This window comes from Mycobacterium sp. E796 (assembly GCF_001672815.1).
GTDB lineage: Bacteria > Actinomycetota > Actinomycetes > Mycobacteriales > Mycobacteriaceae > Mycobacterium.
In genome coordinates this window covers 1-41,643 of record NZ_LZKK01000184.1, presented here as the reverse complement: position 1 = coordinate 41,643, position 41,643 = coordinate 1, and the positions used below count along the sequence as shown (strand labels likewise).

The 41,643-nt window shown below is 69.6% G+C and carries 42 protein-coding genes; 12 read left to right on the top strand and 30 right to left on the bottom strand.

Going from position 1 to position 41,643, the window contains the following annotated elements:
* On the top strand, positions 1-672 hold a 672-nt coding region (locus A5706_RS13460), incomplete at its 5' end, for an MBL fold metallo-hydrolase (RefSeq protein ID WP_068131314.1).
* A gap of 23 nt (positions 673-695) precedes the next feature.
* The gene (locus A5706_RS13455; protein ID WP_068131311.1) at positions 696-1,937 is read left to right on the top strand and encodes an SLC13 family permease; all 1,242 of its coding nucleotides are present in this window, start codon (positions 696-698) and stop codon (positions 1,935-1,937) included.
* 10 nt (positions 1,938-1,947) lie between these two features.
* Here A5706_RS13455 and A5706_RS13450 read toward each other — a convergent pair whose 3' ends face one another.
* Together A5706_RS13450 and A5706_RS13445 are read right to left on the bottom strand one after the other, a co-directional pair.
* Complete coding sequence (locus tag A5706_RS13450; protein WP_068131308.1) at positions 1,948-2,259, bottom strand: DUF3303 domain-containing protein; 312 nt, start codon at positions 2,257-2,259, stop codon at positions 1,948-1,950.
* Between the two features lie 92 nt (positions 2,260-2,351).
* Positions 2,352-4,964: a LuxR family transcriptional regulator gene (locus tag A5706_RS13445; protein WP_068131307.1), complete on the bottom strand. Its 2,613-nt coding sequence runs from the start codon at positions 4,962-4,964 to the stop codon at positions 2,352-2,354.
* 170 nt (positions 4,965-5,134) lie between these two features.
* Here A5706_RS13445 and A5706_RS13440 point away from each other — a divergent pair, with 170 nt between their 5' ends.
* Positions 5,135-6,520, top strand: coding sequence for an NAD(P)/FAD-dependent oxidoreductase (locus A5706_RS13440; RefSeq protein ID WP_068131305.1), 1,386 nt, complete (start codon positions 5,135-5,137; stop codon positions 6,518-6,520).
* Here A5706_RS13440 and A5706_RS13435 read toward each other — a convergent pair.
* The 6 genes from A5706_RS13435 to carD form a co-directional block, all read right to left on the bottom strand.
* Entirely contained in the window at positions 6,517-7,476 is a 960-nt protein-coding gene (locus tag A5706_RS13435; RefSeq protein WP_068131296.1) for a glycerophosphodiester phosphodiesterase, read from the bottom strand. The genes A5706_RS13440 and A5706_RS13435 overlap by 4 nt on opposite strands.
* Before the next feature lie 95 nt (positions 7,477-7,571).
* A complete protein-coding gene (gene rlmB / locus A5706_RS13430) occupies positions 7,572-8,501 on the bottom strand; it encodes a 23S rRNA (guanosine(2251)-2'-O)-methyltransferase RlmB (protein WP_068131294.1) in 930 nt (309 codons plus the stop codon).
* A complete protein-coding gene (cysS, locus tag A5706_RS13425) occupies positions 8,502-9,908 on the bottom strand; it encodes a cysteine--tRNA ligase (protein ID WP_068131291.1) in 1,407 nt (468 codons plus the stop codon).
* Between the two features lie 49 nt (positions 9,909-9,957).
* Entirely contained in the window at positions 9,958-10,449 is a 492-nt protein-coding gene (gene ispF / locus A5706_RS13420; RefSeq protein ID WP_068131289.1) for a 2-C-methyl-D-erythritol 2,4-cyclodiphosphate synthase, read from the bottom strand.
* Positions 10,446-11,132, bottom strand: a complete 687-nt coding sequence (gene ispD / locus A5706_RS13415) for a 2-C-methyl-D-erythritol 4-phosphate cytidylyltransferase (protein ID WP_068131286.1) — start codon at positions 11,130-11,132, stop codon at positions 10,446-10,448. Before ispD ends, ispF begins: the two co-directional genes overlap by 4 nt.
* Positions 11,133-11,148: 16 nt before the next feature.
* The gene (gene carD / locus A5706_RS13410; RefSeq protein ID WP_003419482.1) at positions 11,149-11,637 is read right to left on the bottom strand and encodes an RNA polymerase-binding transcription factor CarD; all 489 of its coding nucleotides are present in this window, start codon (positions 11,635-11,637) and stop codon (positions 11,149-11,151) included.
* Between the two features lie 290 nt (positions 11,638-11,927).
* Here carD and A5706_RS13405 point away from each other — a divergent pair, with 290 nt between their 5' ends.
* From A5706_RS13405 to disA, 3 genes are read left to right on the top strand one after another with little or no spacing between them, the layout of a single operon-like run.
* Entirely contained in the window at positions 11,928-12,446 is a 519-nt protein-coding gene (locus A5706_RS13405) for a hypothetical protein (protein ID WP_068131285.1), read from the top strand.
* 50 nt (positions 12,447-12,496) lie between these two features.
* A complete protein-coding gene (gene radA / locus A5706_RS13400; protein WP_068131283.1) occupies positions 12,497-13,924 on the top strand; it encodes a DNA repair protein RadA in 1,428 nt (475 codons plus the stop codon).
* On the top strand, positions 13,921-14,994 hold the full coding sequence (gene disA, locus A5706_RS13395; protein ID WP_067153236.1) for a DNA integrity scanning diadenylate cyclase DisA: 1,074 nt from the start codon (positions 13,921-13,923) through the stop codon (positions 14,992-14,994). The genes radA and disA overlap by 4 nt, the downstream gene beginning before the upstream one ends.
* 6 nt (positions 14,995-15,000) lie before the next feature.
* Here the strand turns inward: disA and A5706_RS13390 are convergent, their stop codons facing one another.
* Together A5706_RS13390 and A5706_RS13385 are read right to left on the bottom strand one after the other, a co-directional pair.
* A complete protein-coding gene (locus A5706_RS13390) occupies positions 15,001-15,816 on the bottom strand; it encodes a hypothetical protein (RefSeq protein ID WP_156767101.1) in 816 nt (271 codons plus the stop codon).
* A gap of 206 nt (positions 15,817-16,022) precedes the next feature.
* Entirely contained in the window at positions 16,023-16,640 is a 618-nt protein-coding gene (locus tag A5706_RS13385) for a carbonic anhydrase (protein WP_068131278.1), read from the bottom strand.
* On the opposite strand from A5706_RS13385, the gene A5706_RS13380 reads away from it, so the two are divergent.
* A complete protein-coding gene (locus A5706_RS13380) occupies positions 16,639-17,538 on the top strand; it encodes an A/G-specific adenine glycosylase (RefSeq protein ID WP_068131276.1) in 900 nt (299 codons plus the stop codon). The genes A5706_RS13385 and A5706_RS13380 overlap by 2 nt on opposite strands.
* Here A5706_RS13380 and A5706_RS13375 read toward each other — a convergent pair.
* From A5706_RS13375 to A5706_RS13345, 7 genes are read right to left on the bottom strand one after another with little or no spacing between them, the layout of a single operon-like run.
* Positions 17,535-19,013: an NADH-quinone oxidoreductase subunit C gene (locus tag A5706_RS13375; protein WP_068131274.1), complete on the bottom strand. Its 1,479-nt coding sequence runs from the start codon at positions 19,011-19,013 to the stop codon at positions 17,535-17,537. The two genes, A5706_RS13380 and A5706_RS13375, sit on opposite strands and share 4 nt — an antisense overlap.
* Positions 19,010-20,479: a proton-conducting transporter membrane subunit gene (locus A5706_RS13370; protein WP_068131273.1), complete on the bottom strand. Its 1,470-nt coding sequence runs from the start codon at positions 20,477-20,479 to the stop codon at positions 19,010-19,012. The genes A5706_RS13375 and A5706_RS13370 overlap by 4 nt, the downstream gene beginning before the upstream one ends.
* Entirely contained in the window at positions 20,479-21,141 is a 663-nt protein-coding gene (locus A5706_RS13365; RefSeq protein WP_068131271.1) for a hypothetical protein, read from the bottom strand. Before A5706_RS13365 ends, A5706_RS13370 begins: the two co-directional genes overlap by 1 nt.
* Positions 21,138-22,097 (bottom strand): respiratory chain complex I subunit 1 family protein, encoded by a 960-nt coding sequence (locus tag A5706_RS13360; RefSeq protein WP_068131269.1) that lies wholly within the window; start codon positions 22,095-22,097, stop codon positions 21,138-21,140. Before A5706_RS13360 ends, A5706_RS13365 begins: the two co-directional genes overlap by 4 nt.
* Entirely contained in the window at positions 22,094-24,025 is a 1,932-nt protein-coding gene (locus tag A5706_RS13355; protein WP_231985273.1) for a proton-conducting transporter membrane subunit, read from the bottom strand. Before A5706_RS13355 ends, A5706_RS13360 begins: the two co-directional genes overlap by 4 nt.
* Before the next feature lie 41 nt (positions 24,026-24,066).
* Positions 24,067-24,546 (bottom strand): NADH-quinone oxidoreductase subunit B family protein, encoded by a 480-nt coding sequence (locus tag A5706_RS13350; RefSeq protein ID WP_068131267.1) that lies wholly within the window; start codon positions 24,544-24,546, stop codon positions 24,067-24,069.
* A 3-nt stretch (positions 24,547-24,549) separates the two neighbouring features.
* Positions 24,550-24,885, bottom strand: a complete 336-nt coding sequence (locus A5706_RS13345) for a lsr2/espR transcriptional regulator (protein WP_068131265.1) — start codon at positions 24,883-24,885, stop codon at positions 24,550-24,552.
* A gap of 226 nt (positions 24,886-25,111) precedes the next feature.
* Here A5706_RS13345 and A5706_RS13340 point away from each other — a divergent pair, with 226 nt between their 5' ends.
* Positions 25,112-25,900, top strand: coding sequence for a gluconate 2-dehydrogenase subunit 3 family protein (locus tag A5706_RS13340; RefSeq protein WP_068131263.1), 789 nt, complete (start codon positions 25,112-25,114; stop codon positions 25,898-25,900).
* Entirely contained in the window at positions 25,893-27,590 is a 1,698-nt protein-coding gene (locus A5706_RS13335; RefSeq protein WP_068131261.1) for a GMC oxidoreductase, read from the top strand. Before A5706_RS13340 ends, A5706_RS13335 begins: the two co-directional genes overlap by 8 nt.
* Here A5706_RS13335 and A5706_RS13330 read toward each other — a convergent pair.
* Complete coding sequence (locus A5706_RS13330; protein ID WP_068131259.1) at positions 27,574-28,341, bottom strand: alpha/beta fold hydrolase; 768 nt, start codon at positions 28,339-28,341, stop codon at positions 27,574-27,576. The two genes, A5706_RS13335 and A5706_RS13330, sit on opposite strands and share 17 nt — an antisense overlap.
* Positions 28,342-28,404: 63 nt before the next feature.
* Here A5706_RS13330 and mhuD point away from each other — a divergent pair, with 63 nt between their 5' ends.
* The 3 genes from mhuD to A5706_RS13315 are packed head-to-tail and all read left to right on the top strand — an operon-like array spanning position 28,405 to position 30,785.
* Positions 28,405-28,725 (top strand): mycobilin-forming heme oxygenase MhuD, encoded by a 321-nt coding sequence (gene mhuD, locus A5706_RS13325; protein ID WP_067153222.1) that lies wholly within the window; start codon positions 28,405-28,407, stop codon positions 28,723-28,725.
* Positions 28,700-30,064: a serine hydrolase gene (locus A5706_RS13320; protein ID WP_068131257.1), complete on the top strand. Its 1,365-nt coding sequence runs from the start codon at positions 28,700-28,702 to the stop codon at positions 30,062-30,064. The genes mhuD and A5706_RS13320 overlap by 26 nt, the downstream gene beginning before the upstream one ends.
* Before the next feature lie 4 nt (positions 30,065-30,068).
* The gene (locus A5706_RS13315; RefSeq protein WP_068131255.1) at positions 30,069-30,785 is read left to right on the top strand and encodes a hypothetical protein; all 717 of its coding nucleotides are present in this window, start codon (positions 30,069-30,071) and stop codon (positions 30,783-30,785) included.
* A gap of 86 nt (positions 30,786-30,871) precedes the next feature.
* On the opposite strand, the gene A5706_RS13310 is transcribed toward A5706_RS13315, so the two are convergent.
* The 12 genes from A5706_RS13310 to A5706_RS35240 all read right to left on the bottom strand — a co-directional run bounded on the left by A5706_RS13310 (position 30,872) and on the right by A5706_RS35240 (position 41,368).
* Positions 30,872-31,423, bottom strand: a complete 552-nt coding sequence (locus A5706_RS13310; protein ID WP_068131253.1) for a histidine phosphatase family protein — start codon at positions 31,421-31,423, stop codon at positions 30,872-30,874.
* Positions 31,420-32,211, bottom strand: coding sequence for a CbtA family protein (locus A5706_RS13305; protein ID WP_068131250.1), 792 nt, complete (start codon positions 32,209-32,211; stop codon positions 31,420-31,422). The genes A5706_RS13310 and A5706_RS13305 overlap by 4 nt, the downstream gene beginning before the upstream one ends.
* Positions 32,212-32,231: 20 nt before the next feature.
* The gene (locus tag A5706_RS13300; RefSeq protein ID WP_068131248.1) at positions 32,232-32,447 is read right to left on the bottom strand and encodes a CbtB-domain containing protein; all 216 of its coding nucleotides are present in this window, start codon (positions 32,445-32,447) and stop codon (positions 32,232-32,234) included.
* Between the two features lie 137 nt (positions 32,448-32,584).
* On the bottom strand, positions 32,585-32,965 hold the full coding sequence (locus tag A5706_RS13295; RefSeq protein WP_068131246.1) for a YbjQ family protein: 381 nt from the start codon (positions 32,963-32,965) through the stop codon (positions 32,585-32,587).
* Between the two features lie 75 nt (positions 32,966-33,040).
* The gene (gene clpC1 / locus A5706_RS13290) at positions 33,041-35,575 is read right to left on the bottom strand and encodes an ATP-dependent protease ATP-binding subunit ClpC (protein ID WP_068100041.1); all 2,535 of its coding nucleotides are present in this window, start codon (positions 35,573-35,575) and stop codon (positions 33,041-33,043) included.
* 299 nt (positions 35,576-35,874) lie between these two features.
* On the bottom strand, positions 35,875-36,213 hold the full coding sequence (lsr2, locus tag A5706_RS13285) for a histone-like nucleoid-structuring protein Lsr2 (RefSeq protein WP_036363110.1): 339 nt from the start codon (positions 36,211-36,213) through the stop codon (positions 35,875-35,877).
* 113 nt (positions 36,214-36,326) lie between these two features.
* Positions 36,327-37,823 (bottom strand): lysine--tRNA ligase, encoded by a 1,497-nt coding sequence (lysS, locus tag A5706_RS13280; protein WP_068131244.1) that lies wholly within the window; start codon positions 37,821-37,823, stop codon positions 36,327-36,329.
* A 176-nt stretch (positions 37,824-37,999) separates the two neighbouring features.
* Complete coding sequence (locus A5706_RS13275) at positions 38,000-38,815, bottom strand: type III pantothenate kinase (protein ID WP_068131242.1); 816 nt, start codon at positions 38,813-38,815, stop codon at positions 38,000-38,002.
* Positions 38,816-38,817: 2 nt separating this feature from the next.
* Positions 38,818-39,237 (bottom strand): aspartate 1-decarboxylase, encoded by a 420-nt coding sequence (gene panD, locus A5706_RS13270; protein WP_068131240.1) that lies wholly within the window; start codon positions 39,235-39,237, stop codon positions 38,818-38,820.
* Positions 39,237-40,166: a pantoate--beta-alanine ligase gene (gene panC, locus A5706_RS13265; protein ID WP_068131238.1), complete on the bottom strand. Its 930-nt coding sequence runs from the start codon at positions 40,164-40,166 to the stop codon at positions 39,237-39,239. The genes panD and panC overlap by 1 nt, the downstream gene beginning before the upstream one ends.
* On the bottom strand, positions 40,163-41,074 hold the full coding sequence (locus A5706_RS13260; protein WP_068131236.1) for a Rossmann-like and DUF2520 domain-containing protein: 912 nt from the start codon (positions 41,072-41,074) through the stop codon (positions 40,163-40,165). The genes panC and A5706_RS13260 overlap by 4 nt, the downstream gene beginning before the upstream one ends.
* A 114-nt stretch (positions 41,075-41,188) precedes the next feature.
* Positions 41,189-41,368 (bottom strand): hypothetical protein, encoded by a 180-nt coding sequence (locus A5706_RS35240; RefSeq protein ID WP_068131233.1) that lies wholly within the window; start codon positions 41,366-41,368, stop codon positions 41,189-41,191.
* Positions 41,369-41,643: the final 275 nt, after the last annotated feature.

Sequence of the window (41,643 nt, the reverse complement as noted above, 5' to 3'; positions counted from 1 at the left end):
CGGCTAGAGGCCGTGATCCCGGTGCACACCCACGTCGACCACGTGCTGGACTCCGCGCTGGTCGCCGACCGCACCGGCGCGCGGCTGGTCGGCGGCGAGTCGGCCGCCAACGTCGGCCGCGGATACGGGCTGCCCGGGGACCGCATCGTCGTCGCGACGCCGGGTGAGCCGATTCGCCTGGGCGCCTTCGACGTAACGCTGGTGCAGTCCCATCACTGCCCACCGGACCGGTTTCCCGGGACGATCGACGAGCCGCTGACCCCACCGGTGCGGGCGTCGGCCTACCGCTGCGGTGAGGCCTGGTCGACGCTGGTGCACCATCGACCGTCGGACCGGCGGCTGCTGATCCAGGGCAGCGCCGGTTTCGTCAAGGGTGCGCTGGACGGCCGGCGCGCCGAAGCCGTCTATCTGTCCGTCGGACAGCTGGGCCTGCGGCCACGGTCCTACATCCTCGACTACTGGGCCGAGACCGTGCGCGCCGTGGGGGCGCGCCGGGTGATCCTGATCCATTGGGACGACTTCTTCAGCCCGCTGTCAAAGCCGTTGCTGGCCTTGCCGTATGCGGGCGACGACCTGGACGTGTCGATCGGGGTCCTGGACGAGCTGGCGGCGAGCGACGGTGTCGCGCTGCACATGCCGACCGTGTGGCGACGCGAAAACCCCTGGGCGTGAAGCGGGTTTAGGCCGGAAACTTCATGGGACTGACCGCCGCTCTGTTGTTGCTTGCTGCCGTGCTCGTGTTCGCGGTCGTCCGCCCAAGGGGTTGGCCGGAGGCGGTGGCGGCGGTTCCGGCGGCGCTCATCGTGATCGCGGTCGGCGCGATATCGGTGCGGCAGGCAGCCCAGGAGGTGGCCGGGCTGTCCGGAGTGGTCGCTTTCCTCGGCGCTGTCCTGGTGCTGGCCAAGCTCTGCGACGACGAGGGGCTGTTCGAAGCGGCGGGCGCGGCGATCGCGCGGGGGCGCGTCTCGTCGGGGGGCCTGCTGCGACGGGTGTTCGTCGTCGCCTCCCTGATCACCGCCGTGCTGAGCCTGGACGCGGCCGTGGTGCTGCTGACCCCGGTGGTCCTGGCCGCGGTCCGCCGGCTGCGCACCCCGCCGCGGCCCTACGCCTACGCCACTGCTCACCTGGCCAACGGCGCCTCCCTGCTGCTGCCGGTGTCGAACCTGACCAACCTGCTGGCGTTCCACACCGCCAACCTCTCGTTCACCCGGTTCACCGTGCTGATGGCGTTGCCGTGGCTGGGCGCGGTGGCGGTGATCTATGCGATCTTCCGCTGGTTTTTCGCCGGCGACCTCCGCGTCCAGCCCGACGCCGAGGAAATCGGTCCGGCGCCGCGGCCGCCGGTGTTCGTGTTGGTCGTCGTGGGGCTGACCCTGGCCGGGTTCGCGGTCGGCCAGTCCGTCGGGGTCGCCCCGGCGTGGGTGGCGCTCGCGGGTGCGGCGGTGCTCGCGGTGCGCAGCCTGAGCCGCCGGCGCACCTCTGTGGCCGAGATCGCGCGCTCGGTGCACGTCTCGTTCCTGTTGTTCGTGCTGGCGCTGGGAGTCGTGGTCCGCGCGGTCATGCTCAACGGTATGGACAGGGCCATGTCCGCCGTGCTGCCGTCCGGTTCTGGACTGCCCGCGCTGCTCGGGATCGCCGCGATTGCCGCCGTGCTGGCCAACGTCGTCAACAACCTGCCCGCCACACTGGTACTGCTCCCGCTGGTCGCGCCCGGCGGTCCGGTCGCGATTCTGGCGGTGCTGGTCGGGGTGAACGTCGGCCCCAACCTGACCTATGTGGGTTCGCTGTCGAACCTGTTGTGGCGCCGCGTGCTTCGCAGGCACGACGTCGATGCCGGCGTCGGCGAGTACACCCGCCTCGGGTTGTGCACGGTGCCCCCCGCGCTGGTGGTCGCCGTGGTCGCGCTGTGGGCGTCCACGCGGCTGCTGGGCGTTTGAGGCGCGCGGTTCAGCCGACCGCCTCCCTGAACGCCACGCCCTGCTGCAGCGCCTGCGCGGCCTCGGCGATGTCGAGGACGGGATAGATCTGGTAATCCAGGATGGTGGCGAATTGGCTTGTGGTCTCGACCAAGTCGGCCGGATTGTCGGTCTCGACCACGGCGAATCCGCCGCCGCCGTCCACGCGCCCGACGAACTGGTGATACGTGGTGCTCTGCGGCGGCGACCACTTGGAGTAGGCGGCCAACCCCCGTCGCAAGCTTTCGTCGTTCTCCGCGGCCGTGCCGTTCAGGCGGTAAGTCCAAGACACTACGTACTTCATCGCTCACTCCTTTTCAGGTCGGGCCAACTGGGCTCTGCAGGCACGCTACGGCCGACCTGACGCGCGCGAATGAGTAGCCGAGTACTCGAATTTCAGTCGCCGCCCGGTCCCGATCGCACGATCGAGGCCAGCTCCTCGCGCGATTGGGCCCCCACCCGCTGGCAGGCTCGGTAGATGTGGCCCTCCACGGTGCGCACCGACATCACCAGCTTCTCGGCGATCTGGCGGTTGGACAGACCGGCTACGACGAGTTCGACGACGTCGCGCTGGCGACCCGACAGCTTGATTCCTTCCGGGGTTCGCAGGGCCGGTGTGCAAAGGCCGCCGCATTCGTCGGCCAGTTCCCTCGCCAGCGCCGCGGCGTACAGCGCGCGCTTGTGCTGCTGGCTTCCGGCGAATGCGACGGAGGCCTGCGCCGCGGCGTCGGCGGCCACGGCCTTGTCACCGATTGCCCGATAGGCCGCCGAGGCCGCCAGCAGGCCCTCACCGTCGCCGCCGAGCAGAGCCTTCGCATGCAACGCGATCGCGTCGGCCAGCGGCAGCGACAGCGCCTCGGCCAACTCCGCGGCGCGGGCCGCCCCAAACGCGTCGCCCCACTGCGCCGCGGCCTGGATGCACGCCAACTCGTGGGTGGGCTGGCCGCGGTCGCGGGCAAGTTGTGCCGCTTCCCGCGCGGCGGCGACGGCCTCGCTCAGGCGACCACTTGCCGCCATCGCCCACCCGTCGGCCAGCGACAAGCCGGTGTGCATGAACAGGTAGTCGGCCGGCACCGCCGAGCGCGCCCCGGCCGCCGCGTCGTTCGCTTCGGCGGCCTGGCCGAGCTTGGCGTGCGCCTCGGCCAGCGCAAAGTAGCTGGCCGCACGCAAACCCGTCGTGACGGAGTGCATTTGCACCCTGGCAACCGCCTCGTGCAGCAACCGGGCCGCATCGGTGACGGCGCCGCGGACCAGGTCGGCGTTGCCGAGCAGCAGGGCCAGGTTCGCGTAGGCCAGGCCGGGGACGTCCCGGGCCGAATCAGCCAATTGCTTTGCAGTGCGGACGAATTCGTCGATGCGTCCCGTGAGTCGACAGGCCCGGCCGTACACGGCGCCGAACCAGAACCGCAACTGCGACGCCTGAAACGACGTGGTCGCGCGCCGCAGCGCCTGCTCGGCGACGCTAGAGAGGTCGTCAACCTCACCGAGTGCCCCCATCGCCATGATCAACGCGAGCGCGGCCAGCAAGGCGTGCAGATCCGGCAAGGCAGCGAAAGCCAAGGCGCTCCGCGCCCTTTCGGCCGCCGGCTCACAGCGGGCCGATATCGCGTCCAGGCACGCCTGCACCGCCAGGCGCTCGGCGACCTGCGCCTCGGTCTCGGGACCCGCAGCAAGTCCGTCCAGGATCACCCCTGCATCAGCGGGCTTGCTGAGGATCCACATCAGGTTGATCGCCCGGATCGTCGCCCAGTGGTGACCGTCGGGGCCGTCGACCAAATCGCGCAGCGCCGCTTCGGCCTGCACGCCGTGCCCGAGCAGCACCAGGTTCATCGCCCGCACGCCGGCCGCCCCGGGCGCCCCGGCCCGCGCGGCGGCCGTCGCGAACCGGTCGGCCAGATCCAGATCCAGCAGCGTCATGGCGTGTCGCGCCGCTTCCAGATACAGCTCGGGTTCGGGGTCGAGATCCGATTCGAGGTGCAGCAACGCGCGGCGAACGGTGGCCTGCATGTCGGTGTCGGCGTTCTCGGCCAGCCGGCCCGCGAGCTTGCCCCGTAGCGACGACAAGTACATCTCGCCGGCGCTCGCGCGGCGCAGCTCGCCGAACAGGGGATGCGCCAGCCGGGCCATCAACCCGCCGGCGGTGCGTTCGACGCTCACCAGGCCCATGCTTTCGGCGACCGCGAGGTCCCGGCGGGGCACCAAGTCGCACAGCACATCGACCGCGAGTGGCTCGCACTGCGACAGCATGTCGATCACCATCGCCGGCTCGGGGCTGAGCCGACCCAGCTGGCGGCCGACCGTGTCGGACAGGCTCGGCGACACCGCGACATCGCCGTCCCATATCCACACCCCGGCGACCTGCCGCATCTGGCCCGCCGCGACCTGATCGGACAGCAACTGCCGAAGGAACAGCGTGTTTCCGCCGGTCAGCTTCCGGAACCGGGTCGCGCACCGCGCGTCGATGGGACCGCCCAGCGCGCTCTCGATCACCTCGCGCGTGGCCGCGGCCGAAAGCGGTTCGAGATCCAGGCGAGCCAGCAATCCCTCCTTCCACAACGCCGTCACCGCATCCGGTTCGTCACTGCCGGTGCGGATTGTGACCACCAGCCGCACCCCGCCCGACTGCGCCAGCTCGTGGACGACGAGGGCGGACAAGCCGTCCAGCAGGTGCGCGTCGTCAACCCCCACCACGACGCGACCGCGTCGCTGTTGTGCGACGAACGAATTGATCACCCGCCGCACGTTCGTGAGCGGGTCCGACATCGCCTCGCCCAGCAGGCCGATAAACGCCCCGAGCGGCAGCGCACGCGCGGATTCGGTGCCGACGAGCCACTGCGTGCGCTCACCGGAAGCCTCGGCGCGCCGCAGCGCTTCGCGGGCCAGCCAGGTTTTGCCCACACCGGCAGCTCCGGCGATCAATACGCCGGAGTGGTTGCCAGCCCCGCCCAGGGCGCGACGGACGAGCGCCAATTCGCTGTCGCGCCCGGTCAGCGGTTTACCGCTGATCACTCGGCGACTATAACCGGTTGTCTCCACGCCTAACAGGCCATTTCACCCGCGTTTCCGTGCCGGATCGGCGGTGCCGGCGGCGAAGTTGCGTAGCCGACTACGCTATCGGCGCCCACGGTTTGCTGTGAGCATCGCTTTCATCAGCTGGCGGCTCGGCGAAGGCGGTAAGCATGATCAAGATCGGCAGTAACGCGGTGGTACTGGGAGCGAGCATGGCCGGTCTGCTGACCGCGCGGTCGCTCGCCGATTTCTTCGACACGGTGACGGTGGTGGAGCGCGACCCGCTGCCCGACGACGACGCCGGTCGACGGGGCGTTCCCCAGGGGCGTCACCTGCACGCGCTGTTGCCCCGCGGCGCCCAGGTGATCGAGGAATTCTTCCCCGGCGTGCTCGACGAGTTGGTTCTCGACGGCGCGCAGTACTTCGACGGGCGCGATCTGTCGCGGCTCCACTACAACGTGGGCGGGCACCTGTTGGCGCAAAGCGGCAGCGCCACGTCTTTTACGGCCTACTGCGCGACACGGCCCTTCGTGGAGGGTCACGTGCGTCGGCGGGTGCGCGAGATCCCCAACGTCGTGGTGCTGGACGAGCACAACATCGTCGGCTTGACCGCGACCCCCGATCGCCGGCGCGTCACGGGGGCGCGGGTGGTCAGCCGCCGCACCGGCGAATGCGTCGTGTCGAAGGCCGATTTGGTGGTGGACGCCACCGGCCGTGCCGCGCACACCCCGGGGTGGCTGGACGGTCTGGGATACGACCGCCCGTGCGAGGAACGTGTGGTGGTGCACTTGACCTACGCGAGCCAGCGGCTGCGCATGGCCGCGGATACGCCGCACGAACTGGGTTTCCTGGTCGGCATCGTGCCGGGCACCCCCAGAGGCGTCGGCCTGCTGCACTGCGAGAACGACACGTGGATCTTCACGGTGATCGGCGTCGCCGGTCAAGAGCCCGGGGGCGACCTTGCGGCGATGTGCGATTTCGTGGCCGATTGCGCACCCGCCCACTTGCTCGACGCGGTGCGGCGTGCCGAACCGATCGGCGAGCCGGTGCGCCACAAGATGCCGTGCAGCCAATGGCGCCGTTACGACAAATTGCGCCGCTTCCCGGAGGGCCTGCTGGTCACCGGCGACGCGGTGTGCAGCTTCAATCCGGTCTACGGCCAGGGCATGACCGTAGCCGCGCTCGAGGCGCTGGCCCTGCATGACTGCTTGTCAAGCGGCACAGAGGATTTGGCGCGGCGCTTCTTCCGCGCGGCGGCGGTCCCGATCCGCCAGGCCTGGCAGCTGTCGACCAACCCCGACCTTGCGCTGCCCGAGATCGAGGGCACCGCGCCGCTGTCCGCGCGGCTGCTGAACGGGTACCTGGATCGCGTTCTGAAGGCGGCGGAAACCGACGTCGCCGTGGTGGATCAGTTCGTCCGGGTGACCTCGCTGGTCGACCCCGCTACGAAGCTGCTGCGCCCGGGGATGATCTGGCGAGCCGTCCGCGCGCGCGGCCACGGCACCGAAGGGCTCCGCGCCGCGGACGATGCCATGGCCGACAGCGTGGCGCGCTAGCCCCGGCGGTAGGCCGGCGGCAGCGGCATGCCGAGCGCGGCCATGACGGCGCGCGCCCGCGTCGGGAAGTCGGTGATGATGCCGTCCACGCCGTAGGCGATCTGGGCCCGCATGGCGTCGGCGTCGTTGACCGTCCACGGAATCACCTTGAGCCCCAAGAAATGCGCGCGATCGACGTAGGGCTTTCCGGTGACCAGCGCATAGTTTGGCGAGACGGCGTTGGCGCCGACCAGCCGCGCCCCGACCAGCGGGTCGCCGACGGCGCCGGCGTCGATGCCGCTCAGCCACGGCGAGCCCGGCACCCAGGTTTCCTCGTTGTACAGGGCCACTAACGGGATTGACGGCTCGGCCCGGTGCACCATGGGAAGGGTTCGCCAGTCGAAGCTCTGAATCTCCACGCGATCGACCTTGCCGCCGGCCCGAACCGCGGCCAGGATCACGTCGACGAATTCCTGCGGTTCGGCCGACGCGCCCGGGTGGTCGGCCTCCACCTTGGTTTCCACGTTGTAGCGCACGCCGGCATGGTACGAGTCGGCGAGCGCGAAGACCTCCGGCAGCGTCGCGATCTTGTTGCCGCGCACCACCTCCGCGTCGGGAAACTCGGCGAGCCGCTTGCCACAGTCGAGCGTGCGGATCTGCACCAGGGTGAGCTCGTGCACCAGCTTCCCGACGTAAGGGTAGGCCGGGTCGCCGGCGAACGCCGGCCCGGTGTCGGCGCACTTGTCCGCCTGGATCGTCGGGTCGTGCCACACCAGCGGCTGGCTGTCCTTGGATAGGACGATGTCGAGTTCCAGTGTGCTGACGCCGAGTTCGAGCGACTTGCCGAAGGCCCGCAGTGATTCCTCGGTGGTCTCACCGCGCCCGCCGCGGTGGGCCTGCAGGTCGAATTCGGGCGTTTCCGCGCCGGCGGGCGATGCAAGGAGCACCGCCAACGCCAGCAGCACCACAGCCCACATTCGCGAGCAGACGCAAAAGCCCCCAAATCTTCGGCGTGTCGGGGGCTTTTGCTGGGGGCACCTCCCGCTTGCGGGGGACTGCTCGGCCAGAGGACTCAGCCCCTGCGCTGGCGGGCGATTTCGGCGAGCACGACCCCGGCGGCCACCGAGGCGTTCAGCGATTCGGTCCGTCCCGCCATGGGGATCGATACCACCTCGTCGCAGGTCTGCCGCACCAGCCGGGACAGGCCCTTGCCCTCCGAGCCGACGACCACCACCAGCGGGTCGGTGCCGTCGAGGTCGTCGAGCGTGGTGTCGCCGTCGGCGTCCAGCCCGATGACGCGCAACCCGCTGTCGGCCCAATTCTTCAGCGCCCGAGTTAGATTCGGGGCCCGCGCCACCCGCAGCCGCGCCGCCGCGCCGGCGCTGGTGCGCCATGCCACCGCCGTCACCGCGGCCGATCGCCGCTGCGGGATCAGGACGCCGTGACCGCCGAACGCCGCGACCGAACGGACGATGGCGCCAAGGTTGCGGGGATCCGAGATGTTGTCCAGCGCGACCAGCAGCGCGGGCGGCGAGTCGGCCGAGGCCGCGAGCAGGTCGTCGGGGTGGGCGTAGTCGTACGGCGGCACCTGCAGCGCGATGCCTTGGTGCAGGTGATTGGTGGTCATCCGGTCCAGGTCGGTGCGCGGCACCTCGAGGATCGCGATGCCCAGATCCGCCGCGCGGGAAACGGATTCGGTGAGTCGCTCGTCGGCTTCGGTGCCCAGCGCGACGTAGAGCGCGGTCGCGGGGACGCCGGCGCGCAAGCACTCCAGCACCGGGTTGCGGCCCAGCACCGTTTCGGTCTCATCGGTGCGCTTGGCGGGCCGGCGCGGCTGCGACTGGGTGCGCCTGGCGGCGGGGTGGTTGGGGCGCAGGTGCGCCGGTGGAGTGGGGCCGCGACCCTCCAGCCCGCGGCGGCGCTGGCCGCCCGAGCCGACGACTGCGCCCTTCTTGGTGCCGGATTTGCGTACCGCCCCGCGGCGCCGCGAGTTGCCGGCCATCTACTTGACGTCACCGCCCAGCGTCCACTGCGGGCCGTCGGCGGTGTCGGTGACCTCGATGCCGGCGTTCTTGAGCCGATCCCGGATCTCGTCGGCGAGCGCCCAGTTGCGTTGCTGGCGAGCCTTTTCCCGGTTTTCGATTTCGGCCTGCACCAGCACGTCGACGGCGGCCAGGGCGGCCGACGTCTCGTCGCGGGTCTCCCAGCGTTCGTCGAGGGGGTCGCAGCCCAGGATGCCCATCATCGCGCGGATGGCGCCGGCGTGCTTCAGGGCGCCCTCGTGGTCGCCCGACTCCAGCGCCCGGTTGCCTTCGGCGCGGGCGTGGTGCACCTCGGCCAGCGCGATCGGCACCGCCAGATCGTCGTCCAGCGCCGCGGCGAACTTCGGCGTCCACTCGCCCGGCTCGAAGGCGCCGACTCGGCTGCGGACGCGGTGCAGGAATTCCTCCACTCCCACATAGGCTTTCACGGCGTCCTGCAGGGCGGTTTCGGAGAATTCCAGCATCGACCGGTAGTGGGCGCTGCCCAGGTAGTAACGCAGTTCGGCCGGGCGAACCCGCTGCAACATCGCCGGGATGGCCAGCACGTTGCCCAGCGATTTGCTCATCTTCTCGCCGCCCATCGTCACCCAGCCGTTGTGCAGCCAGTAGCGGGCGAAGCCGTCCCCAGCGGCGCGGCTCTGCGCGATCTCGTTCTCGTGGTGCGGGAAGATCAGGTCCATCCCGCCGCAGTGGATGTCGAATTCCGGCCCGAGGTAGGTGCGCGCCATCGCCGAGCATTCCAGGTGCCAGCCGGGACGTCCGCGGCCCCACGGCGAGGGCCACGACGGCTCGCCGGGCTTTTCGCCCTTCCACAGGGTGAAGTCGCGCTGGTCGCGCTTGCCGGTCGCCACGCCCTCGCCCTGGTGGACGTCGTCGACCCGATGCCCGGACAGCGCGCCGTACTCCGGGTAGCTGAGCACGTCGAAATACACGTCGCCGGCTGCCGCGTAGGCGTGGCCGGTTTCGATCAGGCGTTCCATTAATTCGACCATCTGGGTGATGTGCCCGGTGGCCCGCGGTTCCGCCGACGGCGGCATGACGTCCAGGGCGTCGTAGGCGGCGGTAAAGGCGCGTTCGTAGGTGGCAGCCCACTCCCACCAGGGCCGGCCGGCCGCGGCGGCCTTGGCCAGGATCTTGTCCTCGATGTCGGTTACGTTGCGGATGAATGCCACGTCGTAGCCGCGGGCGATCAGCCAGCGGCGCAGGATGTCGAAGGCCACCCCGCTGCGGACGTGCCCGATGTGCGGCAGGCCCTGAACCGTGGCGCCGCAGAGATAGATCGAGACGTGCCCCTCGCGCAGCGGAACGAAATCACGCACGGCACCGGCTGCCGTGTCGTGAAGCCGCAAGTGGGGGCGATCGGTCACGACGTGCCAGCTTACCGGGTACTTCGGGGCGCCCCGCCGAGCGCGTGGCCTACAGGACGCTCACTCGATTGCGCACGACGAGCGCGGTCGCGATCGCGGCCAACCCTTCACCGCGCCCCGTCAGACCGAGCCCGTCCGTCGTCGTCGCCGACACCGAGACCGGCGCCCCGACCAGACGGGACAGGACCTCCTGCGCCTCGGCGCGCCGCGGGCCTACCTTCGGGCGGTTGCCGATCACCTGCACGGCGGCGTTGCCGACCCGGTAGCCCTGGCGGGAGACGAGCGCGACGACGTGCCGCAGCATGTCGGCGCCGGTGATGCCTTTGACGCGCGGGTCATCGACGCCGAACACCGCCCCGACATCGCCAAGCCCGGCGGCCGACAACAGCGCATCGCACAGCGCGTGCGCGCCCACGTCGCCGTCGGAGTGGCCGGCGCAGCCGTCGTCGCCGGGAAACAGCAGCCCCAGCAGCCAGCAGGGCCGCCCGGGTTCGATCGGGTGCACGTCGGTGCCCACGCCGACCCGCGGCAGCTCGGTCACCGCCGCACGACCGTTTGCGCGAGCAACAGATCCAGCCGGGTGGTGATCTTGAAGGCGAGCGGGTCGCCGTCGACCACCTGCACCTGGCCGCCGACGTGTTCGACCAGCGACGCGTCGTCGGTGAAATCGGCGGTCCCCGCGCGCTCGTAGGCGCGCAGCAGCAGATCGGTGGCGAAGCCCTGCGGCGTCTGCACGGCGCGCAGCCCGGCCCGCTCAGGCGTGCCCAGGACCACCCCGTTGGCATCCACGGCCTTGATGGTGTCAGACAGCGGCAACGCGGGCACGACGGCCGCGTGGCCCGTCCGCAACGCGTCGACCACCCGCACGATCAGCCCGGGCGGCGTCAACGCCCGGGCGGCGTCGTGCACGAGGACGAACTCCGGCGACGCGGGCAAGGCGGACAGCGCCAGGCGCACCGATTCGGTGCGGTCGGCGCCGCCTGCGACGACGACGGCCCGGTCGCCCAGCAGCTGCTGGGCCTGGTCGATGCGGTCGGCGGGTACGGCCACCACGACGTCGTCGACGGCGCCGGAATCCAGCAGCACCGCGACGGCGCACTCCAGCAGGGTGCGCCCGTCGAGTTCACAGAACGCTTTCGGGATGCCGGCGGCAAGCCGCTGACCCGACCCCGCGGCCGGGACAATTGCAACTACCTTGCCCGGGACGCCGGATTCGTCGGCCACCAGAGCGTCAGGGCCTTCAGGAAGCGGCGGCCAGAACCTCGTCGAGGATGGTCTCCGCCTTGGCGTCGTCGGTGCTCTCGGCTAGCGCCAGCTCACCGACCAGAATCTGGCGGGCCTTGGCCAGCATCCGCTTCTCACCGGCGGACAGACCCCGCTCCTGGTCGCGGCGCCACAGGTCGCGCACCACCTCGGCCACCTTGTTGACATCGCCGGAGGCGAGCTTTTCCAGGTTGGCCTTGTAGCGCCGGGACCAGTTGGTGGGCTCTTCCGTGTGGGGAGCGCGCAAAACCTGGAAGACCTTGTCCAGGCCCTCCTGGCCAACAACGTCGCGAACACCGACGTACTCGGCGTTTTCGGCGGGTACTCGAACGGTCAGGTCACCCTGCGCCACTTTCAAGACGAGATACTCTTTTTGCTCCCCTTTGATGGTCCGGGTTTCGATCGCCTCGACTAACGCAGCACCGTGATGCGGATAGACAACGGTGTCGCCGACCTTGAAGATCATCTGATTCGAGCCCCTTTCGTTACTTCATTCTAGCACGGCGGCCCTAGGCGTGCGGAACAACGGTGCAGGTCAGGGGCACAACACGGGCGGATTAGGGGTTGACAGGCGGAGCGGGACGTGCAAGGGGTCACACTACGCCGGTCCCGATCGGGCCTGAGCAACCACCCCTGCGAGGCCCTGCCGCGCTGGTCCGGTGCCCTGCGCTACCGCCGCGAAGACGTTCCTACTACTGTGCATAGTTGCATAGTCGAACCACTGACATGGTGGGTCAGCCGAGCAGGAGGCTTTGAGTGAACCGCTTCGCCGTCGTCGGTCTGGTCGCCCTGGTCGCTTCCCTGCTCAGCGGTTGCGGAGCCGGTCAGATCTCCCAGATGGCCACCCAGGAACCGGCGGTCAACGGCAACAAGGTCACGGTCAACAACGTGGCGCTGCGCGACGTCCGGATGCAAGCCGTCCAGACCGGCGACTTCCTGCAGCCGGGCAAGACGGTGGACCTGGTGGCGGTCGCCGTCAACCAGTCGCCCGACGTCCCGGACCGGCTGGTCAGCATCACCAGTGACGTCGGCGCCGTGACGATCGGCGGCGACGGCCGGCTGCCCGCGGGCGGCATGCTGTTCATCGGCACGCCCGACGGCCCGAAGGTGGCGCCGGGTCCGATCGAGTCCAACAACGCGGTCAAGGCGACGGTGGCCCTGGCCAAGCCCATCAGCAACGGCCTGACCTACAGCTTCACCTTCAATTTCGAAAAGGCCGGGCCGGCCACCTTGCTGGTCCCGATTTCGGCGGGAGTGGGCGCACAACCCGCCTGACTCGGCCTGTCTTTCCCGGGCTTGTCACACCGGGCCGATACCGTCATGACGTGGCCCATGCGCGCTCCCAATACCGCTGCTCGGAATGCCAGCACGTCACCGCCAAATGGGTGGGTCGCTGCCTGGAATGCGGCACCTGGGGCACCGTCGATGAGGTGCCCGCGCTCGCCGCGGTGGGTGGACGCGCCCGGCGTCCCGCGGGGGCGGCTTCGCGGGCCGTACCGATCAGCTCCATCGAGCCGACCGCCAGCCACCACCGCTCGACGGGCATAGGAGAACTCGACCGCGTGCTCGGGGGCGGCGTGGTGCCCGGCTCCGTCACGCTGCTGGCCGGTGACCCCGGCGTGGGCAAGTCGACGCTGTTGCTCAAGGTCGCCCACCGCTGGGCCCAGTCGGGACGGCGCGCGCTATACATCTCCGGTGAGGAGTCCGCCGGCCAGATCCGGCTGCGCGCCGACCGGATCGACTGCGGCGGTGACGAGGTGTACCTGGCCGCCGAGTCCGACGTGCACACGGTGCTCGAACACATCGCCACGGTCCGGCCCGCGCTGGTGATCGTGGACTCGGTGCAGACCATGTCCACCACCGAGGCCGACGGCGTCCCCGGCGGGGTCACGCAGGTGCGCGCGGTGACCGCGGCGCTCACCGCGGCTGCCAAGGCCAACGGCGTCGCGATGATCCTGGTCGGCCACGTCACCAAGGACGGCGCCATCGCCGGGCCGCGCTCCCTGGAACACCTCGTCGACGTGGTGCTGCACTTCGAGGGCGACCGCAGCGGCACGCTGCGGATGGTCCGCGGCATCAAGAACCGGTTCGGCGCGGCCGACGAGGTCGGCTGCTTCACCCTGCACGACAACGGAATCGAGGGCGTCGCCGACCCGTCGCACCTCTTTTTGGATCAGCGGCCGGCCCCGGTCGCCGGCACCGCGATCACGGTGACGCTCGACGGCAAGCGGCCGCTGATCGGCGAGGTCCAGGCGCTGCTGGCGACTCCGGGGGGCGGCTCGCCGCGCCGAGCCGTCAGCGGCATCGGCCACTCCCGTGCCGCGATGATCACTGCGGTGCTGGAGAAGCACGGCAGGCTGGCCGTCGCCATGAACGACATCTACCTGTCCACCGTGGGCGGCATGCGGTTGACCGACCCGTCCTCGGATCTCGCCGTCGCGATGGCGCTGGCCTCGGCGTACTCCGACCTGCCGTTGCCGACGACGGCGGTGATGATCGGTGAGGTGGGACTGGCGGGCGACCTGCGGCGGGTCAGCGGCATGGAACGCCGGCTGGGTGAGGCCGTGCGTCAGGGATTCAGCATCGCGCTCATCCCCGACGGCGACGATCCGCGCCGCGAGATAGTGCCGGGCGGAATGCGAGCGCTGCGGGCACCCACCATCGACGCGGCGCTGCGACACATGAAAGCCATCGCTCAGCGCGGCACTGGCTGGACGCATAACGCAGTGGGGCCGCACAATGACACGCTGTGACCCGTCCGACACTGCGTGAGACCGTCGCCCGCCTGGCGCCGGGCACCGGGCTGCGCGACGGCCTCGAGCGCATCCTGCGCGGCCGCACCGGGGCGCTGATCGTGCTGGGCAACGACGAAAACGTCGAGGCCATTTGCGACGGCGGCTTCGCCCTCGACGTCCGGTACGCGCCGACGCGGCTGCGCGAGCTGTCCAAGATGGACGGCGCCGTCGTGCTGTCCACCGACGGCAGCCGCATCGTCCGGGCCAACGTGCAGCTGGTTCCGGACCCGTCGATACCGACCGACGAATCGGGAACCCGGCACCGCTCGGCGGAGCGGGCCGCGATCCAGACCGGCTACCCGGTGATCTCGGTCAGCCACTCGATGAACATCGTCACCGTCTACGTCGACGGTGAGCGCCACGTGGTGGCGGATTCGGCCACCATCCTGTCGCGGGCCAACCAGGCCATCGCGACGCTGGAGCGGTACAAGACCCGGCTCGACGAGGTCAGCCGGCAGCTGTCCCGGATGGAGATCGAGGACTTCGTCACCCTGCGCGACGTGATGACCGTGGTCCAGCGGCTCGAGTTGGTCCGGCGCATCGGGCTGGTGATCGACTACGACTGCGTCGAGCTCGGCACCGACGGGCGGCAGCTGCGGCTGCAGCTCGAGGAGTTGCTGGGCGGCAACGACCTGGCCCGTGAGCTGATCGTGCGCGACTACCACGCCAGCCCCGAGCCGCTGTCCGAGGCACAGATGACCGCGACCCTGGACGAGCTGGACGCCCTGTCGGATACCGAACTGCTCGACTTCACTTCGCTGGCAAAGGTTTTCGGTTACCCGACGACGACCGAGGCGCAGGACTCGGCGCTCAGCCCGCGCGGCTACCGCGCGATGGCGGGGATCCCGCGCCTGCAGTTCGCCCACGCGGACTTGCTGGTCCGGACCTTCGGGACGCTGCAGGGCCTGCTGGCGGCCAGCGCCAACGACCTGCAATCGGTCGACGGCATCGGCACGATGTGGGCCCGCCACGTGCGGGAGGGGTTGTCGCAACTGGCGGAGTCGACGATCGCCGACCCGCTCACCTGAGCTCGGTCAGCCCGCAGGAGACGGGCCTGGGGCCGCACCCGGCGGCCCCTCCGGCGGCGGCGCCACGGCCGGCTGACCCGGCTGACCCGGCACCGGCCCCGGCGGCGGTGGCGGCTGATTCAGGATGAACGGCACCGGCATCGAGCGCAGGTTGCCCAGTTGCACGACGAGGTTGTAGGTGCCCGCACCGATCGCCGGCCGCGGCAGCGGGCAATGCGGCGCCGACCCCATGCCGGTCCACGTCACCGCCGTCGTCACCTGCTCGCCCGGCGTGAAGGTCTTCACCAGGGTCTCGTTGGACGGCGCGCAGTCGAGGTTCGACCACAGCCGCTTGTTGTCCAGCGAGTACACGTAGGCCGCCAGCACCGCGGCCCCGACGTCGCGCTTGCAGGCAACCAGGCCGATATTGGTGACGACCATGGTGAACTTCGGCTGGTCGCCGATGAAGTACTGGGGCGCGTTGGTCAGGCCCTTGACGGCCAGCGTCGAATCGGGGCAGTCATCGCCCTCCTTCAGCACGGGCGGCGGCTGGACCGCGGCGGTGGGCGTCGGCGACTCGGGGTTCTGGCCGGGCGGCGCCACCGGGGTGACGCCCTCCTGCCCCGCGGGGGGAGGCGCCTGGGCCGGCGGCGCGGCCGGCTTGCTCTCGGCGGTCCCGGGCTTGCCCACGCTGGCCGGTTTGGCGCCGGTGCTGTGGCTCATAAAGGCGATGATCGTGGCGACCACGACCCCGATCACGACGACCGCGATGCCCAGGGCCAGGCCCCTGCGCCGCCAATAGATCTCGGTGGGTAGCGGGCCACGCGGTTCCAGATCCAGCACGATCACACCGTAGGCCCAGGTCACGCCGATTTGTTATATCCGGCCCGGCGTGTCGCGATGTTTGCTGGCCGACCGCCGTGCTAGTGGGCGCCTTTCAGCGTGCGCCCTGGGCGTTGCGTGTGCGGCCAGGGTGACGACACGCCGAGTCACGCCACCGCCAGCGCACACTCGACGGCGCCAAGCTGGCGGGTCGCGGAATCCGGCGGTTATTCGCCGATATCGCCGACATGGTCGACCAGCGCCGCCTTGCCGTCGGCGAGGTGATAGGTGACGCCCGCGATGCCCACCGTGCCCGCGGCCACCCGCTCGGCGATGGCCGAGGAACGCGCGACGAGTTGTGCGAGCGTCTCTTTCACGTGCCGTTCCTCGAACTCGTCGACGCGGGCCAGCCCGTCGCGTCGGCCCATCAGGATCGACGGCGCAACCCGCTCCACCACGTCGCGCACGAAACCTGGGGGTATTGCGCCGTCCTGAATCGCCGCTAGGGCCGCCTTGACGGCGCCGCAGCTGTTGTGGCCGAGGACGACGATGAGCGGCACGTCGAGCACCGTCACCGCAAACTCGATGGAGCCCAGCACCGCCGAGTCGATGACCTGCCCGGCCGTGCGCACCACGAACATGTCGCCCAAACCCTGGTCGAAGATGAGCTCGGCGGCCACCCGGCTGTCCGAACAGCCGAACACGACCGCGGTGGGCTTTTGACCGGCGGCCAGGCTGGCCCGGTGATCGACGCTTTGGCTGGGATGCTGCGGCTTGCCGGCAACGAATCGCTCGTTACCCTCTTTGAGTGCTTTCCACGCGGTTATCGGGCTGGTGTTCGGCATGGCCCATATCATGCCGCACCCGCACATGAACGTCAGCCCGAGCGAGCTCATCGATTGGTATGAGCGGTTCCGCCGTGACTTGCCTTGGCGGGAGCCGGATGTCACCGCGTGGCAGATCCTGGTCAGCGAGTTCATGCTGCAGCAGACACCGGTGACCCGGGTGCTGTCGATCTGGCCGGACTGGGTGCGGCGCTGGCCCACCGCGTCGGCGACCGCGTCGGCCACGGCGGCCGACGTGCTGCGCGCGTGGGGCAAGCTCGGCTACCCGAGGCGCGCCAAGAACTTGCACGAATGCGCCACCGTCATCGCGCGCGACCACGGCGACGTGGTTCCCGACGACATCGACGTCCTGGTCACGCTTCCCGGAATCGGCAGCTACACCGCGCGCGCCGTCGCGTGCTTCGCCTACCGTCGGCCGGTGCCGGTGGTGGACACCAACGTGCGGCGGGTGATCGCCCGCGCCGTGCACGGCCTGGCCGACTCCGGGCCGCCGTCCGCGGCGCGCGACCACGCGGACGTCTCGGCATTGCTGCCCGATGACGAACGGGCGCCGACGTTTTCGGTGGCGCTGATGGAATTGGGCGCGATCGTGTGCACCGCCCGGTCCCCGCGCTGCGGGTTGTGCCCACTTGGCGAGTGCGCTTGGCGGCGCGCCGGCTATCCCCCGGCCCAAGGGCAGGCCCGCCGCGTCCAGACCTATGCGGGAACCGACCGCCAGGTGCGCGGACGCTTGCTGGACGTGTTGCGCGCCAGGGATTCTCCCGTCACCCGGGCGGAACTCGACGTGGCCTGGCTGAGCGACACGCAGCAGCGTGACCGGGCGCTGGATTCGCTGCTTGCCGACGGACTGGTGACGCGGACGGCCGACGGCCGGTTCGCGCTGCTGGGCGAGGGCTAGAGGTCATTGCCCGCGTAGGACTGATTGAAGCTCTTGTTGACGAGCGGGAAGTCCGGGACGATGGTGTCTGCCATCGCGACCGGCAGCGCGGGCCAGTTGAACCAGGACGGGTCGACGATCTTCGCGCGCGTGATCCGGTCGGCGGCGTCGGTTTCGACGCGGTGCACGACGGTGCCGCGCCAGCCCTCGACGATGCCGATGCCACTGCGGTGCCCGTGCGAGGCGGGCGGGACCTCGACGTATTCGATTGGGCCACCGTGCGACTCAGTCAGATGACACGCCAGCTCGACGGTCGCCGCGAATTCGTCACGCCGCACCGTGTAGCGGGCCAGCACGTCACCCGTGGCGGCGCCGATCTCGGTAACGGGCAGCGCGGTGGTGGGGTGCTCGATTCGCGCGTCGGTGCGCATACCGCTGGCACGCGCCACGTAGCCCAGGCACCCGAGGGCCTCGGCGTCTTCCTTGCTCAGGACCGCCGTCCCGGCGAACCGGTCGTACACCACGGCGTTGTGCAGCGTCAGCTCCGCGATCTCGGCGACGTCCGCTGCGATCCGGCGCAACGCGGCGACATCCGGCAGCGCCCGCAGCGCGACCGCGCCCGGGCGGATGGCGCCGCGCAGCAGCCGATGTCCGGCGACGGTCGCGTTCAGTCGCAACAGCTCTTCGCGCACGCGTTGCGCGTGCGCGTTGGCGATGCCGAACCCGACGTCGTTGGCCAGCGCGCCCAGGTCGGCGGCGTGGTTGTACAGCCGTTCGAGCTCGACCAGCAGCGCCCGCAGTCGGTGCGCCTCGTCGGGAAGTTCAATCCCGAGCGCATCCTCGACGGCGAGACAGTGGGCGAGCGCATGCGCGACGGAGGTGTCGCCGCTGACGCGTTCGGCCAAGTCGACCGCGCCGCCGCTGGGGCGGCCCTCGAAGAGCTTTTCCAGGCCGCGGTGGACGAACCACAATCGGGCCTTGAGCCGCAGCACGGTTTCGCCGGCGACGGAGAAGCGGAAGTGGCCGGGCTCGATCAACCCCGCGTGCACGGGACCCACCGGGATCTCGTACACCCCCGGCCCCTCGACGGTGACGAACGGAAAATGGCCGCTGCCATCGAATCTGGGGGCGGCCGGCGCCGCGCTGCGCATCGGATACCACTCCTCCGGCCAATGGGCGTGGCGCACCAGCCGTCGCGGCTTGGGATGCCCGACCGGCCGGATTCCGTACAGGTCCGCTATCTCGCGCTCGAACCGGCCGGCCACAAACGACACATACGCCAGCGACCTGATCTCCGGATTATCCTTCGGCACAACGCATTCCAGCTCAACCCGGCGATCGGGCCAGCCGGCCAGGAAGAGATAAACGACGCGAAAGGCGCCGCCGTCGTCGTGGGCGGCCGTCAGGGCAAGACGAAAGCCCTTGTCCAACAGTATTTCCGCCGTCTCCGCCAGGCTGGGCTGGGACACCCGGTGACGCACCCAGTCACGGCTCATCGCGGGGCCCCGACCTCGCTGGCGGCGGTGGTGAACAAGCCGGTGAGCGGGCCCGCGGTGACACCGAGCACCGCCGACGCGGCGACCCCGATGACCAACGCCGCCGCGACCGTCCGCGGCACCTTGATCTCCGGCGCGTCAGCGCGGCTGTCCCCCAGGAGGACTCGGCCGAAGTTGCGCGCCAGCGCGGCGAAGGCGATCGCGACCAGCAGCAGGCCCGCCCCGATGGCCCACGTGAGCCTGGCGTCGGCGAGCGAGCGCACAATGGCCAACTCGCTGGCGAACATCGCAAACGGCGGCAGTCCGAGCAGCACGACCACACCGACCGCAAGCGCTACACCGACCAGCCGGGAGCGCCGCAGCACGGCGCTCATGTCGGCGATCGCCGTGGAGCGGTGCGCGGCCTGCAGCTGGCCGCTCGCCAGGAAGAGGACTGTCTTGCCGATTCCGTGGGCCAGCACATGCAGCAGCAGCGCGGCGATGGCCAGCGTGGTCCCCGCGGCCGCGGCGATCGCGATCAGGCCCATGTTCTCCATCGAGGAGTAGGCGAGCATGCGCTTGAGGTCGGGGGTCACCGTCAGCATCAGGGCCGCCACCACCAGCGTGGCCAACCCGATCACCAGCAGCCAGGACCGCATGAAGGTGGGCCCGGTGGCCGCGTCGATGATCGGCTTGAGTCGGATCAGCACCGAGAAGGCCACCGACAGCAGCACCCCGCTCATCAACGCGGAAACCGGGGCCGGGGCCTGGCTGTGCGCGTCGGCCAACCAGGTGTGGAAAGGAAACAGCCCGACCTTCGCGCCGTAGCCGATGAGCAGCAACCCGCCCGCGAGCCGGGCGATGTGGGGATTCAGCGTGCCGGCATGCGCCACCAGCACGTCGAGGTTCAGCGCGGCCGCGGCCGGCGCGCCGGCGTGCTCGGCCGCGTAGTACAGCAGCACCGTGCCGAGGAAGGCAACCGCGATGCCGACCGAGCAGATCACGACGTACTTCCACGTCGCCTCCAGTGCGCCGCGGGTGCGGCGGTGCCCGACCAGGAAGGCGGTGATCACGGTGGTGGCTTCGACGGCGATCCAGATGACCCCGATGTTGTTGGCGCACACCGCCACCACCATCGCCGCGAGGAAGGCCGACGTCAGGGCGCCGTAGATTCGGGCGCCGCGCGCGTCGGTGTGGCCGTGCGCGAGCTCGGTGTCGAGGTATCCGATGCTTGCCCAGGTGGCCAGCGCGGCAACGATTCCGATGACGATCAGCATGGTGACGGTGAGCGCGTCAACGCGCAGCAATCCGCCCAGCGCCAACTGCGTCACCGATCCGACCCGGAACCCCAGCGCCGCACCGCATCCGAGCACCGTTATCGCCGACAAGGCGATCAGCGTCGCCGTCGCCCGGCGCCACCCGGCGATCAGTGTGACAACCGAAGCACCGACCGGCGCGAGGATCGCGGTGAGCAGCAGAGTGGTCATCAGTCGTGTAGCTCCTGCAGCCGGTCCAGGTCGGCGCCCCCGAACGCACGAGACAGCCGACCGGTCAGCACGCCGATCACGATGACCGCGAAGAGCACGTCCAGCGACGCGCCGAGCTCGACGATCATGGGCACCCCGGCCGTGAGCAAGAACGCGGTGGCGGCGATTCCGTTGTCCAGCATCAGGAATCCCGCCGCCTGCGAGACCGCATGGCGCCGCGTCACCATCACGAGCAGCGCGATGAGGACGACCGCGGTGGCGGCCGGGACGGCGGTCGTCGTGGCCGCCGGCTGCAAATTCACCAGCGGCCGGGTGGCCGCGAAGGCGGCCAGCGTCAGCGCGGCAGTTATCAGCAGTGACGTGGCGGTGTTCACCAGCGGGGTGGCTTCGCGATGCGCTTGCGGTCCGGACCCGACGGCGCGGGCCAGCAGTCGCGGCAACACCACGGCGCGCAACACGAAAACCGCGATGCCGACACCGATCAGCGCGCCGTCGCCGTCGTACATTCCGCGCAGCACGGGGATGGCCGCCAGTGCTGCGCCCTGCATCGCCAGCAGCCGGACGATGGCGACCAGGTCGCGGCGCCACACGATCAGCACAGCACCCAGGAGCAGTCCGCCGGCGGCGAGGTCAACGAGAACCGCAAAGGTATCGGACGTCATGCCGGCACCGCGAAGAAGTTGGCGGCGACCACCGCGAGCAATGCCAGCAGGAACGACCCGGAAAGCAACTCGGGGACACGGAACAGCCGCAGCTTCGCGACGAATACCTCGACGGTGGCCAGCAGCCCTGCGAGCACCGCGACCTTGGCCACCACCGCCGCCAGGCCGGCGAGGACGGCCAGCGCGGTGGGCTGGGCGCCGGCGATGCCCCACGGCGCGAACAGGTTCGCCAGCAGTGCCAAGAGCACGGTGAGTCGCATACCGGCCGCCCACTCGACCAGCGCCAGCCGCGGCCCGGCGTATTCGAGGATCATCGCCTCGTGGACCATCGTCAGCTCGAGGTGGGTCGCCGGATTGTCCACCGGCAGCCGGCCGGTCTCGGCGACGATGACGATCACCAGCGCGGCGAACGCCAGCACCGCGGCCAGCGACACCACCTGCCCGGGATGGGCGATCGTATGTTCCACCAGGGCACCGAGATTGGCCGACCCCGCCGGCATCGACAGGGCGAAGACCGCCAGCAGGATGGTGGGCTCGACCAGGGCGGCGATGGTGATCTCGCGGCTGGCGCCCATGCCGCCGAACGAGGTGCCGGTGTCAATGCCTGCCAGGGTCAGCGCGACGGTGCCCACGAACAGCAGCCCGACGACGGCGAACAAGTCGGCGCTGGTGTCGAGCGGCGAGCCGGTGGCGACCAGCGGCGCGATCGCGGCGATCAGCAACGCGGACCCGGCCACGACCGCGGGCGCGACCGCGAACACCACCGTCGTCCCGCGCGGCGTGACCTGTTGCTTGCCAAGCTGTTTGACGATGTCCCGCCAGGGCTGCAGGAGGCCGCCCCCGACGCGGCCCTCCCAGCGCGCCCGCACCTGGCGCGTTAGGCCGACCACCAGCGGCGCCCCGGCCATCACACCGCCGATCTGCGCGGCGCCGGCGAGGTAGGACCAGACGTTCATCGGGCGACCACCAACACGGTCAGGACGCCCAGGGCACCGTAGGCCAGGTACAGGTGCACGCTGCCGGTGTGGGCGCGCCGCACCAACACCGCCGCCGCCGAAATCGCGCGGACCACCGGCATGTAGAAGCGCTCCTCGATGGCATCGCCGATGCTGCTGCGATAGGTGATCTTGTCGGCCAGGTACCGCGACCCGGCGTTGGGCACGACTTCGATGTTGGTGTCCGGGCGCAAGACGTCGTCGAAGACGCGCTGCAGCGGCTCGGCGAAGGAGGTGGCGGTGTACTGCATGCGTGACGTGAGATCCTCCGCGCCACAAGCCCATAGCGGCAACGTGGCGGGTTGGGGGCGCTGCGTCCGGCGCCACCGAGCCAGCACGGCGACGGTTAGCGCGGCCACGACGACACCGGCGGCGATCACGCCGGGCGCAATCGATCCCTGCAGCCCCGGGAGTCGCACCACGGCGCCGAGGTCGGTGAATTGCACCGCCCGCGCCGCGGGCAATGCGGCGACCGTCCGGCGCAGCGCGGGCGCGACGACCGAGGGCGCCACGGCGAGCACTACACAGGCGACCGCCGCGACCGCCATCCCCGCCAGCATGCTGCCCGGCGCCTCGTCAGCGTCGGCGGCCCGCGCCGAGCGCGGCCGGGCCAGGAATCCGATCCCGAACGCCTTGACCATCGCGGCCACGCCCAGGCCCGTGGTGAGCGCGACGGCGCCCACCGCCAGCGGCGTGGTCAGCGCCAACGCCGTGACGTGTTGTGGGGCCGTGTGAATCAGCGACTGGACCAGCAGCCACTCGCTGACGAAGCCGGCGCCCAGCGGCAGCCCGCACGCCCCGAGCGCCGCCACCCCGAACAGGGTGGTGGTCGCCGGCATCCGCCGGGCCAGACCGCCCAGCCGGTCGAGGTCGCGCAGCCCAGTCGCCGCCAGCACCGACCCCGCGGCCAGGAACCCGAGGCTCTTGAACGCCGCGTGCGCGATCAGGTGCAGCATGGCCGCGACCGCGGCGATCGTCGCCGGCCCGTTCGCACCGGCGGCGGCGAACAGGGTGGCCGCCCCCAGCGCCAGCGCGATCAACCCGAGGTTTTCGGTGGTCGAATAGGCAAGCAGCCGTTTGAGATCCGTGGCCACCGAGGCCTGCACCACGCCGTAGAGCGCCGAAACCCCGCCGACGAGCATCAGGGTGAGGCCCCACCAGCGTGGACCCGGGCCGAGCAGCTGCATGTCGATGCGGCAGATGCCGTAGACACCGAGGTTGACCATCGCCGCGCTCATCAGCGCCGACACCGGGCTGGGCGCCTCGGGATGGGCGCGCGGCAACCAGGCGTGCAGCGGCACCAGCCCGGCCTTGGACCCGAATCCGGCCACCGTCAAGACGAATACCGCGGTGCGCGCGCCCTGCGGGATGCGGTGCAGGTCGGCGAACCGGTCGGCGCCGCCGGCCGCGGACAGCACCATGAGCCCGACCAGGATCGCGACGAACCCCAACTGGGTCATCACCGCGTACGCAAATGCGGCCGAACGAACCTGCGGGCGACTGTGTTCGGCCAGCACCAACACCAGCGACGCGAGCGCCATCAGTTCCCATGCCAACAGGAAGCTGGTGACCGACGCCGCCGCCGGTACCAACAGCATCGCCGCGACGAACAGCGGAAAAACCACCAGTGCCGTCCCGCCGAGATGCTCGCGGCGCGCATAACCGATCGTGTACGGCCCGACGACGACGGCGACCGCCCCAACGAGCGCCATGAAGAACCCGCCGAGCGGGTCGAGGCCCAGCTGCACCCCCGACAGCGGCAGCAACCACCCGATGCGCACGTCGCGCGCCGAACCGAACATCCCGATCATGCCCGCCCATACCCCGCCCGCACCGAGCAGCGACGTCAGCGCACCCGCGAGGGCGGGACGGAAGTCCCTGCGGGCCAAGAGGTTTGGCGCGGCCACTGGGCGCGTCGCCAGTTCCGCGGTCACTTGCCGGTCACCGATCTGAGCGCCTCGACGATCTGACCCGGGGTCGGCGGGCAGCCCGGGATCTCCACGTCGACTTCCACCAGCTCACCCACCGCGCCGACCACGCCGTACGCGTCCGCGAAAACCCCGCGGTTCAGGGCGCAGTCACCGCAGGCGATCACCCGGCGCGGCAGCGGGGTGGCTTCGAGCGTCGCGGCCAACGGGCCCGCCATGTTGCGCGTCACCACGCCCGTCACCAGCAGCGCGTCGGCGTGGCGCGGGGAGGCCACCAACCGCGCACCGAACCGCTCGGCGTCGTACACCGGTCCGAACGCCCCGGCGATCTCCACCTCGCACCCGTTGCAGGAACCCGCGTCGACGTGGCGGACCTGAAGCGAACCACGCACCCCGGCAAGCGGTTTCACCACCGGCCGCAGTGCGGGGGTAGCGGGTTCGGCGATCCGGCCGACCCGGAACGCTTTGCGGATCCACCCCATGCGCTACCCCGCGCCGCCGGCGCGCAGGTCCTCCAACACCGCCACGCGGTCGCTGAGCACCCCGGTGAGAACCTTGCGCGCAACCAACAGCAGCTCGGCGATGTCCGGCGAGGCGATCGAATAGATCATCGTGTTGCCGTCGCGGCGCGCGTCGACCACACCCGCGCGGCGCAACACCCCGAGCTGCTGCGACAGGTTCGACGACTCCAGCCCCACCTCGGGCAGCAGTTCGGCGACCGACTTGTCCCCGGTGACGAGAAGCTCGAGGACCCTGATCCGCGCCGGGTGCCCCAACGTCTTGAAGAACTCGGCCTTGACCTTGTACAGCGGCACCGACACGGCAGCTCTCCTGAAGACTCCACGTTTCCTATATTCGAACGATTGAAGAATTTATCAAATGGTGCCGCGGTCCGCACCTCGGGGTCCGGCTTCGGGCCCTGGCCGGGAGCGGGACGGCGAGCCGGAAGCGCGGGGCGTTATCCCACAAGCCCGTTCCCGCGCAACGCGACACGCCGCCCGGTCCGCGTTCCACGTCAGACTCATATCCGCGTCATACCCTGCCGATGTGCCCAGCGAGGAGGCCGGCCAGGGATCCCGCTTGCCGCCGGTGTCCCGGCGCGCGGTCCTCGGCGGCCTGAGCCTGCTGCCGCTGGCCGCCGCCATGAGGGGCGCCGTGCCCGTCGCGTCGGCCGACCCGGGCTACCGCTTCCTGACGCAGCACCAGGCCGCGGTGCTCGACGCCGCCACCCGCCGCCTGATCCCCGGGCCGCAGGACTGCCCGGTCGAGTTCGGCCCGGGGGCGCACGAGGCGAACGTCGTCAACTACCTTGACCGGATGTTGTCGGTCTTCGACGTCACGCCCGCCGACGTGCACGCCGGCGGGCCGTGGAGCAATCGCGCCGGCGGCTCGCAGGACTACATGGCCACCTTCGTGCCGCTCAACCGCGCCCAGGCCTACGCGTGGCAGCAGCGCCTGACGCAGCTGCGCGACCAATACAGCAGCGGCATCGCGTTACTCGACCAGCAGGCGGGCGGCGACTTCACCGCGATCCCTGGGGTGAAGCAGGACCTAATCCTGGCCCACGGTCCGGCGGCGACGTTCGCCGGCGTGCTGTTCGGTCACACCATCGAGGCGATGTACAGCGTCCCCGAGTACGGCGGCAACGCGAACCTGGTGGGCTGGAAGGACATCAAGTACCCCGGGGACTCCCAGCCGCGCGGATACACCCCCGCCGAGGTGCAGGCGGTTCAGTGGGACGTGGTCGTCCTCAGCGACATCATCAACCGCCTGCGCCGCGGTGGCTGGGAACAGGTCATCGGCAAACTGGGCGGAAGGGGCGGCGTGAGTGCCTAAGGCGGTCATCGTCGGCTCCGGCGCCGGCGGGTCGACGGTGGCGATGGAGCTGGCCGAAAACGGTTGGGATGTCGTGATATTCGAGAAGGGATCGAACTACTTCACCAACCTGGAGGGCACCGGTCCGCTCGGGACCACATTCGCCAACGACGAACTCAAGTCGCTGTACCGCTACTTCGAGCAGCCCGACCCGCTCGCCTACCCGCGCACCTACCGACACAACGCCTCCCAGGCCGCCGGCTACGTCGGCCCGGTCAACGAGCTTCCGGTGACCGTCGGCGGCGGGACCGTGCACTGGGACGCCAAGGTGCCGCGGTTCTGGGACATCGACTTCAAGGGGCTGTCGATGCTCGGCCCGCAGCCGGGCGCGGACGTGCAGGACTGGCCGTTCGAATACAGCGAGATCGCACCGTACTACGACATCATCGAGGTGCTGCTCGGGACGCAGGGCGACGTCGGGACGATTCCCGCGCTCTCGTTGAAGCACGCGCCGCGCTCGCGGCAATACCCGATGCCGCCCGGGCCGCAGCAGCGCTCGTCGACGCTGATCGCCAAGGGGGCCAAGCGAATCGGGCTGCATCCGTATCCGTTCCCGACCGCGATCAATTCGGTCGAATACGACGGCCGCCCGGCGTGCAATAACTGCGGTTTCTGCAGCAACTATGGTTGCCCGATCTCGGCCCGGGTGGGCGCGCTCGCCCCGCTGCGGGTGGCGCTGCGGACCGGGCGGGCGCAGTTACGTCCCGAAACGACCGTCACCAAGGTGAATTTCACCGGCCGGCGGGCCACCGGTGTCTCCTATCTCGACCCGCGCGGCAGCCCGGGCGGGGAAAGCGCGGACCTGGTGGTGCTGGCCGCGTCGGCGATCGAGACCGCGCGCCTGGCGTTGCTGTCCGGCCTGCCCGACGCCAGCGGGCGGATCGGCGCGCGGCTGATGTTCCACAACTTCGTCGACGGGTTCGGCATCTACCTCGACCAGCGAGTGCACGCCTACCGTGGCCGCTCGATCACGCAGTGCATGGAGGATTTCTGCGATCCCAACTTCCCCGGGGCCCGGCTTGCGGCGAAGCTGGCCGGGCTGCCCTACATCCGCGGCGGGCTGTGCGAGCTGGGCGGCAGCCAGGACCCGATCACGGAGGGAAAGTTCTACCAGGAGATCCTCGGATTCCTGCCCGGGGTGCAGCTGTTCGGCAGCCCGTTCAAGGACCTGATGCGCGCCTCGCTGCTGCGCGACCGGCTCGCCGGCGTGAACTTCATCGGCACCGACCTGCCATACCTGACCAACAACGTCACCCTCGACCCGACGGTCACGGACCTCAACGGCCAGCCGGTGGCTCGCGTGACCTGGGCGCCCGGCAGGCACGAGGCGGTGGCACAGACGTTCTACCTGGTGCCCATCACCGCGATGATGGCGGCGGCCGGCGCGCAGCTGTTCGCCGCCGTCCCGGACGGCCTGGAACGAAAGCTGGGCGGCGGCACGCCGCCGAACACCAAACACGTGATGGGCGGAATGCAGATGGGCGTGTCCCCGGCGACCAGCGTCGTCGACCCCAACGGGCGAATGCACCAGATGGACAACGTTTTTGTCGCCGACGGCAGCGTGTTCGTCACGTCCGGTTGTCAGAACCCGACGAACACGCTCATGGCGGTGGCGCTGCGCACCGCGCGTGGGATTACCGGCCGGCGCTGACCGCCAGAAACGACTCCACGGCCTCGCGATACACCTGTGGCGCCTCGTCGTGGATCAGGTGACCGGCCTCCGGTACGTGCAAATACGTTGTCGCGGAGGATGTTTCGGTCATCGCGCGCATCTGGCCCGGCGGGGTTACGGAGTTGCCTGCCTCGATCAGCAGCGCCGGGGCCCGCACGGCCGCCCACTGTGCCCAGTAGTCCCGGGTCCCCCATTCGGCCGCGATCTCGATCCAGCGCGGGGTGTGCCCGTGCAGGCGCCACCCGCGTTCGGTGCGGTCGAAGGCGTCCAGAAAATATTGCCCGGCGACGGGCCCGAACTCGTCGAATACTTGCTCGGCAGAGTCGAATTCGACCGGAAGGGCGTGCAGCCAGGGCTCCCACGGCCCGGTGGTGCGGCCGCGGAAGTCCGGCGCCATGTCCTCGATCACGAGTGCCGAGACCAGATCCGGGCGCTCCGCGGCGAGGCACCACGAGTGCAGGGCCCCCATCGAATGCCCGACCATTCTGGCAGCCGTTCCCAGGGAGTCGACCGCGTCGGCCAGATCGGCGACGAAGCGTTCGGTGCTGATCGGGTGCGGGTCGTCGACGTCACGGCCCCGGTGCCAGGGGGCGTCGTAGGTGTAGACGGTGCCCAACCGCGCCAGCCACGGCAGCTGGCGCGACCAGGTGGTGCCGCGGCCCATCAGGCCGTGCACCAGCACCAACGGCTCACCCCGGCCACCGCGGCAGGTCAACAGGTCGCTGGGCATATCACCATCTTGCGTGGCCCGCCCGGGAGTCGGTTAAGGCGGGCGGCGCGGTAGCCTAGCGGAATGCCGCAAGTGGTGAAGATCAATGCAATCGAGGTGCCCGCAGACGCCGGCCCCGAGCTGGAGAAGCGGTTCGCCCACCGCGCGCACGCGGTGGACAACCAGCCCGGTTTCCTCGGCTTCCAGTTGCTGCGCCCGATCAAGGGCGAGAACCGCTACTTCGTGGTGACGCATTGGGAGTCCGAAGACGCCTTCCAGGCCTGGGCGAAAGGTCCCGCCATCGAGGCTCATGCCGGAGAGCGGGCCAACCCGGTGGCGACCGGGGCATCTTTGCTGGAATTCGAGGTCGTGATGGACGTTGCCGGCAGCAAGCAGGGTAATTAGCGACCGATCGGCTCGGCGCCGCGCGGCGGCGTTGGGCGCCGCGGCGGCGCTGGTGGTGACCCTGGCGCCGGGTTGCGCCCCCTCCCCCTCCCCGCAGGCCAACGCGGCGAACCCGGGCCGGCAGATCGACACCCGGACGCCTCCCGGCATCCGCGCGCAGCAGACGTTGGACATGCTGAACTCGGACTGGCCGATCGGCCCGGTCGGGGTGGGCACCCTGGCCGCGCCCGAGAAGGTCGAGTCGGTCGAGACCACCATGGAGGGGCTGTGGTGGGATCGCCCCTTCACCCTCGACGCCGTCGACCTCGGCGCCAGCGTCGCCACGCTGCACCTGGTCACGTCGTACGGCGCGCGGCAAGACATTCGGATACACACCGACGACGAGGGCCGGGTCGACCGGTTCGACGTCGACACCCAGCCGCCGAAGATCAACTCCTGGCGCGACGTCGACGCCGTGCTGAGCAAGACGGGCGCCCGCTATTCCTACCAGGCCGCCAAGGTCGACAACGGGCGCTGCGACCCGGTCGCCGGCACCAACACCGCCGAATCGCTGCCGCTGGCATCGATTTTCAAGTTGTACGTGCTGCACGCGGTCGCCGGCGCCGTCCGAAACGGCACCGTGTCGTGGGACGATCAGCTCACCGTCACCGAGAAGGGCCGGGCGGTCGGCTCGTCGGGGCTGGAGTTGCCTGTGGGAGCACAGGTTTCGGTGCGCACGGCGGCCGAGAAGATGATCGCCACCAGCGACAACATGGCCACCGACCTGCTGATCGGAAGACTGGGAACGCACGCCATCGAGGAGGCGCTCGCCACCGCGGGGCATCACGACCCGGGCAGCATGACGCCGTTCCCCACGATGTATGAGCTGTTCTCCGTCGGCTGGGGCAAACCTGATCTGCGCGACCAGTGGAAGCAGGGCTCCAAGCAGGTGCGCGCCCAGCTGCTGGCGCAGGCGGATTCGACTCCCTACCAACCGGATCCGGCCCATGCCCACACCCCGGCGTCGGCCTACGGCGCGGAGTGGTACGGCAGCGCCGAGGACATCTGCCGGGTGCACGTGGCGCTGCAAGCCGACGCGGTCGGGCCGGCCGCACCGGTCAGGCAGATCCTTTCCGCGGTGGCCGGCATCCAGTTGGACCGCAACATCTGGCCGTATATCGGCGCGAAAGCCGGTGGGCTGCCCGGTGATCTGACGTTCAGCTGGTACGCCGTCGACAAGAACCAGCAGCCGTGGGTGGTCAGCTTTCAGCTCAACTGGCCCCGCGATCACGGCCCCCGGGTGACGGGCTGGATGCTGCAGGTCGCCAGGCAGGCATTCGCGCTGATCGGGCCCAAGTAGCCGGGTGACTGTTCGCGAGTCGCTGCTGGATACCTTTCCGGGGCGGCTGTTCGTCGATGACATGCGCTCCTTCGGTGGCCTCGCCGTACCCGAGAGGCTGATCCGGGCGGCGACCTCGGCCGTCAGCGGTTATCTGTACTCCGATCGCTATCGAGAGGTGGCGAACCTCGACGTTAACGATCCGGAGCTGCGCAGCCACGACATCGCCGGCCTTGCGGCCTTAACCGGGCTGGCGACATTCGGCTCGCCGCAGATCCATCAGGGAGCGATCGGCGAAGTGCGCGCACCCCGCATCGGCAATCGGGACCCGTTGAGTGCGTTGCCGGCCGGCGCGTTCTGGACCTCGACGCCGATCACGGAGGACGAGGACTCGTGGACCCTCTGCGGCGAGAACCTGAGACGCGAAGCGCCGCGCTGGGAGGTGCATTTCGACGTCGCCCGGGTTCGCGTGGCGCGGGTCGACTCGGCCCGTGATTGGGCCGAGTTGATCGACGCGAACACCGTCACGGCGGGCGGCTGCAAGTACCCGGACTGGCCGGCGATCGCGGAGTGCTGGGATGCCGTACACCTGTCAGCGGCGGGACTGCTGCTGGCCCATCCCAAGATCTCGACGACTCGGTTCGGCTCCCATGTCGGCGTCGGGGAGTGGTCGACGGTCTCCACGGCGTGGCTGCGCGAGCCGCCGAGTGTAGAGATCAGACCGGCGTCGGCCGCCGGATGACGCTAGGGATAGTGACTCACGAATTCGATAGCGCCCGCGCTATCAAATTCTAGGCAAGCCGCATGACCTGGAGAGCCGCCAGGAACTCACAAACGCAGCGTCCAGCGGCCGCTTCGGAAATGCAGCACTGTGCGACTGACCGGCGCAATATCGATGCGCCAGAACGACTTCGGCGGCGCATCCAGGCCGCGCAGGATGGCGGCGCGGATCACCGCGGGGTGCGTCACCGCCACCGTGGGCGACGCGTCGCCGGTCAGGGACTCCAGCCAGCCGGCCACCCGGTCCGTCAGGGCGACGATCGACTCGCCGCCATGCGGCGCCCCCGCCGGATCGGTCAGCCACGTCTCGAGATCGGCGGGGCCGACGGCCCGCAGGGTCTGCCCGCACCACCCGCCGCAATCGAGGTCGGCCAGCCGCGGCTCGACCGTGGCGTGCAGGCCCAGCAGCTGGGCGGTTTGGCGGGCGCGCCGCTCGGGACCCGTGAGTTGGCGCGTGGTCCCATCGACCTCAAGGCGCCCAGCCTTTTTCGCCTGCCGAAGGCCGAGGCCGTTGAGGGGCTCGTCCGCGGGGAAGCGCCCGTCGGCCATGGCGTCGGTCATCGCGTGCGACACCAGGGTCAGGCGGACGACATCGGTCATGTCGCGACGCTCGGTTCCCGTCCGCTGCCCGCGCGCTCCCCCAGCAGCCGGCCCGCCACCGTCGCGAAGACCACGCCGATGGAAACCCACATCACCAGCTGCGCCCCCACCGAAAGCAGTCTGAATTCGTACAGCACGTCGGCCGGGAAGCCGGGATAGATGATCGCGCCCGAGGCGTCGCGCAACGGCGCCGGCGTCTCGTCGACGACAGGAAGCAGCGCCGCCAGCATCGCGATCGCCAGCACATAGGCCAGCGCCGCGACCAGGCCCGCGTTCCACGCGCCGAGCCGGGCGGCGAGCTGCCGGGCCAGCCACACCGCGACGATCGTCAGGGCCACCGAGGCCGCCACCATCACCAGATACCAGCCGGTGCGGGCCCCGATCGTGTCCGCCTGACCTACCGCTGGCGGATTCGGGGGGTACTTCAGGAACGGCACGAGGTATACCGCTCCAAAGGCGCCCGCCGCCAGGAGAGCCGAAAGCGGCCGCGGCCCAATGTTTCTCGCGCGCACGGAGACGACGCAAAACGCCACGGCGAACAACGCCCCCATCGCGAGGCCGAAAATCAATATGCCGAAACCCAATCCGGCGTTGGCCTGCACACCTCGGGTGAACAACTCGGCGCCGTGCTCGTGCACGCCATGAGCGTCCAGGGCGTCGCTTCGCCCGTCCTCAAAAGCGATCGCGCGGGCGATGACCGGTTCGGCGCACACGCGGGCGAACAGGAAGGCCAGCACCGCGCCGACGGCCCCCGCCACGAGACCGCCTCCAATCAGCCGCTTCTCCACGCCGCCGGGTCTTTCCCGGTTTAGTGGCAGGGGAAGCCGAGCAGATGGCGCGCGTCGTGGACGAACTCGTGCACATGGGAGTCGCTGCCGAACAGCGACACCGCGCCCTGATCGAGCCCGACGAAGTACAGCGCCAGGAGCGCCAGGAAGGCGGTCGCCGCCAACCAGAGCGCGGCACTTGCCGCCGACAGATCGATCGCCCGAGTACGGGCACCGGCTTTCTCGAGATTTGCCACGGGTTCTCCTTCCGGGGATTGCGCGTCCCCGCTGCGGATGACGGGCTACGGGTCTGACTTTCGACAGTGGCGCGACCGTTCTGGAATTTCACCAGATTCCGTGTCCCGTCAGGACAGGTGTCAGTGTAGACCGGGCGTCAATGCTGGGGAGCCGCGGCGCCGTAGCCGAGCTGGCCGGCGGTGTACTTGGCCCCCTCGGTGACCGGGACCGCCTGGACCGCCGTGCCGTAGGCGCAGATCTCGGTCCACACGTCGCCGATTTCGGTGGTGTCGAAGCGCATCGCGACGATAGCGTTGCCGCCGCGGTTGCGCGCCTCGGCGATCAGCCGTCCCATCGCCTCGTTGCGGCTGTCTGAGAGGTTCTTGGTCATCCCCTGCAGCTCGCCACCGAACATCGCCTTGAAGCCGGCGCCCATCTGGGAGAACGCATTTCGCGAGCGGACGGTCAGTCCGAACACCTCGCCGCACACCCGCTGGATCTCCCAGCCCGGAAGGTCATTGGTTGTCACGATCAGCACGGCGCGTCCTTCTCTTGAGCAAACAAAAACGGGCGGTAGTCCCGTCAGAGACTAACCGCCCGTTTTCGGTACTGGCTACTGCGTTTCGGGAGCCGCGTGCGCCCCGGCCTTGGCCAGATCCGGCTCGGCCGGCGGCTTGCGGGTCCCGGTGAACGTGAACACCGCCTCCTCGCCGGCACCTTCGCCGTCCCAGTTGTCGACGTCGACGGTGACGATCTGTCCGGGTCCGACCTCCTCGAAGAGAATCTTCTCCGAGAGCTGGTCCTCGATCTCACGCTGGATGGTGCGCCGCAACGGACGCGCGCCCAGCACCGGGTCGAAGCCACGCTTGGCCAGCAGCGACTTGGCCTTGTCGGTGAGCTCGAGGGCCATGTCCTTGCTCTTGAGCTGGCCCGCGACCCGGCCGATCATGAGGTCGACCATCCGGATGATCTCGTCCTTGGTCAGCTGGTGGAAGACGATGATGTCGTCGATGCGGTTGAGGAACTCCGGGCGGAAGTGCTTCTTCAGCTCGTCGTTGACCTTCTGCTTCATCCGCTCGTAGTTGTTCTCACCGCCACCCTGCGTGAAGCCCAGGCCGACCGGCTTCGAGATGTCGGACGTGCCCAGGTTGGACGTGAAGATCAGCACCGTGTTCTTGAAGTCCACCGTGCGGCCCTGACCGTCGGTCAACCGGCCGTCCTCGAGGACCTGCAACAGGCTGTTGTAGATCTCCTGGTGGGCCTTCTCGATCTCGTCGAACAGCACGACCGAGAACGGCTTGCGCCGCACCTTCTCGGTGAGCTGGCCGCCCTCCTCGTAGCCGACGTATCCCGGCGGGGCGCCGAACAACCGCGACGCGGTGAACCGGTCGTGGAACTCGCCCATGTCGATCTGGATGAGCGCGTCGTCGTCGCCGAACAGGAAGTTCGCCAGCGCCTTGGACAGCTCGGTCTTACCGACACCGGACGGGCCGGCGAAGATGAACGAACCCGACGGGCGCTTGGGGTCCTTCAGCCCGGCGCGGGTGCGGCGGATCGCCTTGGAGACGGCCTTGACGGCGTCCTCCTGGCCGATGATCCGCTTGTGCAGCTCGTCCTCCATGCGCAGCAGTCGCGTGGTCTCGGCCTCGGTGAGCTTGAACACCGGGATGCCGGTCCAGTTGCCCAGCACCTCGGCGATCTGCTCGTCGTCGACCTCGGCCACCACGTCGAGATCGCCCGAGCGCCACTGCTTTTCGCGCTCGGCGCGCTGGGCCACCAGTTGCTTCTCGCGATCGCGCAGGCTGGCCGCCTTCTCGAAGTCCTGGGCGTCGATCGCCGATTCCTTCTCGCGGCGCGCCTCGGCGATCTTCTCGTCGAACTCGCGCAGGTCTGGCGGCGCGGTCATCCGGCGGATCCGCATCCGCGCGCCCGCCTCGTCGATCAGGTCGATCGCCTTGTCCGGCAGGAACCGGTCGTTGATGTAGCGGTCGGCCAGCGTGGCGGCGGCCACGATCGCGCTGTCGCTGATCGACACCCGGTGGTGCGCCTCGTAGCGGTCGCGCAGGCCCTTGAGGATCTCGATGGTGTGCTCCACCGTCGGCTCCCCCACCTGCACGGGCTGGAAGCGGCGCTCCAGGGCGGCGTCCTTCTCGATGTACTTGCGGTACTCGTCGAGCGTGGTGGCGCCGATCGTCTGAAGCTCGCCGCGGGCCAGCTTGGGCTTGAGGATGCTCGCCGCGTCGATCGCGCCCTCGGCGGCACCGGCGCCCACCAGCGTGTGCAACTCGTCGATGAACAGGATGATGTCGCCGCGGGTGTTGATCTCCTTGAGCACCTTCTTGAGGCGTTCCTCGAAGTCACCGCGGTAGCGGCTGCCCGCCACCAGCGAACCCAGGTCCAGCGTGTAGAGCTGCTTGTCCTTCAGCGTCTCCGGAACCTGACCGTGCACGATGGCCTGCGCCAGGCCCTCGACGACGGCGGTCTTGCCGACGCCGGGCTCGCCGATCAGCACCGGGTTGTTCTTGGTGCGCCGGCTCAGCACCTGCATCACCCGCTCGATTTCCTTCTCGCGGCCGATGACCGGGTCCAGCTTGCCTTCCATCGCGGCGGCCGTCAGGTTTCGGCCGAACTGGTCGAGCACCAGCGACGTCGACGGGCTGCCGGACTCGCCGCCGCGGCCGCCGGTTCCGGCTTCCGCGGCTTCCTTGCCCTGGTAACCGCTCAACAGCTGGATCACCTGCTGGCGCACCCGCGTCAGCTCCGCGCCCAGCTTGACCAACACCTGGGCGGCTACGCCCTCACCCTCGCGGATCAGGCCGAGCAGAATGTGCTCGGTGCCGATGTAGTTGTGGCCCAGCTGCAGCGCCTCGCGCAGGCTCAGCTCGAGAACCTTCTTGGCGCGCGGGGTGAACGGGATGTGCCCCGACGGCGCCTGCTGGCCCTGGCCGATGATCTCCTCGACCTGGCTGCGAACGCCCTCGAGCGAGATGCCCAGGGACTCCAGCGACTTCGCCGCGACGCCCTCGCCCTCGTGAATCAAACCCAGCAGGATGTGCTCGGTGCCGATGTAGTTGTGGTTGAGCATCCGGGCCTCTTCTTGCGCCAGGACGACGACCCTGCGGGCACGGTCGGTAAATCTTTCGAACATCGGTGCTTACCTGCTCTCCCTAACCATCGGTACAGACCTCTTGATGGCCAATTGCCGGCCCCTGGGGGCCGGAACCGCGTACCTGCTCTCCACTGTAATGGTCGGCCCGCCGGGGTTCCTAACGTTGCGGTTGCTGGCCGTCCCGACCGCATACCCCCGTGGGCACGCAGCCGTACCAGGTAAACGAGGAAAAGCACCAAAGCGTTTCCCGCGCGGGCCGGCGGGCGTTCCGCCGCCAGCGAAATCGAAAACAACCGGCGCCCGGGCCTTGCGGACCCGGGCGCCGGTAAGCGCTTCGCTTAGGTCGCCGCGTGGAACGCGTCGATGACGTCCGCGGGGATGCGGCCGCGCGTCGACACGTTGTGCCCGTTGCGGCGGGCCCATTCGCGGATCGCGGCGCTTTGCTCGCGGTCGATGGCGCCGCGGCCACGGCCCGAGCCGGAACGCCCACGCCGGCGACCGCCGACGCGGCGGCCCGCCGCGACCCATTGCTTCAAATCGTTGCGCAGTTTCGCAGCATTCTTGGACGAAAGGTCAATCTCGTAGGTCACCCCGTCAAGCCCGAATTCAACCGTTTCGTCGGCCGCGCCCGCACCGTCGAAATCATCGACCAAGGTGACGGTCACTTTTTTCGCCATTAGCTTACCCTCGCGTTTCGTCCTGAGCAGTTGCTGAGCAGTTTGGATTCACTCCCCAAGTCACCAATCTGCCATAACAACCCAGGATACTCAATCCGGACGCAACGGGTAACTCAGGAGTGCGGTCGAACAATCGGGAACAAAACTGTCTCTCGAATTGACAGGCCGGTCAAAGACATCAACAACCGATCGATACCCATTCCAGTTCCCGTGCACGGCGGCATCCCATACTCGAGCGCGGCGAGAAAATCTTCGTCCAGCGCCATCGCCTCGTCGTCGCCGGCGGCAGCGGCCCGCGCCTGCGCGGCGAACCGCTCCCGTTGCACGACGGGATCGTTCAACTCGGAATACCCGGTGGCCAGTTCGATCCCGCGAAGATAGAGGTCCCACTTCTCGGTCACGCCCGGAATGCTGCGGTGCTGTCGCGTCAAAGGTGTTGTCTCCACTGGGAAATCCTTGACGAAGGTGGGCGCGGTCAGGGAATTGCCCACCGTGTGCTCCCACAGCTCCTCGACGAGTTTGCCGTGCCCGTAGCCCCGGTCGGCGGGGATCTCCACACCAAGCCGATCGGCGATCGCCCACAGCCGCTCGACCGTCGTCTCGGGCGTGATCTCCTCACCGAGTGCCGCCGACAGCGACGGGTACATTTGTATAGTCGCCCATTCTCCGTCGATGTCGTACACGCTGCCGTCCGGGAACGGCAGTTGTCGGGTTCCGATCGCCTCGTCGGCGACCTCTTGAATAAGCTCACGCGTGACGATCGCCGAATCGTCGTAGGTTCCGTACGTTTGGTATGTCTCCAGCATGGAAAATTCCGGAGAATGCGTCGAATCGGCCCCTTCGTTTCGGAACACCCGATTTAGCTCAAAGACCTTGTCGAAACCGCCGACGATGCAGCGCTTGAGGAACAGTTCCGGCGCGATCCGCAGGTAGAGATCGATGTCGAGCGCATTGGAATGCGTGATGAACGGCCGGGCAGCGGCGCCGCCGGCCAGCGTCTGCAAGATAGGGGTTTCGACTTCGAGAAAGCCGCGCCGTTCCAGCGCATTGCGGATCGCCCGGATCACGGCGATTCGCTGCCGGGCCACCGTGCGGGCCTGGGGGCGGACGATTAGGTCGACGTAGCGCTGCCGTACTCGCGACTCCTCGCTCATCTCCTTGTGCGCGACGGGTAGCGGCCGCAGCGACTTGGCCGCCATCCGCCACGAGTCGGCCAGCACGGACAATTCGCCGCGCCGTGAGCTGATCACGTTGCCGTGCACGTAGACGATGTCGCCGAGGTCGACGTCGGCCTTCCACGCGTCGAGCGACTCCCGGCCGATCTTGTCGAGGCTGACCATCACCTGCAGCGTGGTGCCGTCGCCGTCCTGCAGTGTCGCAAAGCACAGTTTTCCCGAGTTGCGCGCGAAGATGACCCGGCCCGCGACGCCGACGATGTCGTCGGTGGCGGTGTCGGTGGGCAGGTCGGGGTGGGCGGCGCGGACCTCGGCCAGGGTGTGGGTGCGCTCGATCGCAACGGGGTACGGGTCGGATCCCTCGGCCAGCAGCCGAGCGCGCTTGTCCCGGCGGATCCGGAACTGCTCGGGAAGGTCGGGGGCGGCGTCACTCACGACGTGCCAGCTTAAAGGACGCTCCAGCGGGCCTCAGAAGGCATCAGCAGGCATCAGCAGGCACTGCGTGTGCATTCAGGGCTTTGCGTGTTGCACCTGGGCGAGAAATTCGCCGCAATCGCTGCGACGTTTCACACCCAACGCCGTGGATTCACACTGACCGCCGGGAAGGCGACTTAGCGCGCCGTCTTCAGCCGGCCGCGCTCGGCGTCGCGGTTGCGTTCGAAGACCAGCTGCAGGCCCTGCAACGTCAGGTGCTGGTCGTAGTGGTTCACGGTATGCAGTTCGGGCAGCAGCAGCGGCGCGGTGTGGCCGGTCGCCACGACGGCCACGTCATCGCCGGCGAAGCCGTCCACGTCCTCGCGGATGCGCCGGACCAAACCGTCGACCAGACCGGCGAAGCCGAAAACGGCACCGGCCTGCATGCATTCGACGGTATTCTTGCCCACCACCGATCGGGGCCGGGTCAGCTCGACGCGGCGCAGCGCCGCTGAGCGGGCGGCGGCGGCATCGGACGAAACCTGCACCCCCGGGGCGATGGCGCCGCCGAGAAACTCGCCCTTGGCCGACACCACGTCCACACAGATCGACGACCCGAAATCGACGACGATGGCCGCCTTGCGGTACTTGTGAAATGCGGCCAGGCAGTTGACGATCCGGTCCGCGCCCACCTCTTTCGGATTGTCGACCAGCAGCGGGATCCCGGTGCGCACCCCCGGCTCGATGAGCACGCTGGGCACCGACGGCCAATACTGGTCGAGCATGACCCGCACCTCGTGCAGCACCGACGGTACGGTCGACAGCGCAGCGGCGCCGGTGAGGCGCTCGGAATCGTCACCGATCAGGCCGTCGATGGTCAGCGCGAGCTCGTCCGCGGTGACCTCGGACTCGGTCCGAATCCGCCACTGCTGCACGACCTTTGCATGTTCCTTGGATCCCGACAGCAGTCCGACGACGGTGTGCGTGTTGCGGACGTCGATGGCCAGCAGCACGGCTAACTCGCGACTATCCGGGGGTCGAGCAGCTCCGCCGCATCAGCGGGCACGAAGGCCGGGTCGTCGCCGAGGTCGATCGGCTTGTTGTCGGCGTCGACGAACACGATCCGCGGCCGGTAGGCGCGCGCCTCCGCGTCTTCCATCGTCCCGTAGGCGATCAGGATCACCAGGTCGCCCGGGTGCACCAAATGCGCTGCGGCGCCGTTGATTCCGATCACGCCGCTGCCACGTTCGCCGGCGATCGCGTAGGTGACCAGGCGGGCGCCGTTGTCGATGTCCACGATGGTCACCTGCTCGCCCTCGAGCAGGTCCGCGGCGTCCATCAGGTCGGCGTCGATGGTCACCGAGCCGACGTAGTGCAGGTCGGCCTGCGTCACCGTGGCGCGGTGAATCTTCGACTTCAGCATGGTCCGTAACATCAATTCCTCCAATGTGATTCGAGGGTGTCCCGATAAGCGTCCGGCCCCGAGGGTGCCGGCGGTGTTGCTCCTATTTCGATGGCGATGTTGTCCAGCAGTCGGGTGGTGCCCAGGCGGGCCGCGATCAGCAGCCGGCCGGGCGCGCCGGGCCGCAGCGGGCCCAGGTTCGCGTCGCGCAATTCCAGGTAGTCGACGCTGATCGCCGGCACGGCGTCCAGCACGGCGTTAGCGGCGGCCAGCGCGGCCTGCGCACCCGCGGGCGCGGCGTGCGCCGCCGCCGTCAGCGCCGCCGAAAGGGTGCCGGCCAGCTCGCGTTGCTCGGGGTCCAGGTAGCGGTTGCGCGACGACATCGCCAGGCCGTCGTATTCGCGCACCGTGGGCACGCCGACCACCGCCACGTCGATGTTGAGGTCGGTCACCATCTGGCGGATCAGGACCAGCTGCTGGTAATCCTTCTCGCCGAAGAAAATCCGGTCCGGGTGCACGATCTGCAGCAGCTTGCACACCACGGTCAGCACGCCGGCGAAATGGGTCGGCCGCGCGCCGCCCTCGAGTTCGGCGGCCAGCGGGCCGGGGTGCACGGTGGTGCGCAGGCCGTCGGGGTACATCGCCGCCGCGGTGGGCGCGAACACGATCTCGACGTCCTCGCCGCGCAGCAACGCCACGTCCTCGTCGAGGGTCCGGGGGTAGGCGTCGAGGTCTTCCCCGGCCCCGAACTGCAGCGGGTTGACGAAGATCGAGACCACGACCACCGAGCCGGGGACCCGCTTGGCGGCCCGCACCAGGGCGAGGTGGCCGTCGTGCAGGGCGCCCATGGTGGGCACCAGCATCACGCGCCGGCCGGTGTGACGCAGCGCTCGGCTGACGTCGGCAACGTCGCGCGGCGCCGAGTAGACATTGAGTTCGCCGGGCTTGAAGGTGGGCGTCATCGCGCCAGGACCTCGAGGACGTCGGCGGGTGCGTGCGCGCGCTGGGCGGTCCGCAGCGCAATGACGCGGTACGCCTGGGCCAGGTCCGGGTCGACGTCGGCCAGCGCGGCCAGGTGCTCGGCGACGGCGGCGGCGTCACCGCGGGCGACCGGCCCGGTGAGGGCGCCCTGCCCGCGCCGCAGGGTGTTCTCCAGCGCCGCCCGGGCCAGCGGTCCGACGATGCGTTCGGCGAGGCCACCCGGCTGGTCGTCGACGCTCTGTTGGCCGAGCAGTTCGCTGCCGCGCAGCGCGGCCCGCAACGCCTCGATCGCGTCGGCGAGCACCGTCACGATGTGGTTGCCCGCGTGCGCCAGCGCGGCGTGATAGAGCACCCTGGCTTGCTCGGGGACGCAGAACGGCTCCCCGCCCATCTCGAGCACCAGCGACTGCGCGATTGCGTACCCGACCTCGTCGGCCGCGGTGATCCCGAAGCAGGTGTCGGGCAGCCGGCTGATGTCCTCGTCGGAGCCGGTGAACGTCATCGCGGGGTGAATGGCCAACGGGATGCAGCCGTCGTGGCTCAGCGGCGCCAGGATCCCGACTCCGTTGGCGCCGGAGGTGTGCGCGACGATCGTGCCGGGGCGCACGGCCGCGGTCGCCGCCAGCCCGGACACCAGGCCGGCGAGTTCACTATCGGGAACCGCCAACAGCAGCAGCTCGGCGTTGGCGGCCACGTCCGGCGGCGATGCCACCGGCGTATCGGGCAACCGGTGTTGTGCCCGCTGGCGCGATGCGTGCGAGACCGCGCTGCACGCCACAACGACGTGGTCGGCACGCTCCAGCGCGACACCGAGCGCGGAGCCCACGCGCCCGGCGGAGATGATGCCCACCTTGAGCCGGGCCGGGCGCAGTCCGTCGAACTGCTCCATTGCAGACGACCTCATAGCTTTCTTGGTTCGTTCCAGTCCCATGCGCGGGTACCGGACGGTCACTAAGACTTTAGTCGATTCTCAGTCGCGGCCCAATGTGAGGAAGCTCCCAGCTCAGCCGTCGCGGCGACGGCGGCGACCGCCGCCGGAGGGCTCGACCTGCAGCCGCGCCAGCAGTTCGGCCACGGACTGGCCCCCGCTGGGCGTGCTGTCGTCCGCACCATCCGAGCCCCGCGCCAGAGGGTCGGTGCCGCGATGCCGCGGCGGGGCCTCGGCGTGTGGCGGAGGGGCCATCTGCGGTGGTGGTGGCGGCGCCGGGCGGGCGGCGCGCCCGTCATTACGGCGCCGAGGAAACCCTGGATGGCTCCCCCTTCGAGCACCCGCAGGCACCGCCCTATGGCGAGACCAGCCGGCGGGCGCGGTCGCGCCACTCGGCGGAATATCGCGACTACGGCGTGCGCAACTTTCCCCCGCAAGCGGGTGGTACCCCCACGGCGCCGAAATGACGGGCGCGCCGCCCGCCCGGCGATTCGACACCCGCGGCGGGGGCCTGCCAGTCCTGCATCTGC

Coding starts and splice junctions, on each gene's coding strand:
- A5706_RS13455 (WP_068131311.1), top strand. CDS start 696: ATGGGACTGACCGCCGCTCTGTTGTTGCTTGCTGCCGTGCTCGTGTTC.
- A5706_RS13450 (WP_068131308.1), bottom strand. CDS start 2,259: ATGAAGTACGTAGTGTCTTGGACTTACCGCCTGAACGGCACGGCCGCG.
- A5706_RS13440 (WP_068131305.1), top strand. CDS start 5,135: ATGATCAAGATCGGCAGTAACGCGGTGGTACTGGGAGCGAGCATGGCC.
- A5706_RS13435 (WP_068131296.1), bottom strand. CDS start 7,476: ATGTGGGCTGTGGTGCTGCTGGCGTTGGCGGTGCTCCTTGCATCGCCC.
- rlmB (WP_068131294.1), bottom strand. CDS start 8,501: ATGGCCGGCAACTCGCGGCGCCGCGGGGCGGTACGCAAATCCGGCACC.
- carD (WP_003419482.1), bottom strand. CDS start 11,637: ATGATCTTCAAGGTCGGCGACACCGTTGTCTATCCGCATCACGGTGCT.
- A5706_RS13380 (WP_068131276.1), top strand. CDS start 16,639: ATGGCCCATATCATGCCGCACCCGCACATGAACGTCAGCCCGAGCGAG.
- A5706_RS13385 (WP_068131278.1), bottom strand. CDS start 16,640: ATGCCGAACACCAGCCCGATAACCGCGTGGAAAGCACTCAAAGAGGGT.
- A5706_RS13375 (WP_068131274.1), bottom strand. CDS start 19,013: ATGAGCCGTGACTGGGTGCGTCACCGGGTGTCCCAGCCCAGCCTGGCG.
- A5706_RS13370 (WP_068131273.1), bottom strand. CDS start 20,479: ATGACCACTCTGCTGCTCACCGCGATCCTCGCGCCGGTCGGTGCTTCG.
- A5706_RS13365 (WP_068131271.1), bottom strand. CDS start 21,141: ATGACGTCCGATACCTTTGCGGTTCTCGTTGACCTCGCCGCCGGCGGA.
- A5706_RS13360 (WP_068131269.1), bottom strand. CDS start 22,097: ATGAACGTCTGGTCCTACCTCGCCGGCGCCGCGCAGATCGGCGGTGTG.
- A5706_RS13350 (WP_068131267.1), bottom strand. CDS start 24,546: ATGGGGTGGATCCGCAAAGCGTTCCGGGTCGGCCGGATCGCCGAACCC.
- A5706_RS13330 (WP_068131259.1), bottom strand. CDS start 28,341: ATGCCCAGCGACCTGTTGACCTGCCGCGGTGGCCGGGGTGAGCCGTTG.
- mhuD (WP_067153222.1), top strand. CDS start 28,405: ATGCCGCAAGTGGTGAAGATCAATGCAATCGAGGTGCCCGCAGACGCC.
- A5706_RS13310 (WP_068131253.1), bottom strand. CDS start 31,423: ATGACCGATGTCGTCCGCCTGACCCTGGTGTCGCACGCGATGACCGAC.
- clpC1 (WP_068100041.1), bottom strand. CDS start 35,575: ATGTTCGAAAGATTTACCGACCGTGCCCGCAGGGTCGTCGTCCTGGCG.
- lsr2 (WP_036363110.1), bottom strand. CDS start 36,213: ATGGCGAAAAAAGTGACCGTCACCTTGGTCGATGATTTCGACGGTGCG.
- panD (WP_068131240.1), bottom strand. CDS start 39,237: ATGTTACGGACCATGCTGAAGTCGAAGATTCACCGCGCCACGGTGACG.
- panC (WP_068131238.1), bottom strand. CDS start 40,166: ATGACGCCCACCTTCAAGCCCGGCGAACTCAATGTCTACTCGGCGCCG.
- A5706_RS13260 (WP_068131236.1), bottom strand. CDS start 41,074: ATGGAGCAGTTCGACGGACTGCGCCCGGCCCGGCTCAAGGTGGGCATC.
- A5706_RS35240 (WP_068131233.1), bottom strand. CDS start 41,368: ATGGCCCCTCCGCCACACGCCGAGGCCCCGCCGCGGCATCGCGGCACC.